Raw genomic sequence first — 56,752 nt, forward strand, 5'->3', positions numbered from 1 at the left:
GCCCCACCCGGCGCTCGCCTCCCCCCTCGAGCGTCGGCAGACCTGGAACCTCCTCTGCATGCACCGTTCGTCACGCGCCTCGACTCCCACCCCCGCAGGAGCCGAGACCGGCAGTCCGTCCGCCCTCCCGACCCGTCGCTCGCTCCGTGAGCAGGAGTCCCGCAGCCGCCGCCCCTCCCGCGGCCCGTCGCGACCCCGCGTCTCCGCCGTCGCCGCGATGACCCTCGTGGCCGGCATCGCGATCACGTCGACGATGCCCGCGTTCGCCGTGGGCGGCACCGCCGACTCCGAGCTGACCCGCGACACGGCCACCGCCGTCGCCGCGGCCCGCCCGCAGAGCTTCGTGGCGGCCGGAGTCGTGCAGCAGAGCGTCACCCGCGACGCCTTCGCCGCCGAGGCCAAGCCCGAGGTCCTCGTCCCCACCGCGTCCCTCGACGCGATCACCGCCACCTCCGGCGAGTCGACCGCGGCCGCCGCCGGAGCGTCCGGAGCGTGGGTCGTCCCGATCTCCGGTCACATCAGCAGCAGCTACGGCCCCCGCCCCGACGCGCCGGTCGCCGGCGTGAACCTGTTCCACAAGGGCACCGATCTCGCCGGCGCCTGCGGCACGCCCGTCCTCGCGGCCTCCAGCGGCACCGTCGAGGAGGCGTCGTACCAGGGCAGCTACGGCAACTGGATCCTGCTCGACAACGGCGGCGGCATCGAGACCGGCTACGCCCACAACAGCGAGCTGATGGTGTCGGTCGGCGAGACCGTCACCGTCGGCCAGGTCATCGCGCTGCGCGGCTCGACCGGCGCCTCCACCGGCTGCCACCTGCACTTCGAGACGCGGGTCGACGGCGAGGCGGTCGACGCCGTGCCGTTCATGGCCGAGCTCGGCGTCCCGATCGGCTGACGTCCTCGACGACTCGAGAACGCAGACGTCGCGGTGGCCGCTCTCGACCACCGCGACTTCTGTGTTCTCGTGAGCGCGCAGGCCGGCGTCAGGGCCCGGGGACGGCTCGCGCCCCGGTCGAGACGGCGGCCGACCAGTGCGCGTCGTCCGGCACCGTCGTCACCCTGATCTCGGCGTCCTGCTCGACGGCGATCTGCATGGTGCCCGTGTTGCCGCCTCCGGTGCCGGTGCGGGTCGTGCTCGGGCTGTAGACGCACGACGATCCGCTCGTCATCAGGCCGACGACCTCGATCGTCACCTCGGCGTCCGCGGTGTCGCAGGCGACCGAGACGGTGATGTGCAGCGGATCGCCGCTGAGGTACACGGTCTGCGGATCGACGGGGCCGACCTGGTCGGTCCAGCGCACGGCGGCGGTCGCGCCCTCGGGCAGCGTCACGGGCCCGAGCGGAGCGTCGGTGGGCGTCGCGGTCGGAGCGGCGGTCGTCGGAGCAGCGGTGCCGGGAACGGCGGGTGTCGCCTCCTCCGCCTGGTCGGCGCCGCTCGTGCAGCCGCTCAGAGCGAGCGCCGCGAGCAGTGCCGAGGCGCCCAGCACGGTCGCGCGCCGTCCGGCCCGGAGCCCCGTCGCCCGGCGCGGAGCGGTCGTTCTCGTGGTGTCCATGGTGGTTCCCCCTGTCCACTGGCGTCCCTCCGGTCTACCCGAGCCCGCGTGGCCGCGGATCGCACTCTGCGGCGGTTGCCAGGGTCGGGAGCCGTGCTGCGGATCGATGGGGAGCTCCTCCTTACCGGCGCGGCGGCCCGTCGATCCGCTCGGGTGCCTCCGAAGTGGCGGAGCGGGATTGTTGTCGGGGGAGTACGCGCGAGTCGGTCGCGTCCAGATGCAGGACGAGCGGGTTAGGCGACCGTCGTTTCGATCGAGGTCTCTTCGGCGCGCTCGACAGTCGATGACCGCGACGCGGCGAGCTGTGCCAGGAAGTGGTTGCGCTCCGCCTGCACGGGATATCTCGCGACGTCACGAACGCAGACCGGGCACCAGTGTCCAGCGGTGAGGACGAGTCGGGCACTGCCGGAGAAGCCGTGCCCGAACGCGCAGTGCCAGCGCAACGGCGTAATGAGGTCCCCCGGCTCTACGATCTGCGACTCCAGCGAGCCTCCACGGAATTCAGCGGCACCCGCCAGCACTCCCCGGTCCCAGGCGCTTACGGGGAGGGTCTCGTCGTAGCCGTGATCGAGGAGTACCGGTACGCGGCTGGGGCGTGCCGGCCAGAAGGTGCTCCAGTCGCCGATCGCCTCGCGGTCCGCTCGTGATCCGAAGTAGGCGGCGATCGCTTCCTCGTCGCCGTCGCGCACGTAGCCCATGGTGCCGCGGTGCTTGAGGGTCAGCGGCTTCATCACCAGGTTCTTGACGATCCACGGCGGAACGCGTCCGGCGGTCCTGAGGCGGGGGTTCGCGGCGACGGCTCGCGCGAGCGCGGCGTCGAGGGTGTCCCGGCGGAAGGGGACGAGCTCGTTCAGGCGGTCGGAGTCGGTGTACCACTGGCCGTGGAAGTTGCGGGTGGCGAACCAGTCGCGGTCGTACCAGGCCCGCGGGTCCGCGACGCCGAGGGCTGCTGCGATGCGGGTCTGCAGCTGCCAGTTCGTCAGCCGCCACTCCTCGCCGCCGCCGATGTTGAAGACCGCGCCCCACAGCTCGTCGGGGACGTCGGCCTCGGAGACTCCCACCATCAGCCGGGCGGCGTCCTCGGCGGTCACCCACTCCATCACTCCTCCGAGGGTCGAGTGGGTCATGATCGGGTCGCGGATCTCGAGCATCCCGGGATGGAGGATCCCGGTCTGCCGCAGCCACGTCCAGCGCGGCAGGCCCGAGTCGACGAGCTCCTTCTCGGCGATGACCTTGCTCTGCCCGTATTCGTCGTACCGCGAGACACGCAGCGGGTCGCCGACCCTCCCCCAGTGCTGTGGAGGGGTACGGTCACCCGTCTCCGCGACGGTGCCGATACCGACCACCGCGATCGCGGACGGATCCGGCTGCGCCTTCACCGCGCGGATGATGTTCCGGATGCTCCCCACGTTCACGCGATGGGCGAGCTCGGGGTGGTCGTCTGCGAAGGGCGAGACGACGGCGCCGATGTGCAGCACGACGTCGGCCCCGTGCACGCATCGCTCGACCGCGGAGTAGTCGGTGAGGTCGCCGAACACGACCTCGAGGTTCTCCATGTCCTCGAAGCGCCGAATCGCTGCGGTGTCCTTCGGCGTCGGGAGGACCAGGGCGATGACCTCGAACTCGTCCTCCCGCTCGCGGAACGCCTCCAGCACGGCGCGCCCCCAGCTGCCGGCCGCGCCGGTCAGGAAGACGCGACGCCGTCCGATCATGCGGCCGCCTCCTCCGCGCTCAGGGCCATGAGCCGCTCGAGGGTCTCCATCGGGATGGCGCCGCCGATGAACGCGAGGAACTGCTGCATCGGCATCGACTCGACCATGCGCAGCGCATCCGCGTTCTCCTCCGCATGAGCGGACTGCTCGGCGCTCATGCCGGCGGCGAGGCCCTGCTGGACGGCGGGCCCGACGGTCGGGTGGGCGAACCAGTCGCCGACGGTGGAGTCCAGCGTCAGCACTCGCCGGATGACGTCGCCCGTGAGCGTGATCGACTCCTCGGCGACGATGTCGGAGGAGTTCTCCCCGATCTGGATCGCGTGCTCGCCGCCGGGGACGACCCACGTCGAGAGCTCGATGTCCCAGTACGCGAAGGCACGTCGGTCGAGATCGAGCTCGACGGTGCGCGACTCGCCGGGCTCGAGCGCGACCTTCGAGAACGCACGCAGCTCGCGCACGGGCCGGCGCACCGGTCCGGTCTGTGTGGCGACGTACACCTGGACGACGTGCTTGCCGGCGACCGTCCCGGTGTTCTCGACCGTGACCGACACTCGGACGGAGTCGTCGCTGGTCGGGACCGCACTCAGCTGCGTCGTGCGGAAGCCGGTGTAGCTGAGGCCGTGCCCGAACGGGTAGCGCACGGCGACCTCTGCGGTCTCGAAGTGGCGGTAGCCGACCATGACGCCTTCGCCGTAGCGGACGTGTCCCTGCTCGCCGGGGAAGTTGTTCCAGCTCGAGGTGTCCTGCAGTCGCAGCGGGATGGTCTCGGCGAGGTGACCGGAGGGGTTCACGACTCCGAAGAGCACGTCGGCGATCGCCGAGCCGCCGGCCTGGCCCAGCAGCCAGCCCTCGAGGATCGCGTCGACGTCGTCGTGCCAGCCCTCGAGTGAGACCACGCCTCCGTTCGAGAGCACCACGACGGTGCGCGCCGAGGTCGCCGCGACTGCCCGGATGACGTCGATCTGCGCCTGGGGCAGGTCGAGGTGGCTGCGGTCGAAGCCCTCCGACTCCTCGCTGTCGCCGAGGCCGGCGAAGACGATCGCGACGTCGGCGCGGGAGGCGGTCTCGACCGCTTCGGCGCGGCGCGCGTCCGCTTCCGCGTCGTCGCCGAGCAGGAAGCCGGTGGCGTGCTCGATGGCGAGCCCACGCTCGACCGCGAGATCCCGGATCGCCTCGAGAGGCACGTCGACGCGAGTGGGGTTGAGGTGGGAGCTCCCACCGCCCTGGAACCGCGGCTCCACGGCGAAGGCGCCGATGACCGCGATCCGACCTGTCGCAGCGATCGGCAGCACGCCGTCGTCGTTCTTGAGCAGCACGACCGAGTCGCCGGCGAGCGTCCGTGCGAGGGCGTGGTGGGCGTCGACGTCGAACTCGCCCGTCGCCTCGCGGACCAGGTCGGTCAGCGCGAGGACGCGGCGGACAGCGGTGTCGACGGCGTCCTCGGAGAGCCGACCGGAGCGGACGGCGTCGACGATCTGCTGGTCGGTGGCACCGCCACTGCCCGGCATCTCGAGGTCCATGCCCGCGGCGACGCCGGCGACGCGGTCGCTCACTGCACCCCAGTCGGACACGACGGCGCCCTGGTAGCCCCAGTCCTCGCGCAGCACCTCGGTGAGCAGCCACGGGTTGTGGGAGGCGTAGACGCCGTTGACCTTGTTGTACGAGGCCATCACGGTGGCGGGCGCCGATTCCTTGACCACGCGCTCGAAGGCGGGGAGGTAGATCTCGCGGAGGGTGCGCTCGTCGACGTCGGCGCTGATGCGCATCCGCTCGTGCTCCTGGTTGTTCGCGGCGAAGTGCTTCACAGAGGCGCCGGGGCCGACTTCCTGCATCGCGGTGACGTGGGCCGCGCCGAGGACTCCCGAGAGGAGCGGGTCCTCGGAGTAGTACTCGAAGTTCCGGCCGCACAGCGGTGAGCGCTTGATGTTCACGCCCGGGCCGAGGACGACCGAGACGCCGAGCGCGAGGGCCTCGCGGCCGACCGCGGCGCCGAGCTGCGCGGCGACCTCCGGGTCCCAGCTCGAGCCGACGGCGACGGCGGGCGGGAAGCAGGTCGAGGGCAGGGCGTCGTTGATGCCGAGGTGGTCGGCGGCGCCGTCCTGCTTGCGGACACCGTGCGGTCCGTCGGTGAGCGTGATCGCGGGGATGCCCGCCTCCTCGATCGCCTTCGTCGTCCAGAAGTCGTGGCCGGAGAGGAGGGACGCCTTCTGCTCGAGGGTGAGGGTGCTGATGTCGTGCGTCATGCGGAGACTCCGGTCGAGGTGAGAGAGGTGGTCAGGTCGGCGCGGAACTCGTCTGAGACGCCGGGGAGGTAGTCGAGAAGAGTGCGGACAGGCATGCCCGCCGCCTCCGGAGCGCGCCCGTCGAGCGGGACACCCGGGAAGTAGCGGGTGAAGACCTCGCTGAACCGCCGCCAGGCGGCGGCGTCGCCGGCGATCTGGCCGAGGGTCGAGTCGAGATCGAACGAGCCGGGGCCCGCCGCCGCGTCGGCGTCATAGCTCCAGTGGTGCTCCCCTGCCGGGACGTCGATGCTCTGGTGGTCGGCGCTCAGCGGGAGCAGCACTTCGGCAGTGGTGCCGTCGGGGACGGTCACGTCGAAGGTGACGGTTCCGCCCTCGACGCGCCAGGCGACGCGGACCTCTCCCTGCGCGGTCGTGTGCCGCAGGGTGGCCGAGGTGAGTCCTCCCCCGGGCAGCGGGGCGATGCGCATCCGGCGGTACCCGGGCTCGACGGCGGTCACGCCGCCGATGGTGCGGTGCATCCAGTCGACGACGGCGCCGAGCGCGTAGTGGTTGAGCGAGGTCATGCCCGAGGGGTTGATCGTGCCGTCGGGGCGGACGGAGTCCCAGCGCTCCCAGATCGTGGTCGCGCCCATCGTCACCGGGTAGAGGAAGGAGGGGCAGCCGGTCTCGAGCAGCAGCAGATACGCCTCGTCGAGATGGCCGGTGGCGGAGAGTGCGTCCGTGACGAGAGGCGTCCCGGCGAACCCGGTCGAGATCCGGTAGCCGGCGCGGGCGACGATGTCGGCGAGCCGATCGCCGGCGTGCGCCTTCTGGGCGTCGTCGAGGAGGTCGAAGGTGATCGCGAGGGCGTACGCGGTCGCGGTCTCGTTCACCACGCGCCCGGTCTTCGACACGAACTCGTCGAGGAAGGCCGCGTGCACCCGCTGCGCGAGAGCGCGGAACTCCTCGGCATCGGCGGTGCGGCCGAGCACGGACGCGGTGTCCGTCATCTCGCGGGTCGTGCGGCAGAGGTAGGCGGCCGCGACGAGGTAGCGGTCGGTCTTGCCACCGGCGGGATTGTCGTTCGGCGCGTCCGGGTCGAGCCAGTCCCCGTACTGGAAGCCCCTGCTCCACAGCCCGTTCTCGTCGAGGAGACCGGCGACCTGCCGGATGAACGCCGTCATCGAGTCGTAGGCGTCGACCAGGATCTGCTCGTCGCCGTACTCGCGGTACAGCGCCCAGGGCAGGCTCACCGCGACATCGCTCCAGAGCGCCGTCGGCGAGGACGGCGTGGAGAGGACGTCCGGGACGACCCACGGCACGAAGCCCTTCTCCTCCTGCTCGACGGCGAGGTCGCGCAGCCACGAGCCGAGCACTCCTCGCACGTCGTAGAGGAACGCGGCCGTCGGCGCGAAGGCGTTGATGTCGCCGGTCCAGCCCAGGCGCTCGTCCCGCTGCGGGCAGTCGGTGGGGACACCGACGAAGTTGTCGCGCATCGACCAGACGGCGTTGGAGTGCAGCTGGTTCAGCAGCGGCTCCGACGTCTCGAGCCAGCCCGTGCGGGTCATGTCGGAGTGGATCACGACGGCGCGGAGGGCGGACGGGTCGAGCTCAGCGGGCCAGCCGTCGACCTCGACGTAGCGGAAGCCGTGGAAGGTGAACCGCGGCTCCCACGTCTCGGTGCCCGCACCGCGCAAGGTGTACCGGTCGGTCGCGGCGGCGGTGCGGATCGTCTCGAAGTCGGCCTCGCCGCCGATCAGCACCTCGGAGTGGCGGAGGGTGATCGTCGTGCCCTCGGGTCCGCTGACGGACAGGCGGACCCAGCCGGAGATGTTCTGGCCGAAGTCGACGACGGTGCGGCCGGCGGGGGTGGTCAGGACCTCGACCGGGGCCAGTTCCTCGATCCGGCGGATCGGAGGTGCGATCGGCTCGACGAGCGCGTCGAGGGGCCAGTCGACGCGCTCGACGGCGCCCCACGCGGAGTCGTCGAAGCCGGCGCTGTCCCAGCCGATCGGTTCGAGACGGGCGTCGTACTCCTCACCGTCGTAGATGCTGTTCGCCCGCACGCCGCCGGTCGCCGCGCGGAAGTCCGTCCCGCTGCCGATGATCTCGGTGCGGCCGTCGGAGTACTCGAGCTCGAGCTGCAGCCAGGCGGCCGGCCTGTCCGAGTAATGGCGCCGCTTCTCCTCCCAGCCCAGCCGGCCCACCGCCCAGCCCTCACCGAGGACGGCGCCGACGGCGTTCCCGCCGATCACGACGAGGGAGGTGACGTCGTGACTGCTGACCACGAGGCGGTGCCGGTACGAGGTCCACCCCGGTGCGAGGACCTCGTCGCCGACGATGCCGCCGTTCAGATGCGGCTCGATCAGCCCGACCGCGGTGCTGCGCAGCGTCGCTCGAACGGGCAGCTCGGCGACGTCGAACTCAAGTCGCAGATACGACGCGGGTTCTTCGGCGCCTCCGGTCGTCGAGAGGGGTGCGATGAAGACGGCGGACGAGGGAACGATCATCAGAGGAGGACTCCATTGTCAGCAGAAGACGGTGCTAGCGCGGGCTAGTCGTCGAGAGGCTACTTCGGTTCGCTAGCACGCGCAACCGGAGCCGCTCCCCGACAGCTGCCGACGCCGGAGCAGCTCGGATGGACACGCCGTTAGGCTGCTCATCGACTGGGGACGGAACGGCATGACGAACACGACGGCGACGGAGAAGCGGGTGACCGCTGCCGACATCGCGCGCGCTGTCGGCGTCTCGCGGGCGACCGTCGGCTTCGTCCTGAACGAGACCCCCGGCCAGACGATCTCCGAGGCGACCAAGACCCGGGTCCTCGATGCCGCCCGTCGCCTGGGCTACCGCCCGCACCTCGCCGCGCAAGCACTCGCTCGCGGCCGGAGCCGCATCATCCTCCTGGTGCTGCCCGACTGGCCGATGGAGTACAGCATGCGCCGGCACGTCGACGAGGCGTCGATCGCGCTCGACGAGGCCGGCTACTCCCTGGTCACGATGACACCGCATGCCGGAGGCAAGGCACGGCCGCTCTGGGAGACGCTGCAGCCGGACGTCGTCATGGGGATGTTCCCGTTCACGTCCGAGCGGTTCGAGGAGATCCGCGCAGCCGGGGTGCCCGTCGTGATCCCCGCACCGGAGGACCGCACCGAGCGAGGCGAGCTCTCCTTCACGGGAGGGCCTCGGCTGCAGGTCGAGCACCTTCTGGCGAGAGGGCATCGCCGGATCGTCTTCGCGGCCTCTCCCGACCCGCGCCTCGGCGAGCTCGTCGCGTCCCGATTCGCGGTCGCGGCGGCGGCGGCGCGTGCGAGCGGGATCCTCGGCCTCGAGCGGGTCGACATCGACGGTGATCACATGAAGGAGCTGGTCGCCCAGTGGCACCGCGCCGGGATCACCGGCGTCGTGGCCTACAACGACGACATCGCCGCGCTGGTGGTCGGTGCCGCCGTTCGACTCGGGCTCGCCGTCCCGGCAGACCTCGCCGTCGTCGGTCACGACGACTCACCGCTGGCACGCGTGTTCCTGCCTGCGCTCACCTCCGTGCACGTCGATGACGCCGGCCTGGGACGCTACTTCGCACAGCTCGCCCTCGCCGCCGCGAAGGGCGAGACCGCACCCGCGACGGTCCCCGACCAGCAGGTGTCCCTGATCGAGCGCGAATCCTCCTGACCGGCCGCACCCCGATGGCCGCCGCCTCGCGTCGTTGAGCGAGTTGGAGCGGTCCTGATCGACGCCTGAGAGCTCGCGGATGTCGGCGACCGAGGTTTCCGCGGGAGATCAGTTGCGCGCGCTAGTCCGCCGCGATACTGTCCTCCGGTAGCGCGCGCTAGCGCTGTCGAATCGACGATGGAGTCTCATGACCAACAGCTTCGAGGGACCCGAGTCCCAGACGCCCCCCGTGCCGTACCCGATCCCGCAGGCGGCGGTCGCGGACGACTTGTCCCTGAAGACAGCGCCGCTGCTCTCTCAGAAGCCCGTCGGCACGAAGTACATCTGGTTCGTCGTACTCGCTCAGTTCGGCATCTTCGTCGCCTTCATCACGCCGATCGCCATCTCGCTCGCGATCAAGGTGTCCCAGATCGCGCCGGGGCAGGAGGAGGTGCTCGGCTACATCACGGGTCTCGGAGCGCTGGCCGCGGTGATCACCACGCCTCTCTTCGGCATGCTGAGCGACCGGACCCGCTCCCGCTTCGGACGCCGACGGCCCTTCATCCTCGGCGGTGTCGTGGTCGGAACGATCGCTCTGTTCATCATGGCGACGGCGACGTCCATCCCGGTCCTGGCGCTGGGCTGGATCCTGTCCCAGATCGGGTGGGGTGCAGGCGCCCTCTCCGGTGTCACGACGAGCACCGCCGACAGGCTCTCCCCGGCACAGCGGGGCAAAGTCGCCGGCCTGGGTGGATTCGCGACCCAGGTCGCGCCGGCACTGGGCGTGGGCATCGCGGGAGCTCTCGCGTACGACAACCTCCTCCTGTTCCTGGTCCCCGGCGCCATCGGCATCGTCCTGACGCTCGCGTTCGTCGGCTTCATCAAGGAGGCCGACAGCCGGGAGATGCCCCTCAACGGACGCCTCAGCCTCCCCGTGATCCTGACCAAGTTCGTCTTCAACCCCCGCAAGCACAAGGACTACGCCTGGAACTGGCTCGGACGCTTCCTCTTCTACTTCGGTCTCGCCCTGAGCACGACCTACACGGCGTACTTCTTCGCCCAGCGACTCGGCGTGACCTTGCAGGAGGTCGCCGGCGTGCTCGTGCCCCTGTCCCTCATCGGCCTCGTGGCGACGACCCTCGGCGCGATCGGCGGCGGATTCCTCTCCGACAAGCTCAAGCGCCGACGAGTCTTCGTCCTCGTCTCGGCTCTGATCTACGCGGGAGGCGCGATCGTGACCGGACTCGCCCCCGGCATCGAGATGCTCTACATCGGAGGCGCTCTCACCGCGCTCGGCATCGGCACCTTCTCCGCCGTCGACCAGGCGCTCCTGCTGGACGTGCTCCCCGAGCGCGAGACGGACGCCGGCCGGTACATGGGCATCATCGGATTCGCTGCGACCATCCCCCAGTCCGTCGCCCCCCTCATCGCCCCGATCTTCGTCGGGATCGGAGTCGCCGCCAACGGCGACAAGAACTACTCGATCCTGTTCTTCCTCGCCGCCGCAGTGGTCATCGCGGGTGGCCTCGTCATCCTTCGGATCCGCTCGGTGCGCTGACCGAGCCGACCGTTGGGCCGAAGATCCACGGTCGACATCGCTCCCGCTCTCGTCGACGGTGAAGCCGTGGCGACTGGTGCGCGTCGCGCCCCTCGACCCCGACGCGGCGGCGTCCGCTGGGCCGTTCTGCTGCGCGCCGTCCAGCGACGACCTCACGGTGCGCTTCACCGCCTGACGGAACGGGCCCGCCGACACGAGCCTCCATCCCGAGGACCGACTCGTCGATGAGCGGTGCGGTGAGCTCGACGGGCTGAAGCACCGTGGACTTGCCTGTCGTCGCGCGGGGGGGCTCGCGGAACAGCCCCGGGGTGCGGTGAGTGTCGTCGCCCCCCGGGGCTCGACCGGCCCGTCAGTGCGCAGTCACCCGAGCGACCCACGTCGCGCTGACCTTCGCGCTGTCCGCCGGCGGCATGCTCGCCCGGTCGACCTCGACGATGACCCATCCGCCGAAGTCCTCGGGCAGCGCAGCCAGCACTCCGTCGAGATCGATGCCGCCGAGGCCCGGCTCGAGGAAGATCCCGCTGTCGGTGGCCCGGTCGTAGGCGGTGGGCGCCGCCCGGCTGGCCTCCGCGATGCCGAGGTCGAGGTCCTTGATGTGCAGGTCGACGAGCCGGTCGGAGTAGCGCTGCAGGATCGCGATCGGGTCGATTCCCGCCCAGACGAGATGGCCGATGTCGAACGAGGCACCGAGCAGGTCGGCATCGATGGCCCCGAGCACGCGGTCGATCTCGTGCTCCGTCTCGACCCAGGTGCCGACGTGGTTGTGCAGGCCGGCACGGACGCCCTCAGCACGCAGCACCTCGGCCGCATCGCCGAGGAGCTCGATCACCCGCTCGAGTCGCCCCTCGTCGAACACGGCACCGACCGCCACGGCCTCGCGGGTGCGGACCACTCCCGGCTCGAAGCTCACCTCCGGAGCGAGGAACACCGTGTCGAGGCCGACGTAGTTGGACTCCTCCGCCTTGCGGCGCACACCGTCGAACCAGTGGATCCACTCGGCCGAGCCGCGCTGGAGGCTGCGGCCGTGGTCCTCGGGGAGGGCGATCGAGGCGTAGCCGGGGGCGAGCGCGAGGCCGGAGTCCTCGATCATCCGGGCGTAGTCCTGCAGAGTCTGCGTCGCGAGGACTTCCAGCATCGTGGCACCGAAGCCGGACTCGCGGATCTCGCGGAGCACGTCCGGGTAGTCGGCCCGGAAGTCCGGATCGGCGAAGCGCCAGAGCGACTCGCTCGTCGGGTCGGCGGGGTCGGCCTTCACGTTGATCCACTGGATGGCGTTGAGGGCGAACTGGGAGCGGCGGAGCATGGCGGGCCTTTCGGGTCGGAGCCGGGGAAGGGGACGGATCGGAGGTTCAGTCCGCGGCGCGTGCGTTGTAGACGAGCACCTCGCCCGCGTCCACGTGCGCGCGGTACGCGCGGAAGACCTCGAGCGCCTCGTCGCGGAGGACGCCGTCGACGACCTCGATGCCGCGCGCCTCGAACTGCGCGGCCCAGTCCTCGCGCATCGGGCCCTCGTCGAAGGTGGAGATCTCCTCGAGCTCCGGACCCGACCCCGCGACCACCAGGCGCCGCACGCCCGACCACAGCGTCGCTCCGTAGCACTGCACGCACGGCCGCCAGTTCACGACCAGCTCGTGCGCGGGCAGGCCCTCGCCGCCGAGGTCCCACGAGCCGAGAGCGGTCTGCGCGAGACCGAGCGCGGTGACCTCCGCGTGCCCGGAGGAGACCCCGCTGCCCAGGACCACGTTCACGCCCACAGAGACCACGCGGCCGGAGTCGCGCTCCACGACGATCGCGGCGAACGGGCCGCCGTTGCCCTCGCGGAAGTTGCGGTCGGCGAGGGCGTGCACGAGGGCCATGCGGTCCTCGCGCTCGGGCAGGAACTCCGGGACGTCGCGCACGGCGTCCTCGATCCAGGCGGGCAGGGCGATCTCGTAGCGGGTGGCGAGGCGGTCGATGTTCACGGGGTCCTCCTGGGGAGCAGCGGATGGAAGGGTGTCAGACTCGCGCGGCCGCGAGTTCGGCGAGAACGGCGCGGGTCGCACGGACGGCGGTGATCGTGCCGGTCAGCGTCGCGTTGCAGACGATCGGCGTCGGGATAACGCCGTTGCCGGCGAGATAGAGGCCCTCGACGCCCCACACGCGGCCGGTCGGGTCGCAGACGCTCGCCCCGTCGTCGGAGTCTCCGGACCGGACGGTCCCGGTCAGGTGCAGGGAGGATCCCGGCGCGAGGACGGCGCACTCGGTCGACGGGTCGAAGGCGCCGAAGCGCTCGGCGATCTCGCGGACACGCTCCTGGGCCGCAGCGATGAGCTCGCGGTCGCGGTCGCTGTACTCGAAGTCGACCCGGAGCCGGGGCAGGCCGGTGACGTCGGCCTCCTCCTCGGAGAACACGAGCCGGTTCTCCGGCCGCGACTCGACGGGGGTGTAGAAGGAGAGTCCGACGGAGTAGGCGAACGGCTCGCGCTGCTCATCGATGAAGACGCTGTTCATGATCTGCCCGTGGAAGGGCTGAGCCTCGCCGTTCTGAGGCAGCCAGAGCGAGTCGGTCGCGAACTCGCCCTCGCGCAGGCGCGGCAGCGACTCCCGCGCGACCCCGAAGCGCTCCAGGTCCATCACCACGCGCGCGGTGACGAAGGCGTGCTCGTTCAGGTATCGGCCGAGCGCCACCGGCCGGATGCCCGAGGCGAAGAGCAGCTGCGGTGTCCGGACCGCGTCGGCGCAGACCACGGTCGTCCGCGCATCGATGTCGTACTCGCGACCCGTGGCGATCTCGCGCACCCGGACCCCGACGGCGCGGTCGCCGTCCCTCCGGATCGCGGTGGCGAGGGTCCCCGGGCGGAGCTCGAAGGCGTCATCGCCGCCCTGCGCGATCGGCGGGAAGATGCGGCTCGGTCCGGTGCGCACGAGCGGTCCTGTCGAGCCGGTGCCGACGGCCATCGGCATCGGCTGAGGGCCGCGCCCCTGCGCACTCACGGGGCCGAAGGCCTCCTCGAGCACCTCGAGCACGAGGCGCCCGGGCTCCGTCGGGCCGAGAGGCGACTCCTGGACGTCGAGCAGCGTGCGCGCCCGGTCCAGGTCCTGCTCCCACTGCTCCGCGTCGCCGCCGCCGAAGGCCTCGTCGCCCGCAGGCCAAGGGGTCGCCGCTGTCCAGTGCACCCCCATTCCGCCGACGTTCCACGCGACCGCGCTCGCGGGCATGGCCCGCGCGTCCTCACCCATAGCCGAGAGGTTGTACATGCCGGGAGCAACCGAGCGCAGGTCGTCCGTGATGTCGGGGGTGACGTCGGCCCCCGTGTACATGCCCTGGACGCCCGTGGCCACCCGCTGGTTGTAGCGGCTCCAGATCTCGGGCTCCTCGCTGTCGTGCAGATGGAGGCCGGCGACCGAGCCGACGGCGGGGCCGCCGTCGATCATCAGGATCCGGAGTGCGGGGTCGGCGTCGCGGAGTCCGCGGGCGAGCGCGGCCCCCATGATCCCGCTCCCGATGAGCAGGACGTCGACGGGCGTGGTGGTCTCAGGCATGGTGCTCCTGTCGAGCCGCGCGGAACGCGCGTGGTGAGAAGAAGGGAGGGGGCGTCAGACCGCGCGCTCGGCGGCGACGGTGAGGGTGGGGCCGTAGAAGGCGCCGTCCATGCGGTCGAGGGCGAACTTCACCGCGCCCAGTAGGGGTGCGTCGGCGCCGAGCGCTGTGGAGCGGATGGGGACGTCTAGCATGCGCAGCCGCGTCAGTGCATCCGCGAGTCGTGGGAGCAGCACGTCGGCAGCGTCCTCGAGCCCGCCGCCGAGGACGAAGAGGTCGGGTGACACCGTCCACGCCAGAGCCGAGAGCAGGCCGGCGAGGTGCTCGACGAAGGCGTCGAGCTCGCGCAGCGCATCCGGGTCGCCCGCGCGCGCGGCCTGGACGGCCAGGAGGGCGCTTGCACGATGCTCGCGGCGCGGGGAGCTCAACCGGCCGAACGGGGTGTTCTCCATCCGGCTCGCACCGAGCGCACCGGCCTCGACGACCTCGCCCGCCGCGCCGCGGAAGCCGCGGTGCACGGCCCCGTCGATGACGAGGCCGATACCGGTTCGGTCGCCGAAGATGCACCAGGCGGAGGTCCTGGAGTGCGCGGCCACGCCGCGCCACCGCTCGGCGAGAGCGGCCAGGTTGGCGTCGTTGTCGGCGAAGACCGGCACTCCGAGCCGAGCGGAGACGACCTCCGCGACCGCGAAGCCGCTCCACCGCGGGGAGTTGACGAGCCGCGTGACGACGCCGTCCTCGTCGATCGCGCCACCGGCCGCGATGGCACCGGCGCGGATCAGATCGCTCGACCGGCCGGAGTCGGCGACCGCCGCCTCGATCGCGAGGACCGCGTCCTCGACCGTGGTCTCGGGCGCGTGGTAGTCCCGCAGGGGGCGCAGGTCGCGGCCGAGGATCCGCCCGCGGATGTCGCAGACGACCGCCGACGCGTAGTCGGTGTCGATGCGGACGGCCGCGACGAGGGAGCGGTCGGCGCGGAAGCGGAACGTGCGCGGCGGACGCCCGACCTCGGATCGGCCCGGATCGGGCGCGGTCTCCTCGACCCAGCCCTCCGCGCAGAGGCGCACGAGGATCAGCTCGACCGTGCGACGGGAGAGCTGCACCTCCTCGACGAGGACCGCCGTGGTCACCGGCTCGTCGTGCTCAGCGAGGGTGCGCAGCACGACGCCCGAGTTGAGCCGGCGGAGGGTGCTCGGAGCCACTCCCGCGCTCATGCGCCCCTCCCCCACGTCCGCGGTGCCGGGTTCCGGCACGCCCGGTCTTTCGTTGAGCAGATACTGCGTGACACGGGCACCACCCCCGATCGATCCGCTCATTTGAGGCCCGTCGCGACGATACCCTGCACGAAGTAGCGTTGCAGGAGCAGGAAGAGCACCAGCACCGGCAGCATCACGACCACCGCGCCGGCCAGCACGAGCCCGTAGTCGGTGACGTTCTGCGCCGCCTGCCGCGTGGCCGCCAGGCCCACCGGGAGCGTGTAGGTCGAGGCGTCCTGCGCGACCAGCAGCGGCCAGATGAAGTTGTTCCACGCGGCGAGGAACGACATGATCGTCACCGTCGCGAGGGCGGGCCCCGCGAGCGGCAGGAACACCTGGGCGAAGATCCGCAGCTCACTCGCTCCGTCGATGCGCGCGGCCTCGAGGAGCTCCTCCGGGATGCTCTCCGCGAACTGGCGGACGATGAAGATCGAGATCGGCAGCACGAGCGAGGGCAGCGCGATGCCGGCGAGAGTGTTCACGAGCCCGAGGCGCACCGTGACGACGAACTGCGGCACGAAGACCGCCGAGAACGGCATCATCAGCGAGATCAGCACCGCGGCCATCGCGAACCGCTTGCCCGCGAAGTCGAGCTTCGCGAGCGCGTAGCCCGCGGCAGCCGCGGCGACCACGTTCCCGGCCACGACGACTCCGGCGACGATCAGGCTGTTGGCGAGGTAGCCGGTGAAGCCCGCCTGCGAGAAGAGCCGGGCGAAGTTGTCGAGCGTCACCGCCGACGGGAGCCACGCACCGGGGTCGGCGCTGATGTCGGCCGTGGTGCGCAGCGACCCGGAGATCACCCAGACGAAGGGCAGCAGGGTGATCGCCGCGAGCAGCGCGAGCAGCGGGTAGAGCACGAGGTGGCGCCGGCGCTCGGCGGAGGCCCGCGTGGCGGTCTCCCGGACGGGCGGACGCGGCGGGGCGGGAGCCGTCGCGGTGGGCCGAGGGGCGGTGGTGACGGTCATGAGCGGGACCTCAGCAGACGGAACTGCAGCGCGCTGACGAGCGCGACGATGAGCAGGAGGAGGAAGGAGGCGGCCGAGGAGAGGCCGATGTTGCCGAAGCCGAACTGGCGGTATGTGTACAGCGCCATCGACTCGGTCGAGCCGACCGGACCGCCGCCTGTGAGCAGGTACGGCTCGTCGAAGACCTGGAGGAAGAAGACCGACAGCAGCACCGAGATCAGCAGCGTGGTGGGCATCAGCAGCGGCCCGGTGATCGAGACCAGGCGACGCCACGGACCCGCCCCGTCGAGCGAGGCGGCCTCGTGCACGTCCTCCGGCACCGACTGCAGTCCGGCGAGGAACAGGAGCATCGCGGTGCCGAAGTTGCGCCAGATGCCGAGGAGGATCACCACGGGCATGGCGAGCTGCTCGTCGCCGAGCCAGTTCGGTCCGGCGAAGCCGATCGCGCCGAGCACCTCGTTGACGGTTCCGTTCTGGTTGAACGCGTACTGCCAGATCAATGCCACGGAGACGATGTTGGTGACGACGGGGGCGTAGAAGAGGGCGCGGAAGACACCGCGGAGGCGCCGGATGCCGGAGTCGAGGGCGAGGGCGAGCACGAAGCCCACGAGCATCGTGACGGGCACGCCGATGACGACGAAGTAGAGGGTGTTGAGCATCGCGCGGAGGAACGTGGCGTCGCTCAGGAGGGTCGCGTAGTTCGCGAGGCCGGTGAAGTCGACGCCGAACGGCTGCTGCAGATCAGCGCCGCGGATGTCGGTGACGCTCATGCCGACCGAGGCGAGCACGGGGATCGCCGTGAACACCACGAAGATCACGGCGAAGGGGGCGAGGAAGAGCCAGGCGATGCCGGAGTGGCGCCCGTGTCGGGAGCGGCGCTCGCGCACCGCTCCCGCTGCGGACCGGCCGGCGAGGGCGGTCAGAGCCACGGTGTCACTCCGTGCCGATCGAGTCGGCCTGCTTCTGCACGGCGGCGAGGGCGTCGGCGGCCGACTCCTTGCCCCGGGCGACCTTCTCCATCTCCTGGCCGAGCAGGGTCGACACCTGCGTCCACGTGCTCACGGCGGGCAGCGGCTCGACGTTCTGGAGCTGCTCGAAGAACGCGTCGAGGAGGGGCTGGTCGGCGATCGCCGGGTCCTTCCAGGCGTCGATGACGGCGGGCATGCTGCCGGCCGTCTCGTACTGCGCGAGCTGGGTGTCCTCCTGGGCCGTCGCACGGACGACCTTCCAAGCGGATTCGGCGTTGTCGGACGCCGCGGTGACTCCCCAGCTGCCGCCGGCGAGCTGGCCGGAGTCGTTGTCAGGGCCGGCGGGGAGGACGGCGGTCGCGATGTGCGAGTCCGTCCAGCCCTCCTCCTCGGCGGTCGTATCGAGAGTCGCGACGACCCAGGGTCCGCTGATCAGCGATCCGGTCCGGCCGGACACGAGGTACGGCTGGGCGTCGAGGAACTGCGGGGTGTCGGGTGAGGAGACGCCGTCGGCGAAGACGGAGGCGCTGTACTCGGCCGCCGCGAGCATCTCGGGGGTGTTCAGGGTCCACTCCGAGCCGTCCTCGCTCAGCAGGTCGGCACCCGCCTGGTGCGCGTAGGTCGCGAGGGCCTGACCGTTGTAGGTGTCCCAGCCGACCTCGGCGCCGTAGCCGCTCTCGGCCCCGCCCGCTTCGAGTCCCTCGAAGAACGGGATCGTCTCGTCCCACGTCGTCGGGGCACTCACCCCGCCCGCGTCCGCGAAGTCGGAGCGGTAGATGAGGACCCGCGTGTAGGCGTACCAGGGCACGGAGTAGGTCGCGCCATCGTGCTCGCCTGCCTCCCACGAGCCCTCGAAGAAGCTGTCCGAGTCGACCAGGCCGTCGGGCACCGGCGCGAAGGCGTCCGACGCCAGGAACTGCGCCTGCGCCTCCGTGTAGAGGAACGCGATGTCGGGGGCGGTGCCCGCGGCGACGGCGGTCTGCAGCTTGGTGTTGTACTCGTCGGAGGGGATCAGGGTGATCTCGAGGTCGAGGTCCGGATTCTCGGCCTGGTAGTCGGCGAGGACAGCGTCGAGCTGCGTGGCGTCCCCGTCGGGGGCCCAGAGGGTGACGGTGCCGGAGGCCGCGGAGTCGTCGACCGTCGTGACAGCGGCAGCGGTGCCGACGTCGGCCGAGCGGCCGCAACCGGTGAGGACGAGGGCCGTCACTGCGACGGCACCGCCGACGAGAGCGAGGCGGGAAGTGCGATTCATGAAAGCTCCTGGGGTCCGGGCGCATTTCGCTACTTTGTAGCAAAACTGCGTGAGGCGAGGGGTTGCGGACGGAGGCGTCGCGAGCTCCAGGTGAACCGGGTTATGCGACGTTGTAGCAGAAGTGCGACGTCCGAAAACCGGCCGCAGCCGGGTTGTGAACGAACCTAGGCCTCGGGTGTTTCAAGCGCATTACCTGCTCAGCACGCTCTCATTACAGTCCGGCCCGAGACTCGCGCCCGGCGGTCTCGACGGCTCCGGCCGACCCGGAGGCGCTGGACGCTCATCGGGCCGTCGGACGGGCGTCGAGACCGCCACGCAGCGTGACTCCGAAGAGGAGAATTCAGCCGAGCAGAGTGCGAGGTGACAGTCGCTCGGACTACTCGAACCACTTGTCGTCGCCCGTTCCGGACTCCGCTCACTCCCGCACTCTCAGTCCGCTCGGTCCGCTCGGTCGCACTCGATCCCGACGACGCCAGGGTTGCTCATCCAGCTCGAACATCCCCTCGGGCGGCTCGAGATACGGAAGCGGTTCTTCCTGGCAGATTCTCGTCCGTCGCACCCGTGAACGGTCCTTCTGACAGCAGGGCACTCATGTGCGGTTCGGCGCGGTTGATCCACCAGGCGCTCGTTCCGAGACCTGCGTCGAGCCTCGATGCCTCCCAGCTGCGCCAGAGCGGCCGCTTCGGCGCGGGTCTGCATCAGCTCGACCCGCTCGGGCGTCAGCGCTCATTCCACAGCCTCCTTCGTCATCCCCGCGATGATCCCGGTGACGACGTCCGCGACCTCTCTCGCGGCGATCGCGTCGACGTCGAACGCGCCGAGCATCGACGCGGCCGCGGTATCCCCGTCCGAGTCGCCGCCGTCCGGGAGGCCCGCCGCCTCCTGAACATCTCGGCCCGCGAGCGGATCGTCGTCAGTCACGCTGCGCCTTCATCCGCCTGGCGTCCTCGTTCTCCGTCAGAGCCCGCAGGGAGGCGGCGAGGTCGATCGCCGACCGCGTCGGCGAGTTGCTTCGGGCCGGCTCCCTGACCGCGTACTCAGACTCAACCGACACCTGTGGAGTATCGTGGAGCCAATTGCATGCAGACGCATGGATACGGACTCGCCGACCGCACGGCCTCCGAGCCCATCCCTCTTCGAGCAGGAGTCGTCATGACCACCACCAGCACCCGCTTCACCGACCGCGTCGTCCTCATCACCGGAGGTGGATCCGGCCTGGGCCGCGCTGCCGCCGTCCGCCTCGCCCAGGAGGGCGCGAAGCTCGCCCTCGTCGACATCTCGGAGCAGGGCCTCGCCGCCACGGTCGACGTCCTGCCGGAGGGCACCGAGTCGATCACCGTCCTCGCCGACGTGTCGAAGGAGGCGGACGTCCACGCCTACGTCGCGCGCACCCTCGAGGCGTTCGGCCGCATCGACGGCTTCTTCAACAACGCCGGCATCGAGGGCCGCCAGAACCTCACCGAGGACTTCACGGCCGACGAGTTCGACAAGGTCGTCGCGATCAACCTCCGCGGCGTGTTCCTCGGCCTGGAGAAGGTGCTGAAGGTGATGCGCGAGCAGGGCTCGGGCATGGTCGTCAACACCGCGAGCGTCGGCGGCATCACCGCGATCGGCAACCAGTCCGGCTACGCGGCCGCCAAGCACGGCGTCGTCGGCCTCACCCGCAACTCCGCGATCGAGTACGGCGAGTTCGGCATCCGCATCAACGCGATCGCGCCCGGGGCCATCTGGACCCCGATGGTCGAGAACTCGATGAAGCAGCTCGACCCGCAGAACCCGCGCAAGGCGGCCGAGGAGTTCATCCAGGTCAACCCGACCAAGCGCTACGGCGAGGCCGACGAGATCGCCTCGGTCGTCGCCTTCCTCCTCTCGGACGACGCCTCGTACGTGAACGCGACCGTCCTCCCGATCGACGGCGGTCAGTCCATCAAGTACTGAGGTCCCGCGGAGGGAGCGGAGGGAGCGCCTGCTGCGGCCGGCGGGCCCTCCGCTCTCCCGCTGACGCCGTGCCGTTCGTGGGACGGACTCGGCCGCTCCTCCACAGGTGCTCCCTCCGACGTGCGTCCCCACCGGGCCTCCGTCGCGCAGCACCCGGCACCGCGGCGGGAGCAGAATGGGGGTCGGTCCCGCCAGCGGCCGGACCTCGACCGCTACGGAGACATGCATGAACCCCACCGGGAGCTTCCGCGCCGCCCGCGACACCCTCCTGCAGCACCGCACCGATGCGGTCGCCGCGAACGAGGCCTTCCAGTGGCCGGACGTCGGGCCCCGCTTCAACTGGGCGGTGGACTGGTTCGACGCGATCGCCATCGGCAACGAGCGCCCCGCCCTCTGGATCGTGGAGGAGGACGGCTCCGAGGAGAAGTACTCCTTCGACCGGATGCGCTGGCGCTCCGACGAGGTCGCCGCCTGGCTCCACTCGGTCGGCGTCGAGCAGGGCGATCACGTGATGCTCATGCTCGGCAACCGCCTCGAGCTGTGGGAGTCGATGCTCGCGATCATGAAGCTCGGCGCGGTCATCCTCCCCACGACGACCCTGCTCTCACCCGCCGACCTGGCCGACCGCCTCGAGCGCGGCGAGGTCGCGCACGTCATCGCGGACGCCTCCGAGACAGCCAAGTTCGACGAGATGGAGGGCGGCTTCGGCCGCATCGCGGTCGGCGGCGCCGTCGAGGGCTGGCTGGACTACGCCGACTCGCTCGAGCCCTTCGGCATCAACCCGACCGTGGTCGTCCAGAGCTCCGATCCGTGCCTGATCTACTTCACCTCCGGCACCACCTCGAAGCCCAAGATGGTCGTGCACACCCACGAGTCGTACCCCGTGGGGCACCTCAGCACGATGTACTGGCTCGGCGTCCAGCCGGGCGACGTGCACATGGCGATCAGCTCGCCGGGCTGGGGCAAGCACGCGTGGAGCTGCTTCTTCGCGCCGTGGAACGCCGAGGCGACGGTGTTCGTCTACAACTACAGCCGCTTCTCCCCCACCGCTCTGCACCAGCAGCTCGACCGGGCCGAGGTCACCACGTTCTGCGCGCCGCCGACCGTGTGGCGGATGCTGATCCAGTCGGCGCTGGGAGCGAAGCCGCGCGCGCTGACCGAGATCCTCTCGGCGGGCGAGCCGCTCAACCCCGAGGTCATCGCGACCGTCGAGCGGGAGTGGGGACTCACCATCCGCGACGGCTACGGCCAGACCGAGACCACCGCGATCATCGCGAACCCGCCCGGCGCCCCCGTGGTCCCCGGAGCGATGGGCCGCGCGCTGCCCGGCGTCGCCATCGCCCTCGTCGATCCGCTGACCGGCGAGCCCGCCTCCACCGGTGAGATCTGCCTCGACCTCTCCGTCGAGCCCGTCAACCTGATGTCCGGCTACCTCGGCGACGAGGACCGCACCGAGCGCGCCCGCGCCGACGGCTACTTCCACACCGGCGACGTGGCGGTCCGCGCGGTCGACGGCACGATCACCTTCGTGGGCCGCACCGACGACATCTTCAAGTCCTCCGACTTCAAGATCTCGCCGTTCGAGGTCGAGAGCGTGCTGCTGCAGCACCCCGCCGTCGCCGAGTCCGCGGTGGTGCCGGCTCCGGACGAGGTGCGCCACAGCGTGGTGAAGGCGTACGTCACCCTCGCCGACGGCTGGGAGCCGACCGCCGAGACGGCGAGCGCGATCTTCGCCCACACCCGGGAGCTGCTCTCCTCCTTCGAGCGGGTGCGGCGCCTCGAGTTCCACCCCCTGCCCAAGACGATCTCGGGCAAGATCCGCCGCGTCGAGCTGCGCGAGCGCGAGGAGGAGGCGTTCCGCCGCGGCGAGGAGATCCCCACGGAGTGGCGCGCCGACCGCCTCTAGGCGCGGCGGCCCTCGTCCGCCGAGACACCGCCGGGACCGCCGCAGCACTGCTGAGACGGCGGCGCCTCGGCGGGGCGGTGGTGTCTCGAGGGGATGCGGTGGGCCGGGACGCCGGCCGCCGGTGACCAGCGAGAGCGGGAGCCGTCAGCGCGGAACCAGCGGGGCGTCGGCGGCGTCCGGATCACAGGTCGGCGATCAGCTCGGCGTCAGCGTGGGCGGACGGCGATCAGCTCGCCGTCAGCGTGGGAGGACAGCGATCAGCTCGCCGTCAGCGTGGGAGGACAGCGATCAGCTCGGCGTCAGCGCGGGAGTACAGCGATCAGCTCGCCGTGGTCGCGGACGCCGGGGGCGCTGCGGCGGAGCGAGTGGGTCACCTCGAGGCCGGCCTGCTCGACGAGGGCGCGCATCTCGGCGAGCGGATGGAACCAGGCCGGTGCGACGGCGTGCGCGAACGCCTCCGAGCGCGGCCCCTCGAAGAAGCCGATCAGCAGGCTTCCGCCCGGTCGGAGGTGCGCGGCGAGCGCCGCGACCGCGCCGGGCAGCTCCGCCGGCGGCAGGTGGATGAGCGAGTACCACGCGAGAACGCCCCCGAGGCCGTCGACGTCGAGCTCGAGCGCCGAGCCGAGCCGGAACGGGACGTCCGGGAACCGCGCCCGCGCCAGAGCGACGAACTCCGGCACCGGATCGACGCCGATAGCGGCGGCTCCGCGGCGCTGGAGGAACTCCGTCCAGTGCCCGGGCCCGCAGCCCACATCGGCGACCGTGCCCTCCAGCCCGTCGGCCCACGACCCGATCAGCTCGCGATCGGCCGCGGGCCCCGCGTCGACCGATCCGAGCAGCGCCGCGTACTCCTCCGCCCGCGCGCCGTACGCGTCCCGCACCTCGTCCATCCGGTGATCGTAGGCCGTCTCGAAACGGCGCGCAGCGGGCACTCGGAGGCGCGTGGCACGTTCCGCGGTGCCGTTGGCACAGCTCGGCGGCACGGTCCACTGGCGCGTTCTGACGTTCTGGCGCGCCTGCCTCGTGAGCGTTCGCGCCCGAGGCGAGCAGCGCGACCGCCCTGCTCCGCGCCGCTGGTCCTGATGGCGTCCGGAGGCGCCTCGAGGAGTCCCGCGCCCGCGCCGCGGCCCTCGGCGGAGGCCCGGGCGCGCGCGGATGCAGCGCTCCCGGCGTCCTCCCGGCCTGCCTGCGGGTCGTCGTCGGCGCCCTCCTCCTCCTGGCCGCCGGCCCGGCCTACACCGCGGCCGCCCTCGTCGCCGCAGCCCTCTGCGCACTCGCCCTCGCGCACGCCGTCCGCCGCTTCGCCCAGGACTCGGAGGGCGACCCGCCCACCCCGGCCGCGGTCGCCGCCACGGCCGCGATGCTCGCCTTCGCCACCGTCGCCGCGGCCCAGGGGATCCTCGGATTCACGGGCGTCCCGGCACACCTCCGCGAGTTCGACCAGCAGGACCTGAGCTGGGCGGCCGCCCTCGTCGGAGTGGTCGCCGCGTGCGGCCTCCTGCAGCTGGCGGGACGCGCAGCGCAACCGGTGGCCGCACCGGCGGCGGGCGTCAGGCGGCGCGGCTGATGCTCGGAGCTCCGACGCTCGATGCGCCCCCGCACCTCGTCCTCGACGGCAGCGCGGTGCGGCTCGCGCCCGCCCGCGGGTCCGTCGCTGTGATCACCTTCTGGATGCAGTTCCACAACTCCGGCACCGCCGCCCTGCACGATCTCGCCCTGTTCTGCGGCTCCTTCACCGACGGCTCGGGCGTCGAGCTCGACTACGACGAGGCCCCAGTCACCGTCGTCGGCCGGCCCGAGCGGGTCGCCCCGGGAGCGGGATTCGTGGCCGTCGCGCACTACACGATCGCGCCGCTGCGGGCACCGCGGATGCTCCGCCACTCCATCGTGCTGCGGGGCCGCACGAGCGACGACCGGCCGTTCACCGACGTCGCCGCGCTCGAGGTCCACGTCGATCCGAGGCGCACTCCGGAGGTGCGGTTCCGTCCCCCGATGGCGGGATCCGACACCTTGCGGTGGAGGTGAGCGACGATGCGATCGCATGAAGACTTCTCACCACCGGGCCGGATCGGCCAGGGTAGAGGGATCGCGTCGTACGGAGGACGCGCCAGAGGAAAGGACTCCGCCGTGAGGGGAATCGCAGAAGGCAGCCGACCGATCGTCGATCGCGGGGTGTCCCGCCGGGACACCGCGGCGGCCGCGTGGCTGGCCCAGAGCGGCGTCGACGTCCGCGCGAACGGCGCGTTCCGCATCGTGGCCGACACCCTCTGCAGCGACGGCGTCGACGTGCTCCGGATCTGGCACTCGCCGGCCCGCCTGCACCGCACCTCCGCCATCGGCCCGGGCGTCCGCCTGATCATCCCGCTCGAGGGCGCGATCGTGATCCAGCCGGACGATCCGGCGGCGCTCGAGGTCCGTGTCGCGCCGGGCGACATCGCCTTCCTCCACTGCGACTCCCCGTTCACGATCGTGACCGACACCCCGAGCGCCCGCACCGAGATCGCCCTCGACCGCCCGCTGCTGGGCCTGGTCGACTCGGCCGACCGTGGCGCCGTCGTCACCGAGGCCGACCCGGCCAGCCGCGGCATCCTGCTCTCGACCGTCAACGCGACCTTCGGCTCCACCCTCGACGCCGACTCCCCCGCCTTCCCCCTGGTGCGGGCCGCCGTCGAGCAGCTGGCGGGCGCTGTGCTGGCGACCTCGCTGCCGCGCGAGAGCAGCGAGGACGTCTACACGCGCGCCCTCGCCCTGATCGCCGCGATGTCCACCGACCCCCGCCTCTCGGTCCAGGAGATCTGCGAGCGCCTCGGCGTCCCGAAGCGGACGCTGCAGCGCACCTTCGCGCGGAACGGCACCACCGTGTTCGACGAGATCCGCCGCGCACGCCTCACGACCGCGCGCGCCCTCCTCGGCGGGAGCGACTCCCCGCCCTCGCCCGAGCACGTGCTGAGCAGCTACGTCCGCTCGCAGCGCCTGCGCCGCGACCTGCTCCACCTCGAGGCGGTGCCCGCCTCGAAGCTGGGCTGACCCCGGGGCCGCAGCGCTCGCCGCGTCGACAGCCCGTCGGCGGCGGAGGTCACCGCGCGGGCGCACGCCTCCGGTCCGGACGCTCCGGCTCGGAGGCACCGTCTCCGCAGCCGCCCCCGCGATCAGCCCGGGTACGGCACCGACGCCGCCGGCCACCCCGACGCCGCGAGCTCCGCGCGCAGCCGATGGTGGTGCTGCACCGCGCCGAGCGAGTCGGTGCGGAAGGCGATGGCGAGGGCCGCGTCGGCCCAGTAGGCGTCCCAGCCGGAGTAGCGCTCGAAGACGCGGTCGCCGACCGCGGCCAGCAGCTCCCAGGCGCGCGCCGCCGGGAGGTAGCCGGCGACGTAGGCGTAGCGGATCGCGCCGATCGTGCGCTCGGCGTCGCCCGCGAGCAGGAGGAGCGGCGGACGCCCGTCGACCGCCTGGGCGAGCTCGAGGAGGTGGAACTCGCTGCCGCCCGTGAGCGCGGCGACTCGGGAGCGCATCCGCTCGGCGTCGGCGGAGGCCGAGACCTCGGCGAAACGGGTCGAGAGCGGCCCGCGGGTGAGCACGTCGGCGACCAGCAGCTCGACGTCGTCGGCCGAGGCGATGCGGAAGTCGCGGTCGAGCGCGACCCGGTGCTCGACGAGCGGATGCAGCGGCAGCTGCTGCCACGGCGCTCCCTTCGCTCCGTCGGCGTATCGGCGCCGCAGCTCCTCCGGGAGCTCGGCCCACGAGGGCTGGAACGCGAGGGAGGAGTTCCAGCCGGCGAACGAGAAGTCGCTGACCGCGTCGAGCGCGAGCAGCTGCTGCTGGCGGAGGGACGGGGTCGGCGAGCCGGCCGCGCCGAGGTACGCGAGCTGCTCGCGGCGCGGCGCGCGCGCATCCCACTGCTGGAAGCCGACCGTGGCGGCGAGCAGCCCGAAGGCCAGAGCGGACGCGAACGCCGTGAACGCGACGACGCTCTCGCCGCCGCCGAGCGCGAGCCCCCATGCGAAGCCGACCAGGCCCACCGGAGCCGCGAAGGCGGTCACCAGAAGCGCGCGGCGTCCGGCGCCCTGACCGCGCCGGTGGGCATCGGCCGCCCGCGCGTAGCGCAGCCGGGGTCGGACGGGGAACTCGACGTCTCCGGGATGGTTCTGCAGCGGCACGGTCGCAGCCTAGGGGCGCGGGTCGCGTCGATGTGTGCTTGCCTGGTCGCATGACTCTCGCCGAAGCACTCCTCGAGCGGGCCGACCTGCAGAAGCGGATCGAGGCCCTCCAGTCGCGGATCGTCGCGAACGCCTCCTACCAGGAGGGAGAGGAGCCGACCGAGGACCCGGCCGAGCTGCTCGCCGACTGCACGCGCGCACTGGGCGAGCTCGAGCGGCTGGTCACGGCGATCAACCTCACCAACGCGACGGCCACCACTCCCACCGGAGAGGTGCTGACCGCGGCGCTCGCCCGGCGCGAGGCCCTGCGCGCCCGGCACAGCCTCCTGACCCGCGCGGCCGACGCGGCCGCCGGCGAGCGCGGCTACCGCCAGCTCCGGAGCGAGCTGCGCCGCCTGCCCGCGCTGCCGGTGCGGGAGCTGCGCGAGCAGGCCGACGCCGTGGCGCGCGAGCTGCGCGGGCTCGACGCCGACGTCCAGAGGACGAACTGGGGGGTCGAGCTGCAGAGCTGACACGAGACGCGGTGAGTCGGTAGGCGCACCGGAGCGAGCACGCACCGTCGGGCCGGCGGTTCATCCGGCCCTCTGTCACGCGGTGGGCAGCGTCCCGGCTCCGGCCGTCACTCACAGCCCAGCACCGAGGACCGGTGACCGCGCAGACAGGACACCTCATCACCATGTGCTGGCCGGTGCGCCGAGGGCGGGTTCGGGGACCTCACCGCGTCTCGGGCGTGCGCGGACGCACGTAGGGTCGGGGCGGGATCTGCTCGAACGCGCACGTGGACGCAGGCCGGACTCGGGGCTGCGGCTCCTCGAACGGGCGCGCGGACGCCTGCCGGGTCCGGGCCGGCGTCCGGCCACCCCCGCCCGGCCGCGCCCGCCCTCCCCGCCGCTCAGTACTCGATGCGCCCGCGCCGGTCGTGGAACTCGCCCGTCGGCCCACCGGAGCCGAGCAGAGCCAGCGCGACGGTCGCGTCCGTGCCCTCGGTGACGGTCTGGTGGCCGCCGTGTCCGTTGAAGTCGGTCGCGGTGTATCCGGGGTCGCTCGCGTTGATCCGCATCGCCGGCAGGTTCTTCGCGTACTGCACGGTGAGCGCGACGACCGCCGCCTTCGAGGCCGCGTAGGGGATCGCGGTGACGGGGAACTCGTCGTGGCCCTCGGTGCTCAGCCAGCGCGGCCAGCCGACTCCGGACGCCACGTTCACGACGACCGGGGCCGCGGAGGCCCGCAGCAGCGGGAGCGCGGCCTGCGTGACGCGGACGATGCCGACGACGTTCGTCTCGAGGACGCCCGCCATCGCCTCCGGGGTGAGGTCGTCGACGCCGAACGAGGTGCCGAGCACGCCGGCGTTGTTGACGAGCACGTCGAGCCCGGGCAGGGAGGCGATCGCGGAGTCGACGCTCGCCTGATCGGTGACGTCGAGGCGCACGGGGTGGGCGCCGAGCGCGCGGGCGGCGTCGCCGTCGGCGGTGTCGCGCATGCCGGCGTAGACGGTGTGGCCCGCCTCGAGGAGTCGGCGGGCGGTCTCGAGGCCGAGGGAGCGGTTCGCTCCGGTGATGAGTGTCGTGGTCATGCGCCCATCCTGCGCGGGTCGTCGGGCCTCGACCAGGCCGCGCTCGACGGGGGGACCGTCAGTACCTGGCTCGGCGACGGCGGGCGGAGGAGGATGGGCGGCATGGAGGAGTTCGCCACGGTGCTGCGCTCGTGGCGCGACCGCATCCGTCCCGCCGACGTCGGCCTGCCCGCGGGCTCGGGCCGCCGCGCCACGGGCCTGCGCCGCGAGGAGCTGGCGGCGCTCTCGGGCGTGAGCGTCGACTACCTGGTGCGGCTCGAGCAGGGACGCGCGCGGAACCCGTCGCCGTCGATGCTCCGCTCGCTCGCGGTCGCGCTCCGGCTCACGGACAGCGAGCGCGACCACCTCTACCGGGTCGCCGGTGCCGCCGTCCCCTCGCCGGGCGTCGTGCCGCAGCACGTGAGCCCGGGCGTGCAGCGGATCGTCGACCGCCTGGGCGACGTGCCGCTCGCGGTGTTCACGGCGGCCCACGACATCCTGCTGTGGAACCCGCTCTGGGCCGCCCTCAACGGCGACCCCTCGGTGTACACCGGGCTGGAGCGGAACCTCGTCTGGCGGCACTTCACCTCCGGCCACGCCGGCACCGAGTTCGACGCGCAGCACGAGGAGGACTTCGCGAGCGACCTCGCGGCCGACCTGCGCGCGGCGACCGGGCGCTACCCGCGCGATCCGGCGCTCGCCGCCCTCGTCGCCCGGCTGCGCGAGGAGTCGCCCGAGTTCGAGCGGCGCTGGGCGGAGGCGCGCATCGCCGAGCACCGCGCGAGCCGGAAGACGGTGACGCGGACGCCCGTCGGACCGATCACGATCGACTGCGACGTGCTCACGGCTCCGGGCACCGACCTGCGGATCGTCGTCTACACGGTGGCGCCGGGCAGCGAGGACGAGGCGCGGCTCGACCTGCTGCGGGTGACGGGGCTGCAGGCGCTGAGCACGGCGCCGGCGTGAAGCGGACGGGCGCGGCTGGGCGCGCACAGCGGAGCGGGGCGCTGGCTGAACCGGGCTGAGCTGAGTCGAGCGGGCTGAGCCGAGCCACCGGGCGGCGCAAGCCGGGCTCGTCCCACGGCGGGCGGGGCAGGCCGGGCTCGTCCCACGGCGGGCGGGACCGGCTCGGCGCGGCCGACGGCGCAACCTGCCGATGCGGGCGAGCGGCGGCGAGTGACGGCCGAGGTGGACGGCGAGACGCGTCCGCGGCGCCGACGTCCGCGTCCCCGGACCGCCCGCCTCCCCGCTCAGGACGCGCAGTACGCGGTGATGAACGCGTAGAGCTCGCCCTTCTGCTCGGGGGTCGCGGCGACGACGACGGTGCCCTGCCGGCCCGCGGTCTCGACGGTGACCGGCAGGCGCGTGCCGACCTTGTCCTCGGCGAGCGCGTGGGTGTCGCAGCGGGTGGGGACGGCGTCCAGGACCACGGAGCCGAGGGTCCCGGCGGGCACGGAGCGGTCGAGGGTCCAGGCGTCGGCGGCGTCGGGCGGCTGCAGCAGGATCGTGGCGTCGACGCTGCGGAGCACGAGGGGGGTGCCCCGGACGTCGGCGGTGATGGTGAGGCGCGCCGGCTCGTGCGCGGCGCCTCCGGACGTGTCGATCCGCAGGGCGAGGTCGGCGTCGACGGTGCGGGCGAAGCAGCCGGACCGGGCGAGAGCGTCGACGAACGAGAACGGGTCGTCGGCGGGGTACGCGTGCTCGCCGTGGCCGTCGATGGCGAGGACGACCTCGAGCGCAGCGGGCGCCTCCGCGACCGGGCAGGCGGGCTCGGGCACGTCGACGCGGAGGTCGCGCGAGGTCCCGTCGGGGACGCCCGTGCCGCCGGTCCAGGTGAGCGGGACGGCGAGGCGCGGGTCCACGAGGCGGGCCGCGGCGACCTCGATCAGGGCGCCGCTGCCGTTGTGGACCTCGAAGGCCATGGTGCCGCCGGCGATGTCGGAGCGGTTCTGCTGGACGGAGACGGTGACCCCGGGAGCCGGGGCGGACGGGGCGGAGGAGCGGGCCGGGTCGGGGGCGGCCTGAGCCGGGGTGGCGGTGGCCGCAGCCGCGGTGGCCGCCGCGGTGCCGCTCGGGGCGCCTGTCGCGCCTGCCGGCGCGCAGGCCGCGAGGGCGGGCAGGAGGAGCAGCGCGGCGGCGAGGGCGCGGAGGCGTCGCATCGTGCCTCCCTCCGCTCGCCGTCAGTCTGGCGCCCCGGACCCCTCTCCGCGAGCGGGCGCTCCGCCTCCCCAACTCGATCGATGCGTCACGAACGGTCGCCACGGCGGCCGGATGACGACCATTCGTGACGCATCGCCGGAGCGACGGGGGTGAGGACGCGGGGACGCGCACCCATCCGGGTGTGCGTCCGCTCCGAAGAAGGGCGGGGACTTCAGGAGGAGACAGATGGCACGCGGCAGATGGCACGTCGGCACGATCGTCGCGCGAGTGCGCGCATCCGCAGCGATCGGGGCCTCCGGGCTCGACGCGGTGGAGCGGGCGGAGCGCCGGGCCGAGGTCCTGCGCATCGCCGGGGGAGTCGACTCCGGTCGTCTCGGCGACGACCAGGCGATCGCGGCGTTCGGCCGGATCGTCGACGGCCTGCAGAGCGACCTGCCCGGCTCGGCGCTCGGCGCCTAGCCCGCGAGGCCGGCGTCCCGGCACCCGTCCGGAGCAGACACCCGCCGGGCCGACATCCCGAGCCTCCGCGCGGCGCTGAGACCCGCCGGGCGAGCGTGCCGACGGCCCACTGGGCGCGAAGACCCGCCAGCCCGGCACCCCGAGCGCCCGCGCGCCGCGGAGCCCCGCTACCCCAGCGTCCCGAGCGCGATCCGCGGCAGCAGCCGCTGGATCGCGACGGCCGCCGCGCCGCGCGCCCACTCCACGAGCCCGCCGTCGTCGACGAGCAGCGCCAGGGGCGGAGCGTCCGGGTCGCGCGTGGCCGCGATCGCGCCGTCCACCACCGCGGCCTGCTCCGAGTAGAGGGCGACACCCTCCCCGGCCAGGATCACCGTGCCGGACATCGAGAGGTTGCCGATCGCGGCGATCATCGTCCCGAGCGCGTTGCCGGAGTCGGCGAGGATGCGCTCGGCACCGGGGTCGCCCGCGCGAGCGGCGGCGAAGCCCTCGGCCAGGGTCAGCTCGCGGCCGGTGGCGACGAAGAGCTGGCGGAGGAGCGAGGGCAGGCTGAGCATCGCGGTCGAGCAGCCGCGGTGGCCGGCCTCGCAGACGGGCCCGGTGGGATCCAGCGGGTAGTGGCCGCCGAGGCCGAGCCCCGCCTCCGGGGGCGCGACCACCCGGTCGTGCACCACCAGTCCGTAGCCCACCCCCGCGCCGACCGTGAGCACCGCGAAGTGCGGGATGCCGCGCCCTCGCCCGAACCAGTGCTCGGCTCCCGTGAGCGCGACCACGTCGTTCTCGAGGGCGACCGGCAGCCCGAGGGCGGCGGAGAGCGGAGCGGCGAGGTCGACGTCGCGCCAGCCGAGGAACGGCGCGCGGCTCACCCGGCCGTCGGCGGCGATGCTCCCGCCGAGCGTCACGCCCAGGCCCGCGAAGGCGGAGGGGCCGCCGAGCTCGTCGACGACCGAGACGATCGCGGCGATCACGTCGGCGGGCTCCGTGCCCGGCAGCGGGCGGACCAGCTCCCGCTCGGTCCGCGCGCGCAGGTCGGTGCGGACGGCGAGGACCTCGGTGCCGGTGATCTTCACGCCCGCGAAGCTCAGCGCGTCGGCGCGGATGTCGAGCGGGCGGGCGGGGCGGCCGACTCCGGTGCTCTGCTCGGGGCCCTCGACGACCAGGCCGCCGTCGAGGAACGGGCGCGCGAGCCGGGTCAGGCTGGCGGGCGAGAGGCCGAGGCGGCGGCCGAGCTCGGCCCGCGAGACGGGACCGTGGATCAGGACCTCGCGCGCCAGGAGCTCGGAGGAGCTCCCGGAGGCGTCCTCGGCGACGATGGTGTCGGTCACGGGGCTCCTTCTTTCCGGCCTGGTAGAAAGCTACCGGCAGTGCGCCCCTCCAGGAACGGATCCGGACACTCGCGCCGCTCTTGACACCCCTATTACTTCTGCTCTAGAAATAAGCCATGCACCGCAGCATCGCCCCCACGAACGACTCCGTGACCCTCTCCGGCCAGGAATCGCGCCTCTTCCACCTGCAGGACGGGGGCACCAGCGTCGTCGTCGACGCCCGCCTCGTCACCTTCCCCACGATCGTGCACTGGGGCGCCGCGCTCGGAGATCTTTCCGCCGCCGAACTATCCGCCCTCGCCGACGCCGCCCTCCCCCAGCGCGTCTCGGGCGGACTCGACGCCTTCGCGCCGTTCGGCCTCGTCGCCGTCGAGGCCGACGGCTGGCAGCACGCCCCCACCTTCGAGGGCACCCACGAGCGCGCGGCCGCGTCGGAGCGGTTCGAGGTCGAGAGCATCGAGGCGCTCGGCTCCGCCCTCCGGACCGTCGCCACCGGCGCGGGCGTGCGCCTGACCGTGGACCTCGAGGTCGACGCGGCCGGCCTGCTCACCCAGCGCGCCCGGGTCGAGAACCTCGACGCCCGCCCGTTCCGCCTCGAGCGCTTCGAGCTCGGCTTCCCGCTCCCCGCGACCGCGCGCGAGATCCTCGACACCACCGGGCACCACCTCCGCGAGCGCCACCCGCAGCGCCGCCCACTGACCATCGGCGAGCACACCCGCCGCACCCGCCGCGGCCGCCCCGGCGCCGACGCGACCCTCCTCCTCGCCGCGGGCACGCCCGGCTTCGGCTGGGAGCGCGGGCTCGTGCACGGCGTCCACCTCGGCTGGAGCGGCGACACCTCGCTCCGCGCCGAGCGCACCGTCGAGGGCGTCTCGCTCCTCGCGGCCGGCGAGCTGCTGCGGCCCGCCGAGATCGAGCTCGCGCAGGGCGAGAGCTACGAGACGCCGGTCGCCTACGGCTCCTGGGGCGACGGGCTCAGCGCTTTGCAGGCCCGGTTCCACGCGTCGCTCCGCGCCCGCCCGCAGCACCCCGTCGCTCCGCGGCCCGTCACCCTCAACACCTGGGAGGCCGTCTACTTCGACCACGACCTCGCTCGCCTCACCGCCCTCGCCGAGCGGGCCGCGCGGATCGGGGTCGAGCGCTTCGTGCTCGACGACGGCTGGTTCCTCGGCCGCCGCGACGACACCGCGGCGCTCGGCGACTGGACCGTCGACCCTTCGGTCTGGCCGGACGGCCTCACCCCGCTGACGGACGTCGTCACCGGCCTGGGCATGCAGTTCGGCCTCTGGGTGGAGCCCGAGATGATCAGCCCCGACTCGGAGCTCGCCCGCGCGCATCCGGAGTGGATCCTCGGCCCGGCCGGGCACCTCCCGCCCTCGGGGCGCCAGCAGCAGGTGCTCGATCTGTCGCAGCGCGGCGCGTTCGAGCACGTGCTCGGCGCCCTCGACGCGCTGCTGACGGAGTACCCGATCGCGTACCTCAAGTGGGACCACAACCGCGACCTCCTCGAGGCGGTCTCCCCCGCCACCGGCCGCTCCGCCGTCCACGAGAACGTGCTCGCGCTCTACCGCCTGCTCGACGAGCTGCGCTCCCGGCATCCCGGCGTCGAGATCGAGTCGTGCGCGTCCGGGGGTGCGCGCGTCGACCTCGGGATCCTCGCCCGCACCGATCGCATCTGGACGAGCGACTGCATCGACCCGCTCGAGCGGCAGACCATCCAGCCCTTCACCCAGCTGGTGGTGCCGCCAGAGCTGATGGGGCAGCACATCGGAGGGCCGCGGTCGCACTCGACGCAGCGCACCCACTCGCTCGCCTTCCGCGCCGGCACCGCGCTGCCCGGCCACCTCGGCATCGAGTGGGACGTCTCGGATCTCGCCCCCGCCGTCGAGGAGGAGCTGACCGCCTGGGTCGCCTTCCACCGCGAGCACCGGGCGCTGCTGCACACCGGGACGGTCGTGCGCGCCGACCTCGCCGACGACGCCGCCTCGCTCTCCGGAGTCGTCGCCGCCGACCGCTCCGCCGCCCTCTTCACCTTCGCCCAGCTGCGCACCGGCGAGACCTACCCGCCCGGCCGGATCACGCTCCCGGGCCTGGACCCGGAGCGCACCTACTCCGTGGCGCTCGCCCCGGTCACGTCGCCGCTCGGCGGCCCCGGGCAGTCGCCGCTCGGCTGGGCCGAGCTCGGGACCGCGCTCCGCGGCCGCGTGCTGGGCACCGTCGGGCTCCAGGCCCCCGTCCTCGATCCGGAGCAGCTCGTCGTGCTCGTGCTCACCGCCCTCTGACCCGCCCTCCCGGCTCCGGAGCCGACCCCGCTCCCCCGCCGCCGCACCTGCTCTCGCACCGCCCTCCGCGGTCGAGCGCGCCCTGAGACCTGTCCCCACGCGCAAGGAGGCGCCGCATGTCCGCTCATCCGCATCCCCCCGGGTTCTCCCGGCGGCTGTTCCTCTCGGTGCCGCTCGCCGCGGCGTCCGCCGCCGCCCTCGCCTCCTGCGCCTCCCCCGGCGCCGGCGACGGAGTGACCACGCTCGACTTCTTCCAGTTCAAGGCGGAGGCGGTGGAGGACTTCGCGCGGATCATCCGCGAGTTCGAGGCGGCCAACCCGGACATCCGGGTCATCGCCAACAACGTGCCCGACCCCGACACGGCCATCCGCACCCTGCTCGTCAAGGACAAGGTGCCGGACGTGCTGACCCTGAACGGCAGCGGCTACTACGCCGACCTCGCGAAGGCCGGCGTGTTCCACGACTTCACCGGCGACGAGCTGGTCGAGCGGGTGAACCCGGCGGCCCTCGACATCCTCGCCGCCCTCGGCAGCTTCGAGGGGAAGGAGGTGAACGCGCTCGCCTTCGCGAACAACGCGGACGGGATCCTCTACAACCGCACGATCTTCGCCGAGAACGGGATCGAGGTGCCGACCACCTGGGACGAGCTGATCGCCGTCTGCGAGACGCTCACCGCCGCAGGGATCACTCCCTTCTACGGCGCCCTGCTCGACAACTGGACCGGCGCCCCCGCCTTCAACGCGCTCGGCGGGCAGCTGCAGCCGGACGGCTTCTTCGACGCGATGCGCGAGGAGGGAGCGGCACTCGGCCCCGACTCCCCCGTCTCGTTCACGAAGGACTACGCGACGACGATGGAGCGGCTCGGGCAGCTCTTCTCGTACACGCAGGAGGGCTCGTTCGGCCGCGGCTACGACGACGGCAACCAGGCCTTCGCCGCGGGCGAGGCGGCCATGTACCCGCAGGGCATCTGGGCGATCAACCCGGTGCGCACGAACAACCCCGACATCGACCTCGGCGTCTTCCCCTACCCGGTGCTCGACGACCCCGCGGACACGCGGGTCACCTCGGGCGTCGACGTGGCCGTCGCCATCGGCCGCGGCACTCCGAAGCTCGACGCGGCCCGCCGCTTCGTCGACTTCCTGCTGACCCCCGGAGTCGTCGAGCCGTACGTCGAGAGCCAGGCCGCCTTCTCGCCGCTGGTCGGCGCCGCACCCAACTCGGACCCCACGCTGGCCGAGCTGCAGCCCTACTTCGAGCAGGGACGGCTGATCGGCTTCGTCGACCACCAGATCCCCGCGAGCATCCCGCTCAACCCCACGCTCCAGGCGTTCCTCGCCAGCGGGGACGCCGACGCGGCGCTCCGGACCCTCGACAGTGAGTGGCGCAAAGTCGCGGCACGCACGACCAGGAAGTGACCCCATGACCACGACCACGACGGCCGCCGCGCAGGCGGTGGCGACCACTCCTCCGCCGCCCGCGCGCCGCAAGCGCACCATCGGGCGCACCTCGAAGACCTTCTACTGGATGACGGTCCCCGCCGTCCTGCTCTTCTTCGTGCTCCACACGGTCCCGGTCCTCACCGGAATCTTCTTCAGCTTCACGGACTACGCGGGCTACGGCTCCTGGGACCTGATCGGCGCCTCGAACTACCTCGCGCTCCTCCAGGACGACCGCGTCTGGAAGGCCTACGGGTTCACCTTCGGCTTCGCGATCGTGGCGACCGTGCTGGTGAACGTGATCTCGCTCGCCATCGCCGTCGCCCTCAACGCGCGGATCAAGTTCCAGACGGCGTTCCGCGGGATCTACTTCATCCCCTACGTGCTCTCGACCCTGGTCATCGGCTACGTGTTCCAGTACCTCTTCGCGAACTCGCTGCCGCAGATCCTCGGCGCGATCCCGGTGATCGGCGAGAACATCCTCGCGAACGCCGACTGGGCGTGGGTGGCGATCGTGGTGCTGGCGGTCTGGCAGGCCTCGGCCTTCTCGATCATCATCTACCTCGCCGGACTCCAGACCATCCCGGGCGAGCTCTACGAGGCGACCTCGCTCGACGGAGCGGGGAGGTGGCGGCAGTTCACCTCGATCACGTTCCCGCTGATCGCCTCCTTCTTCACGATCAACATGGTCATCTCGATGAAGAACTTCCTCCAGGTGTTCGACCACATCATCGCCCTCACCAACGGCGGTCCCGGCACCTCGACGGAGTCGATCACGCTGCTGATCTACCGCGGCGGCTTCCAGGGCGGCGAGTACGCCTATCAGACGGCCAACGCCGTCCTCTACTTCCTCATCATCATCGTGGTCTCGCTGATCCAGTTCCGAGTCCTCAGCCGCAGAGAGGCGTCGTTCTGATGACATCGACCATCACCCCCACGACCGCCATCGCCCTCGGCGAGCCCGAGGGGCGGCGGCGGCCCTCCCGCGACACCTACCGGATCAACTGGTGGGCGACCGCGCTCATCGCGGTCTGCTCGCTGACGATCCTCCTGCCGCTCTACTTCGCCGTCGTGACCGCGCTGAAGACGCCCGACCAGCTCGGCGGCACCGGGTTCGAGCTGCCGACCTCGATCTCGTGGGGCAACTTCGCCGAGGCGTGGGCGGCGACCCGCTTCCCACAGGCCTTCGTGAACACCGCGCTGATCACGGTCGGAGCCGTCGTGCTGACGCTGTTCTCGAACTCGATGGTCGCCTACGCGGTCGCCCGGAACATGCACAGGCCGTTCTTCAAGGGCGTCTACTTCTACCTGCTCGCCGCGGTCTTCGTGCCGTTCCCGATCATCATGCTGCCGGTGGTGAAGGAGACGGCCCTGCTGGGCCTGGACAACCAGGCCGGGCTGATCCTGCTCTACGCCGTGTTCGGGCTCTCGATCAACACGTTCATCTACACCGCCTTCATCCGCTCGATCCCGATCGAGCTCGAGGAGGCGGCGCGCACCGACGGCGCCTCGACCTGGCGGACCTACTGGCAGGTGATCTTCCCGCTGCTCGGCCCGATGAACGCGACCGTCGGGATCCTGACCTGCGTGTGGGCGTGGAACGACTTCATCCTGCCGCTCGTGGTGCTCTCGGACCCGTCCGCCCGCACCCTGCCGCTGGCCGAGTACGTCTTCCAGGGGCAGTTCAACACGAACTACACCGTCGCCTTCGCGTCCTACCTGATGGCGATGGCGCCGCTGCTGATCGTGTACCTCTTCGCGCAGCGCTGGGTGGTCAGCGGAGTGATGCGCGGGTCGATCAAGTAGCGGTCGCGGCGAGCGCCGCCTCGAGCAGGTCCTTGAGCACGGTGCCGCGCGAGCCCGCGTCCTCCGGGTGCCACTGCACGCACCAGAGCGGCGCGGACTCGTGCTCGAGGGCCTCGACGGTGCCGTCGTCGGCGCGGCCGACCACGACGAGGCCCTCGCCCGGACGGTCGACGGCCTGGTGGTGGGAGCTGCGGACGACGAGCTCGGCGGCGCCGAGGATGCGAGCGAGGGCGCTGCCCGGCTCGAGCGCCACGCGGTGGTCGACCATCCCGGACAGGTGCTCGCCGGGGACCGACCGGCCCACGTGACCGGCGCCGGGCAGGTGCTGCACGAGGTCGCCGCCGAGGGCGACGTTGACCAGCTGCATCCCGCGGCAGATCCCGACCAGCGGGGTCCGCGTCTCGACGGCACGGCGGACGAGCGCGATCTGCGCGCGGTCGGCCGAGGGGAAGGACTGGCCTCGGTGCGGGTCGTCGGGCCGGCCGCCGTAGAGGGACGGGTCGACGTCCTCCCCTCCGGTGACCATGACGGCGTCGGCGGCGGCGAGCCGGCGCTCGAGCTCGGCGGCGCCGGCCTGCTCGGCAGGGACGCGGTCGACCACGAAGCCCGCGGCGGTGGCGGCCGAGACGACGCTCGCGGTCAGCAGCTGCAGCTCGATCTCGAACTCGGGATCCTCGCGGCCGCCGTCGGCGACGTCGACGACGAGCAGGACGGGGCGGTCGGAGGCCATGCGGACATCGTGCCACCCGGCCGGCTCCTGCAGAACGTCGGCGGAGAGGAGGGCCCCTCGGTCGAGAGGCGAGGAACCGCGCACGTCCGGCCGACGTCTGCACGAGCCCGCAGACCTCTCCCGGGGTCTGGTCAGGATCCGGTACCGCGATCTAAGATGTTCACGTTCACATTTCGTGCGAAGACGCACACCTCCGCGGCCCTGCGGATCGTGCCTCGACGCCGCACCCGATCACGAGGGCCTATCTGCATGAGACGATCACGATCGGCGGTGAGGACCGCTCTGGCGGTCGCGACCGTCGCCGCCACGGCGCTGCTCGGCGCCACGGTCCCCAGCTCCGCCTTCGGAGCCACCGAGACCCCGCTCCTCCACTACACGTTCGATACCGCCCCCACCGGCACCACGGTCGCCGACACCAGCGGCAACGGCTACAGCGCGACGCTGCGCGGCTCCGGAGCCCAGTTCCGCAACGGGCTCATCAGCCTCCCCGGCGGATCCGCCGCGGCCGCCCCCTACCTCGAGATCCCCACCGCCGGCCTCGTCGGCAAGAAGGACCTGACCTTCTCCACCTGGCTCGCCCACAAGGGCGGCACCGGCAACGTCGCCGCCGCGTTCGTCGGAGCGCCCGTCGCCTCCGGCGCCTCGTTCTCCTCCGGCTACTGGCTGCTCAACCCGAGCAACCTCTCCGGCTACACCAAGTCGGTCGTCACCAACTCGGTCAACGCGGGCGCTCCCTACAACACCGAGGTCGGCGCCGGAGCGACGGGCACCCCGACCGTCGGCGCGCGCACCCCCTCGGGCCTCTCGCTCTACACGACCGTCGTCGACGGCTCGACCGGCAAGCTCACCGTGTACGTCAACGGCGCGCAGATCTCGCAGAGCGCGATCGCCCGCGACGTCTCCTCGTTCGGCCCGTCGCTCGTCGCGTACATCGCGCGCTCGACCTACAACGACCCGGGCTGGAACGGCGAGATGGACGACTTCGCCGTCTACGACAGCGCCCTCAGCAGCAGCTCCGTGCAGGCGCTCTACTCCTCGCAGGCCCTCGACCGCGCCGTCGCGTCGGTCACGGTGCCCACGGAGGCGACCGCCGGCTTCACGGTGCCCACCACCGCCAGCGGCGTCGGCATCACCTGGACGTCCAACAGCGCGGCCGTGGCCATCACCGGCGGCACCGCGACCGTCACGCGCCCCGCCGCGGGACAGCCGGACGCCACCGCCACCCTCACCGCCACCTACAGGGTCGGCACCGAGACCCGCTCGGTCGACTACACGGTGCGCGTCGCCGCGCAGCTGGACGACGCGACGAAGGTCCAGCGCGACCTCGCCGCGATCGCGATCCCGAACGTCGGCGACATCCGCACGAACGTCTCGGTGCCCACCACCGGCACGCTCGGCTCGAGCATCGCCTGGAGCGTCGTCAGCCCGAGCGGAGCGACCGTCCGCGACGGCAGCGCCGCCGGCACCCGCACCATCGACGTCGACCGCCCCGCGACCGGGAGCCCCGCGATCGACGTGGTCGTCCGCGCGACCGCGACCAGCGGATCCACCACCCGGACCCGCGACTTCACCCTCCGGGTGCAGCCGCTCCCCGCCGGCACCGACGACACCGAGGCGTACGTCTGGGCGTTCTTCACCGGAGAGGGCGACGGCGCCGAGCGCATCAGCCTCGCCGCCTCGAAGGGCAACGACGCGCTGAGCTGGAACACGCTGAACGGCGGCAAGCCGGTCTTCACCTCGAACCTGGGGACGATGGGCCTGCGCGACCCGTTCATCATCCGCTCGCACGAGGGCGACAAGTTCTTCATGCTCGCCACCGACCTGAAGATCGACGGGCTCCCCGGCGGCTTCGACACCGCGCAGAAGTCGGGCTCGAAGTACATCGAGGTCTGGGAGTCGACCGACCTGGTGAACTGGTCCGCTCAGCGCCACGTCAAGGTCTCCACCGACTTCGCCGGCAACACCTGGGCCCCCGAGGCGTACTGGGACGACGAGCTCCAGACCTACGTCGTGTTCTGGGCCTCGAACATGTACCCGACCACGAACACGGCCGACCGCACCTCCGTCACCTACAACCAGATGATGTACGCGACGACCGAGGACTTCACCTCCTTCTCGGAGGCGAAGCCGTGGATCGACGTCAAGCGCGGCGCCGGAAAGGGCACCATCGACTCGACGGTCGCCAAGGACGGCGACACCTACTACCGCTTCACCAAGGACGAGGCGTCGATGACCCTCCGCGAGGAGAAGAGCACCGACCTGCTGGCCACCGTCTCGGGCTCACTGCCCGGCACCGGCGGACCGGCGGACGAGTGGTCGCTGGTCAAGGAGAAGGTGGCCTCGGGCCTGCCCAACGGCGAGCCCGGCAAGACCTTCACCAGCGGTGAGGGCCCCAACGTCTTCCCCGCCAACGAGGGCGACGTGAACGGCCTCGACTGGTTCCTCTTCATCGACCAGCCGAACTACCACGACGGGCCGAACCACTACATCCCGTTCGGCACCGACGACCTCGCGAACGGCGACTCCTGGCAGCCGCTCGGAGCGAAGCTCCGCACGGGCCTGCCGCAGAACGCCGACGGCGGCAAGCCGCGCCACGGCACGGTCATCCCGGTGACGCGCTCCGAGTACCAGAAGGTGCTCGAGGGCTACGCCCCCGGCCTGGCCGTCGCCTCGGTCGCTCCGCTGACCGCGACGACCACGGCCGGCACCGCGCCGGTCCTGCCCCGCGCCACGATCACGACCGCCGCCGGCACCACCAGCACGGTCGACGTGGCCTGGGACGCCGTCGCGCCCGCCGCCTACGCCACGGCCGGGACCTTCACGGTCTCGGGCGTCGCGCAGGACGCGTCGCGCATGCCGGTGCAGGTCACGGTCACCGTGCAGTCCTCGCTGAAGGTGAGCGCGACCGCCACGCCGCGCTGCGTCGCCGGCAAGGTCGTGCTGACGGTCGTCGGCAAGAACGGCGACACGGTGCCGATGGACGTCTCGATCAGCACCCCGGAGGGCGTGAAGACGATCGCCGGAGTGAAGCCGGGCGCCTCCGGCTCCGCCGCGTTCACGGTGCGCTCGACGCAGCTCGCCGCGGGCGAGGCGACGGTCACCGGCACGGCCTCGGTCGGCGGCAAGACCGTCACGGCCACGGCCACCGCGCCGTACAGCGCGCGCAGCTGCGGCTGACGCACGGCACTCCCCGGGAGCCCGTCGCACCTCACCGGTGCGGCGGGCTCCCGTCGTCGTGCGGAGGGAGTCGGGACACCGCCCTGACACCGAGGCACCGCTCCCTCGGCGGCGCCTCGGCGGACGGCGCGGTGCCGCGGCGCGCGGGCGGACCCGGGACGGCCCGCCCGGCGTCATCCGGTGACGGCTGCCGGTCCGGCTTCGAGCAGGTCGCGGACGCTGCGCGGCTCGCGTCCGAGGAGGCGCCCGAGCTCGGGGCCGGTGCCCGCGAAGAAGCCGTGCTCGGCCGCCTGGTGCATCCCGAGGGTGAAGCGCACGAGGAACTCGGGCTGACCCGCCGCGACGCGCGCGGCGACCCACTCGTCGTCGCCGAGGACGCGCAGCTCGACGGGCCGCCCGCCGACCTCGGCCGCGATCCCGGCGATCTCCTCGAACGTCGGAGCCTCCGTCGCGGTCAGCATGATCGGCCCGTCCTGCGGGCTCCCCGAGAGGAGGAGCCGGGCGGCCGCCTCCGACTCGTCCTCGCGGGCCGTCCACGAGACGCGACCGTCGGAGGGGACCTCGATCACTCCGGTCTCCCGCCACGGTCCGAGGAAGAGGCCCAGGCTGTGCGCGTAGAAGCCGTTGCGGAGCGACGTCCAGGCGAGCCCGGACTCGGCGAGCAGGCGCTCGGTCGCCGCGTGGTCCCGGCCCGGGCCGAAGGGGGTGTCGGCGGCGGCGCCCTGGTGGCTCGTGTAGAGGACCCGTCCGACTCCGGCCGCGACGGCCGCCTCGACGGCGGTGCGGTGCAGGGCGACGGCGTCGGCCCGCGGATCGCTCGAGGAGACGAGGAGCAGCTGATCCGCTCCGTCGAAGGCGGCCGGGAGGGAGGCGGGGTCGGCGTAGTCGCCGACGCGCACCTCCACTCCGCGCTCCGCGAAGCGGGCGGCCTTCGAGGCGTCGCGGGCGACGACGGCGATCCCGGAGGCGGGGACGGAGTCGAGGAGGTGGTCGACGGTGGCGCCGTTCAGAGCGCCGGTGGCACCGGTCACGATGATCATGGGGAGAGCCTTCCGATGAGGGGTATCAGCGATACCACAAGGAAGATAACCACGGAATTCCCTTGATAGCAACCGTGCGCTACCGTCGATACGTGACCAGCCCCACTCCTCCGACCGACACGCGCCTGCGCATCGTCGAGGCGGCCGCCGGCCTCCTCCGCGACGAGGGCCCCGCCGCCGTCACCACGCGAGCGGTCGCCCAGGCGGCCGGGCTGCAGGCCCCGGCGATCTACCGCCTCTTCGGCGACAAGGACGGCCTGCTCGAGGCGGTCGCGGAGCACGTGCTGGCCACCTGGGTCGACTCCAAGGCGCGGACGGTCGAGGCGGCCGTCGCCGGGGGCGTCGACCCGGTCGAGGACCTGCGCGCGGGCTGGGCCGCGCAGGTGGAGTTCGGCCTGGCCAACCCCGCGCTCTTCCGCCTCCTCAGCGATCCGGGCCGCGCCTCCGGATCGCCGGCCGCCCTCTCCGGGCGGCGGGTCCTCGCCGCCCGCGTGCAGCGCGTGGCCGCCGAGGGCCGCCTGCGAGTGCCGGAGGAGCGCGCCGTCGGCCTCATCCAGGCGGCGGGCACCGGCGTGGTCACCACCCTGCTCTCCACCCCCGCCGCCGACCGCGACCCCGGTCTCGCCGACGCCGCGCTCGACAGCGTGCTCGCGGGGATCCTCGCCGACCCGCCCTCCCCCGGCGACGGCGGGCGGCTCACCGCCCTCGTCGGCGTCCGTGCCCTCGCACCGGAGCTCGCCGGCCTCACGCCCGCGGAGCGCCTGCTGCTCGCGGACTGGCTCGACCGTGCCCTCGCGGCGGCCGCGCAGGAGTGACGAGCACGCAGGAGTGACGGGCACGCAGGAGTGACGGGCGCGCTTCCACCACAGGAGTGACGGGCGCCGTCCCGCCGCGGGGACGACGGCGCCTCCGTCCCGCAGAGGCGCGGGCTTCGCGGCTAGGCGCGCCTGCCGTCGGGCGGGAGGATCGACGCCTGGATGAGCGGCACGGGGAAGTGCGACGCCCGCAGCGGGTCGAGCAGGCTGTCGGTGATCCCCGCGGTGAAGTCCTCCGTGCCGAAGACCTTGAACAGCGCCTCCCGCCCGAACTTCGAGCTGTCGGCGACGAAGAACGCCTCGCGCGCGGACGCCATCATCAGCCGCTTGAGCTCGAGCTCGTAGCTGGTCGTGCTGTAGATGCCGTCGTCGCCCACGGTGTCGGCGCCGAAGATCGCGACGTCCACCCGCAGGTTCGAGAGCTGCTGCACCGAGGTCGGCCCCCACATCGAGAAGGCGTTCGGCAGGAGCTCGCCCCCGATGAAGACGAGGTGGATCGTCTGCTTGCGGGCGACGGCGAGGGCGACCCGCAGGTCGCCGGTCACGACGGTGAGGCGCTGGTTCTCGAGGTGCCGCGCGACCTCGAGCGTCGTGGTGCCCCCGTCGAGGAGGATCGTCTGCCCCTCGAGGACGCGCTCGGCCATCGCCCGCCCGATCGCCGCCTTCTCGCTGCGGTGCAGCTCCTCCTTGAAGTGGTGCGGAGTCTCGGACTGCTTCACCGGGATCGCGCCTCCGTGCGTGCGCTTGACCAGGTCCATCGCCTCGAGCCGCTCGAGGTCGCGCCGGATGGTCGACGGAGTGACGTCGAACCGCTCCGCGAGGTCTCGCACCGACTGGAAGCCGCCGTCCTGGAGGGCGTCGACGATCTCTGCTTGACGGGACATCCCACACCTCGATCCTGGTCTCGCCTCCGTCGAGGCTACGGGGCGGAGCGGGGAGGAGGCGCAGACGGCGCGCGGAAACGCGCAGATTGCGCGCATGCGCGGGCGGCTGCGCGTCCCGACCGCCGGGTGCGCGGCGGATCTGCGCGGTCGAACGCACCAGCTGCGCCCGCGATGCGCGATTCGCGCGCTTCCCACGCCCCATGCGCGAAAGAGTGCAGCCATCTGCGCGTTATCGCTTGACGGAGTGCTCGATCAGCGATTAGCGTCGGGCTCCTGCGACGGATTCCGACACAGCAGCGTCAGAACACCGCACCGGATGAGGGCCGAACGGCCGCCATCCTCTCGTTCACGAAGGAGTCAACGAATGGACCGCTCTCGACTTTTCCGAGGCATGACGCTCGCAGCGGGCGCCGCAATCCTCCTCACCGGATGCACGACCGTCGGCGCCGGCTCCGACACCGCCGCCGGCAGCGGAGGCTCGGCCGCCCCCGGCGAGATGGTCATGGTGACCGTCGTCAAGGCGCAGACCATCCCGTGGTTCCAGCGCATGGCCGTCGGCGTGCAGGACTTCGCCGACGAGACCGGGATCGACGCCCGCCAGGAGGGCGCCGACGACGTCAGCCCCGAGAAGCAGACCGCGATCGTGCAGGACCTGATCGCGCAGCGCCCGACGGCCATCACGGTCGTCCCGAACTCGCCCGAGTCGCTCAGCAACGTGCTCGCCCAGGCCCGCCAGCAGGGCATCATCGTCGTCTCGCACGAGGCGTCCGGCATCGAGAACGTCGACGTCGACATCGAGGCCTTCGACAACGCGTCCTACGGCTCCGAGATCATGGACAACCTCTCGGAGTGCATGGGCGGCGAGGGGAAGTACGTCCAGTTCGTCGGCGGCCTGACCGCGAAGACCCACATGGAGTGGGTCGAGGCGGCGTACGAGACGCAGCAGGCCGACTCCCCCGGCATGACCCGCGTCGAGACCCCCATCGAGAGCACCGACAACCAGGAGACGGCGTACGAGCGCGCGAAGGAGATCCTCGCGAAGTACCCCGACATCGCGGGCTTCCAGGGCTCCGCCGGCAACGACGTCCCCGGCATCGCGCGCGCGGTGCAGGAGGCGGGCCTCCAGGACCAGGTGTGCGTGATGGGCACCTCGATCCCGTCGGTGGCCAACCAGTACCTGGCCGACGGCTCCATCGACAAGATCTTCTTCTGGGACCCGGCCCTCGCCGGTGAGGCCCAGCTGTCGATCGCGAAGATCCTCGCCGACGGCGGCGAGATCACCGAGGGCACCGACCTCGGCGTCGAGGGCTACGACTCGCTCAAGAAGCTCGACGGGTTCGACAACGTCTTCGTCGGGAACGCATCCGTCGCGGCCGACGCGGAGACCGCCGCGCAGTACGACTTCTGATCCCCCTCCACCCCCGCTCCGGGGCGCGCCGCCCGCGCGCCCCGGAGCACCCTCAGGAAGGTCGACGATGACCGACGCTCCCCCCGGCACCACCGCCCCGATCCTCAGCGCCCGCGGCATCACCAAACGATTCGGCGGCGTCACCGCCCTCGACGGCGTCTCGCTCGACCTGATCCCCGGCGAGGTGCACTGCCTCGCCGGCGAGAACGGCTGCGGCAAGTCCACCCTGATCAAGATCATCTCCGGGGCCGAGCGCCCCGACGCGGGCGAGATCTCCATCGACGGGGACACCCGCTCCCGGATGGACACCACCTCCGCGATCACGAGCGGGATCCAGGTCATCTACCAGGACTTCTCGCTCTTCCCCAACCTCACGGTCGCCGAGAACATCGTGCTGACCTCGGCCGTCGCGGCGAAGCACCGCCTCTACCGCGCCGGCACCGCGCGCCCCCGGGCGAAGGCCATCGTCGACGAGCTGCAGCTCGACCTGGACCTCGACGCCGACGTCGCCGACCTCTCGGTCGCCGACAAGCAGCTCACCGCGATCTGCCGCGCCCTCGTCAACGACGCGCGCGTCATCATCATGGACGAGCCCACCACCGCGCTGACGCACACCGAGGTGGCGCGGCTGTTCACGATCGTGGAGCGGCTGCGCAGCCGCGGCGTCGCGCTCGCGTTCGTCTCGCACAAGCTCGAGGAGGTCCTCGAGATCTCGCAGCGGGTGACGATCATGCGCTCCGGCCGCGTGGTCACCAGCGGCCCCGTCGCCGACTTCGACCGCCGCTCCATCGCCGAGCACATGACCGGCCGCGAGCTCGACGAGTCGCGGATCGTGAGCACGCTCGACGAGTCGGCGCCCCCGATGCTCGAGGTCGTCGGCCTCTCCCGCCCCGGCGCCTTCCACGACGTCTCGTTCTCGGTGCGCCCGGGCGAGATCCTCGGCATCACCGGACTCCTGGGCTCGGGCCGCACCGAGATCGCGGAGGCCGTCTTCGGCTCCCAGCCCGCCGCCTCCGGGATCATCGCCGTGGACGGAGCGCCCACCGCGGTGCGCAGCATCCGCGACGCCGTCCGCGCCGGGATCGGCTACGTGCCGGAGGACCGCCTCTCGCAGGGCCTCTTCCTGGAGAAGCCGATCGCGGACAACATCATCGCGGGCTCCCTCGACGCGCACCGCACGCCGTGGCGCTCGCTCGACAAGCGGCGGATCCGCGCGACCATCGACCGGCTCTTCGCCGAGCTGTCCATCAAGGCCCCGAACCCCCAGGCGCCCGTCCGCTCCCTCTCGGGAGGGAATGCGCAGCGCGTGGTGATCGCGAAGTGGCTGGCGACCGACCCGAAGGTGCTGATCCTCAACGGACCCACGGTCGGAGTCGACGTCGGCTCCAAGTCGCAGATCCTCGAGCTGCTGCGGCGCGAGGCCGCCCGCGGGATGGCCGTCGTCGTGATCTCGGACGACGCCCCCGAGCTGGTCGCCTGCTGCCACCGCGTGCTGGTCGTCGCCCGCGGCCGCATCGCCCACGAGCTCCGCGGCGACGAGATCACCGCCGAGAACCTCCAGAACAGAATGGCGGTCTGACGTGTCCACGCTCCGATCCCTCCGAGGCGCGAACAACGAGGGCGTCCTCGCCCTGGTCCTGGTCGCCCTCGTGATCGTCATGACGGCCGTGAACCCGGTCTTCTTCAGCGCGACGACGGGTCTGTCGATCCTCCGCAGCGCCACCGTGCCGCTGATCTTCGCGCTCGCGGTCCTGATCGTCATCGTCTCCGGAGGCATCGACGTCTCGTTCGCGGCCGTCGCGATCTTCTCGGCCTACACGGCGGTCAGCGTCACACTCGCCACCGGGCAGGACCTCCCCGCGCTCGCGATCATCGCGATGGCCGTGGTGATCGGCGCGGTGCTCGGCCTGGTCAACGGCTTCGTGATCGCGAGGTTCCGGCTTCCCACACTGATCGTCACGCTCGGCACGCAGGGCGTGTTCGTCGGTGTGATGTACACCTTCGTCGGCGCCCAGTACTACGCGCAGCTGCCCCCGTCGCTCGCGGCGCTCTCCTCGGTCAACGTCGTCGACGTGGCGACCTCGGGCGGCCGCGCGGCCCTCCACCTGATGACGCTGCTCGCCGTCGTGCTCGCGGTCGTGGTCTGGCTGATGCTGACGCGCACGATGTTCGGACGCTCGCTCTACGCGATCGGCGGCGACATCGAGGCCGCCCGCCGGGCGGGCTTCCGCGTGGTCAGGACCCAGCTCTCGGTCTACGTCCTCGTCGGCGTCCTCGCCGCCCTGGCCGGGATCGCGCACATGGTCCTCGGCCGCAGCGCGAACCCGCAGGACCTGGTGGGCGACGAGCTCGACATCATCGCCGCGGTCGTCCTCGGCGGCGCGTCGATCTTCGGCGGCCGCGGGTCGGTGCTCGGCACGGTGCTGGGCGTCGTCCTGATCCAGGTGATCAACAACAGCCTGCTGCTCGCCGGCGTCCCCAGCGCCTGGCTGCGCGCCGCGGTCGGAGTCCTGCTGATCGTCGGAGTCGGCGTGCAGGCGATCGCCGCGCGCCGCAAGGCGAAGCGGGTCCGGCCCGTCGACGACGACGTGAGCCACGAACGAGAGAGCGCGAGGGTCGCATCATGACCGACGGATCCCGGACCACCTCCGAGCACCCGGCTCGGCGCATGAACGACCGCCTCGACGCGTTCACCCGCGGTGTCGTCGGACGCGCCGCGGGCAACCGCGGGACGGGCCGGATGCTCATCGCGCTCGTCGTCGCGGTCGCGATCTTCGCGATCGCCAACCCCCGCGTGTTCCTCAGCCCGCTCAACCTGCAGAACATCGGCGTCGCGGCTCCCGAGATCGGCGTGATCGCCATCGCGATGATGCTCGCCATGCTCACGGGCGGCATCGACCTCTCCCTCGTGGCGATCGCCAACCTGTCGGCGGTGACGATGGCGACGATCTACTCCCAGGTCGCCGCCGCCGACCCCGCCGCCGCGGAGGCGATGACCGTGCCGATCGTCCTCGCGGGCCTGGTCGTCGGAGTCCTCTGCGGCGCCCTCAACGGATTCCTCGTGAGCGTCGTCGGGATCACCCCGATCCTGGCGACCCTCGGCACCATGCAGATCCTCAACGGCATCGCGGTGGTGTGGACCGGCGGGACCACGCTCTACGGAGCACCGTCGGCCCTGACGACCTTCGGCATGATGGCCGTCGGGCCCGTCCCGGTGCTGTTCCTCGTGCTGCTCGTGGTGGCCGTCGCGGTCGCCCTGCTGATCAACACGACCTCCCTCGGCCGCAAGGTGCAGCTGGAGGGAGCGAACCCCGAGGCCGCGCGCTTCTCGGGCATCCGCAGCGTCAGCGTCCTCTCGCGCAGCTACATGATCGGCGGGCTGCTCGCCGGCGGCGCCGGAGTGCTGTTCCTCGCCCGCAACCCCACCGCGTCCGCCGATTACGGCTCCTCGTACGTGCTGCTCGTCATCGTCATCGCGGTGCTGGGCGGGACGAACCCGTCGGGCGGCTTCGCCTCGGTCGCCGGAGTCGTGCTCGCCACGCTCACCCTCCAGGTCGTCTCGAGCGGATTCACCGCTCTGCGGCTGACCTCCTACGAGTACGCCATCGCCCAGGGCGTCCTCCTCATCGCCGTCATGGTCCTCGACTCCGTCACCGCGAACCGGCCGCGCCGGCAGCGGGCGACGGCCCCGACCCCTCCCGCGCCCGCGCGGCCCACCGTGGACGCGTCCACCAGAACGGAGCACCAGTGAAGAAGATCATCAACGAGCCGAAGGACTTCGTCGACGAGTTCGTCGAGGGCATCCTGCTCGCCCACCCGACCCTGGTGAAGACGCCGGGCACCGACCTGCGGATCCTCGCCCGCGCCGACGCCCCCGTCGCGGGGAAGGTCGGGATCGTCACGGGCGGCGGCTCCGGCCACCTGCCGCTGTTCAAGGGCTACGTCGGCACGGGGCTGTGCGACGCGGTCGCCATCGGCAACGTGTTCTCCTCGCCGTCGTCCGCGCAGATCCTGGAGGCGACCAAGGCCGTCGACGGCGGCGCCGGCGTCCTCTACCTGTACGGCAACTACGGCGGCGACGTCTTCAACTTCGACCTCTCGGTCGACATGGCCGAGCTCGAGGGGATCCGCACGCTGACCGCCCTCGGACGCGACGACGTCGCCAGCCAGCCGAAGGAGCGGGCCGCGGACCGCCGCGGAGTCGCCGGGATCTTCTTCGCGTTCAAGGCGGCCGGCGCCGCCGCCGAGCGCGGGGACTCGCTCGACGAGGTCGCGGCCGTCGCCGAGGACGTCATCGAGCACACGGCGACCATGGGAGTGGGCCTCTCCCCGACGATCCTCCCGATGACGGCCAAGCCGAGCTTCGAGCTGGCCGAGGACGAGATGGAGATCGGGATCGGGATCCACGGCGAGCCCGGCATCCACCGCGGCGCCCTCGAGTCGGCGGACAGCATCGCCGAGCACCTCACGGAGCGGCTCGTCGCCGACCTCGGCATCGGCGAGGGCGACCGCGTGGCCGTGCTCGTCAACGGCATGGGCGCCACTCCCCTCGAGGAGCTGTACCTGCTCTACCGGCGGGTCCACGGGCTCCTCGCCGAGCGCGGCGTCACCGTCGCGAAGAACTACATCGGCGAGTACGCGACCAGCCTCGAGATGGCCGGAGCGTCGATCTCGCTCCTCGCCCTCGACGACGCGCGTCTCGAGCTGCTGAACGCTCCCGCCCAGTCCCCCTTCTTCCGAGAGGTCTGATCACGATGAACGGAACCGAACTCAGCTCCGCGATCGCGAAGTGCCTGGTCGTCTTCCCCGAGCACGCCGACGAGCTCGGCGACCTGGACCAGGCGCTCGGCGACGGCGACCTGGGCATCACGGTGTCGCTCGGCGCCAAGGCCGCCCGCGAGGCGCTCGCGCTGCTCCCGGACACGGCGACGCCGACCGAGGTCGTGCTCGCCTGCGCCAAGGCCTTCGCCAATGCGAACCCGTCGACGATGGCCGCACTCGTCGCGGGCGCGCTGCTCGCCGGCTCCCGGGTCTGGGGCGACGCCGCCACCATCGGCTCCGACGACGTCAGCGCCTTCGCGCTCGCGGCCGCCGAGTCGATCAGCCAGCGGGGCAAGTCGCAGGTGGGCGACAAGACGATCCTCGACGCGATGTTCCCCGCGGCCGAGGCGCTGCGCACGTCGGAGCCCGGCCCCGCCGCCCTCGACGCGGCGATCGCGGCCGCCGAGCAGGGCGTGATCAGCTCGAAGGAGCTGCAGTCCCGCCGCGGCCGCGCGTCGTGGCTGCAGGACCGCAGCATCGGCCTGCAGGACCCCGGAGCCACCGCCTACCTGCGGTTCCTCCAGTCCTGGAAGGCCGCCAATTCCGACCAGGGGGCGGAGCTCCCCGCGGAGACGACCTCCGACACAGAGATGAAGGTGCACTGAGATGGCGAGAATCGGATTCCTCGGACTGGGGACCATGGGACGCGGGATGGCGGACAACCTCGTGAAGGCGGGGCACGACGTCACCGTCTGGAACCGCAGCGCGGTCCCCGAGGTCGCGGGAGCGGCGACGGCCGGGTCCGTCGCCGACGCGGCGGAGGGCGCGGACTTCGTCCTCTCCTGCTTCGCCGACGACACGGCCGTGCGCGAGGTCGTGCTCGCCGAGGGCGGGCTCGCCGGCCTCGTCGATCCGTCGACGATCGTCGTCGACCTGTCCACGATCAGCCCCGAGGCCAGCGACGAGGAGCGCGCGGCGTTCGACGCCCGCGGCGTCCGCTTCCTGGACGCCCCGGTGTTCGGCTCGAAGGGCGAGGCCGCGGCGGGCGGGCTCTGGGTCGTCGTCGGAGGTGACGCCGAGGTCTTCGCCGAGGCGCGGCCCGTGCTCGAGGCGATCAGCGAGACCGTCCACCACATCGGCCCCGGCGGCTCCGGTGCTCGGATGAAGCTGGTCGGCAACCTGATCGTCGCGTCGCAGCTGCTCGCGCTCGGCCAGGCGCTCACCCTCGCCGAGAAGGGCGGGCTCGACCTGCACAAGGTGCTGGAGGTGCTCGCCGTCACCGACTTCAAGTCGCCGATCTTCGACGGCGTCGGTCCCTCCGTCCTCGCCGGCGACTACTCGCCGTCCTTCGCTCTCGCGCTGATGCAGAAGGACGCGGGGCTGATCCAGGCCTACGCGGACAGCGTCGGCGCGCCCGTCCCCGGCGTCGCGACGGCCCGCCACTACATCGACGAGGCGATGGCCGCCGGCTTCGGCGGGGAGAACGCCTCGGCGCTGATCAAGGCGATCGCCGCCGAGGCCGACGTCGACCTGACCCGGCGCTGACCCTCCGCCCCGGGGGCCCCTGCCCGGCCGTGACGGCCGCCGCAGGGGCTCCCCCGGCACCCTCCCCGTCCCGGCCGCGCCGCGTGCTTCACTGGAGGGATGACCACGCGTGACGACCACATCGCCGACTTCGCCGAGTTCCTGACCGCCTCCCCCTCCTCGTACCACGCGGCCGCCGAGGCGGCACGGCGCCTCGAGGAAGCCGGATTCACGGGGCTGGACGAGACGCAGGCGTGGCCCGCGGAGCCCGGCCGGTACTACGTCGTCCGCGACGGCGCGATCATCGCCTGGCACCTGCCCGAGGGCTCCGGGGCGACCACGCCCTTCCGCATCCTGGGCGCCCACACCGACTCCCCGGGCTTCATGCTCAAGCCCCGGCCGACGATCGGCTCGAAGGGCTGGCTGCAGGCCGGTGTCGAGATCTACGGCGGCCCGCTGCTCAACTCCTGGCTCGACCGCGAGCTCGAGCTGGCCGGGCGCGTGGTCACCCGCGACGGCTCGACGCGCCTGCTCCGGACCGGTCCGCTGCTGCGCATCCCGCAGCTCGCGATCCACCTCGACCGCACGGCGAACGAGGGCCTCACTCTCGACCGCCAGAAGCACACCGTCCCCGTGTTCGGCGTCGGCGACGCCTCCGAGGTCGACCTGCTCCAGCTGCTCGCCGCGCACGCCGGGCTCGACGAGGCCTCCGACATCGCCGGCTACGACCTGCTCACCGCCGACACGCAGGAGCCGCGCCGCTTCGGCCTCGACGAGATGTTCCTCGCCGCCGGTCGGATGGACGATCTCAGCTCCGTGCACGCCGGCCTCGTCGCGCTCCTCGCGGCGAGCGCCGATCCCGCGGCGCCGCCCGCGCACATCAGCGTGCTCGCCGCCTTCGACCACGAGGAGCTCGGCTCGGCGAGCCGGTCCGGAGCGAGCGGGCCGTTCCTCGAGGACGTCCTCTCGCGCATCGGCACGGCCCTCGGCGCCGGCGTCGACGAGCGCGCCCGGGCGATCGCCGCCTCCTGGTGCCTCTCGGCCGACGCGGGCCACTCGGTGCACCCCAATTACTCCGAGAAGCACGACCCGGCGAACCAGCCGGTCGCCGGGAAGGGGCCGCTGCTCAAGATCAACGCGACGCAGCGCTACGCGACGGATGCGCGCGGTGCGGCGCTGTGGGCGGGCGTCTGCGAGCGCGCCGGCGTCGGGTACCAGGAGTTCGTCTCGAACAACTCGGTGCCGTGCGGATCCACGATCGGCCCGCTGACCGCGACCCGGCTCGGCATCTCCACGGTCGACGTGGGAGTGCCGCTGCTCTCGATGCACTCGGCGCGCGAGCTCGCCCACGTGGACGACCTGGTCGCCCTGACCGCGGCGATCGAGGCGTTCTTCACTCCCTGAGCCGGGTCCGGCGCGCCCGGGGCACCGAGGCCTTGAGCAACCGCCGGACGGGCCCCGCGGCTCCGCTCAGTCGCCGGGCGGCCGCCGGCGCTGCTGCTTCGTCTCGGAGCGCTGCTGCTTCGCGGCGAGCCGCCGGCGGGTGGAGCCGCGCGTGGGCCGGGTCGGGCGCCGCGGGGCGGAGGGAGGCGCGAGGGCCGCGGTGATGATCCCGCGGAGCAGCTCGAGGGCCGTCTCGCGGTTGCGCAGCTGCGAGCGCTCCTGCGCCACCGTGACGGTGACCGCTCCGGAGACGAGCCGCCGCCCGAGGCGCTCGAGCAGGCGCGAGCGCTGCTCGTCCGAGAGGGCCGTCGACTCCTCGACGTTCCAGGTGAGCTGCACGCGGCTGTCGGAGGTGTTCACGTGCTGCCCGCCGGGCCCGGAGGAGCGCGAGAACCGCCACTTCAGCTCCGATGCGGGGACGACGAGCCCCGGCCGCACCTCGAGATCCATGCGGCAAGCCTGGCACGCGCCCACCCCGGAGCGGGAGCGCCGGCGATCCGCTCCCGGGTGCGGTGTCCTCTTCCGGACGTGTCCGCTACAGGCTCTTGTCCCCGCAGTGGTCACGTCCGGACACTGGAGAGGTGCCCGGGCGGGCGCATCGGCCGACTCCTCAGGGCCACCCGAAGGCGTCGAGGGGTCGGCCGCACGGCTCGGTCCCGCGGGGGCTCAATCGCGCGGCACCGTCTCGGCGAGGTCGATCTCGCCGTCGTCCAGCGCTCCCGGCTCGAGCGCCTCCGGATCGACGAGCACCGGCTCTCCGGCACCGGCGTCGCCGTCGCGGGTGCGCGAGTCGGCCGCCCACGCCGTGCCGAGCGCGAAGAGCGTCGCCACTCCGTAGTGCTCCATCGCGGCGGCCACGCGGCGGCGGCCGGTCCGCGGATTCATGCCGAGCCGGTGCGACGCGGTCTCGAGCGTGACGCCCTGGCGCATCAGCCGGAGCAGCGGCAGCCAGCTCTGGTCGACGGCTCCGATCGGAGCGGCCTGCCGCCACAGCACCTCGAAGTACGACTCGACCAGACCGGCCAGCGCCGCATGGCGCACGCCGAGCACGCTGGTCGGCTTCGTCTCGCCCCGCTCGAAGGGGACGGCGAGGTGGTCGCCGTCGACCCAGAACCAGCTCGGCGGGCTCTCGAGGAGCCGGTACTCGACGCCCGCCGCCTGGTACGCCTCCACCCGGGCGAGCACCCGGGGGTCGCGCGCGCCGGCGGCCGGCATGATGACGCGCACCCGGTCCTTCGCCGCGAGCGCGTGCCCGAAGCGGATCGCCCGCTCCGTCGGCGGGTCGAGGAAACGCTCCACGTTCGGGAGCACCGCCACGAGTGAGCCGGAGTCGCGGCGGACGAGGTCGAACCAGAGGTCCTCGGACGCGTGCGGACCGTGGCGGAGGAGGGTCGGCACGGGATCCGACGTGTCCTCGCCGACCCGCCAGGCGCCGAGCAGCATCGGCAGGCCCGCGACGACGCGCTCGATCCCGTCCAGGGACTCCCTGCCCGCTCGCCGCGCCGACTCCGTGTGCCGGGCGATGGCCGCGGCCGCCCACTCCATCGGCGCCGGGAAGTCGAGCTGCTCGCCCTCGCCGCCCATGAGCCCCCGGCCGCGGAGCCGCTCGATCGCCGCAGCGACCTCGGCCTCGTCGATGTGGGTCAGCTCCGCCGCGTCGGCCAGCGTCGCCGGCCGTCCCCGCAGCAGCGCAGCCAGGAGTCCGTCGTCGTCCATGCGTCTCCTTCGCCGTGGGCCGTCACCCGAGGGTGCCGTCTCCGCGGTCGAGGAGCAAGGGACGCGCGGCGGACGGCGGGGAGCGGCCAGGCGGGGGCGGGGGATGAACTCGTGACGAGCACGGACCTCGGCTCACCTGAGGACTTCCAGCGGAATCCTTCTTCTTCGCTCTCGATCGCGATCTTTCGCAGTGGCGCCTCGTCACCGGGAAGGCGGTGGTCACTGCGGACGTCCGGGATCGATCAGGAGCCCGGTACTGCGGTCACTCGGACAGCAGCGGGATCGAGCGGCCCAGGCGCCTGCCGTACTCGGCGATGGCGCGGCCGACGGGGAGCCGCTCGGTCTCGTAGCGCTCGAGCGCCTCGTCGACCGGGTGCCGCGCGAGAGAACCAGCGAGGGCCAGCGCGTCGCCCGCCGCCTTGGCCGCACCCATGGCCGTGTGCGGCCGCACCGTCACGGCGGCGTCACCGAGGAGGGCGACCCGGCCGCGGACCGTCCGCGGCGGGACGTAGTCGACGATCGCCTGCAGGAAGGGCTGCGGCTCGGCCAGGACGGCAGCCGCGAAGGGCGGCGGTAGGCGGTCGAGCGCGTCCTCCTCGAGCCGGCGGCGGAGATCGTGGGCGAGATCGCCGGGCGCGAGGGACACGCTCTCCGGCGGACGGCCGGACGCCGTCATCACTCCGCGGAGGGCGTCCTCCGCGAGGGGCCGGTACCAGACCCAGTTGTAGCGCCGTCGGCCGGGCTCCACCTCGCCGGCGGGTCCGGGGACGAGGTATCCGAGCATGTGCTCGCCGGGCGCGGTGTAGAAGGCGAAGCGTCCGAGCAGAGTCGCCGCGGCCTCGGCGGGGAGCGCCGACTCCGGGATCAGCCCGCGCCAGGTCGAGTAGCCGACATAGCGGTTCCCCGGCGCCTCGGGCGCGACCGCCGCGCGCACGACGGATCCGAGGCCGTCGGCTCCGATGACGACGTCGAACTCCAGGCCGCTCCCGTCGCGCAGCTCGACGACGACCGGGTCCGTCCCGGTCGAGGGGCGCACCTCGGCGACGGCGTGGCCGAGGAGGTAGCGGTGGGCGCGGAGCCGCGAGCGGAGCGTGTCGTAGAGGTGGTCCCACGACACCTGCGTCTGCGGGGAGGGGTCGCGGCCGATCACGCGCCCGGAGCGGTCGAGGGTGATCCGCTCGTGCGCGACGACGCCGACCCGCGCCTCGTCGTCGCGGCCGATCGCGTGCAGGAGGTCGATCAGGTCCTGCTGGGCCACCAGCCCGGCTCCCCGCCGCGACAGCCCCGTCGCCGACCGCTCGAGGACCGTCACGCGGTGCCCGTCGCGGACGAGCAGAGCCGCGGCGAACAGTCCGCCGATCGAGCCGCCGACGATCCCGACGTCGAGCGGGCGCACCGCTCCTCCTGCTGCCATGAGCGCGACCGTACCGGCGAGCGCGCGGCGCCCGTTCCTACAGACGGCGGAACAGCGCCCCTCAGGCGCGGTCGTCCACCCGCAGCGATCGGATCATCCCGCGGAGCAGGCGCGCCGCCGCCTGCCGCTCCTCCTCCGTGAGCCCCTCCAGCATCCGCAGCTCCA

Annotated in this window: 50 protein-coding genes and 1 pseudogene (1 of these 51 cut by a window edge); 26 read left to right on the forward strand and 25 right to left on the reverse strand. The window is 72.4% G+C overall.

The features are described 5' to 3' along the window. Positions 1–895: M23 family metallopeptidase (locus C5C10_RS04140; RefSeq protein WP_219813232.1), on the forward strand; the 895-nt coding region annotated here is incomplete at its 5' end. A gap of 88 nt (positions 896–983) precedes the next feature. On the opposite strand, the gene C5C10_RS04145 is transcribed toward C5C10_RS04140, so the two are convergent. The 4 genes from C5C10_RS04145 to C5C10_RS04160 all read right to left on the reverse strand — a co-directional run bounded on the left by C5C10_RS04145 (position 984) and on the right by C5C10_RS04160 (position 7,997). Continuing rightward, a complete protein-coding gene (locus tag C5C10_RS04145; protein ID WP_104328590.1) occupies positions 984–1,553 on the reverse strand; it encodes a hypothetical protein in 570 nt (189 codons plus the stop codon). Positions 1,554–1,786: 233 nt separating this feature from the next. Beyond that, on the reverse strand, positions 1,787–3,265 hold the full coding sequence (locus C5C10_RS04150; protein ID WP_104328591.1) for an NAD(P)-dependent oxidoreductase: 1,479 nt from the start codon (positions 3,263–3,265) through the stop codon (positions 1,787–1,789). Next, a complete protein-coding gene (locus tag C5C10_RS04155) occupies positions 3,262–5,508 on the reverse strand; it encodes a beta-glucosidase (RefSeq protein WP_104328592.1) in 2,247 nt (748 codons plus the stop codon). The genes C5C10_RS04150 and C5C10_RS04155 overlap by 4 nt, the downstream gene beginning before the upstream one ends. Continuing rightward, positions 5,505–7,997 carry an alpha-L-rhamnosidase gene (locus C5C10_RS04160; RefSeq protein WP_104328593.1) on the reverse strand — a complete coding sequence of 831 codons (2,493 nt, stop codon included), beginning with the start codon at positions 7,995–7,997 and terminating at the stop codon, positions 5,505–5,507. Before C5C10_RS04160 ends, C5C10_RS04155 begins: the two co-directional genes overlap by 4 nt. Positions 7,998–8,169: 172 nt before the next feature. On the opposite strand from C5C10_RS04160, the gene C5C10_RS04165 reads away from it, so the two are divergent. From C5C10_RS04165 to C5C10_RS04175, 3 genes are all read left to right on the forward strand, one after another. Next, on the forward strand, positions 8,170–9,159 hold the full coding sequence (locus tag C5C10_RS04165; protein ID WP_181073389.1) for a LacI family DNA-binding transcriptional regulator: 990 nt from the start codon (positions 8,170–8,172) through the stop codon (positions 9,157–9,159). A 187-nt stretch (positions 9,160–9,346) separates the two neighbouring features. Next, a complete protein-coding gene (locus C5C10_RS04170; protein WP_104328594.1) occupies positions 9,347–10,696 on the forward strand; it encodes an MFS transporter in 1,350 nt (449 codons plus the stop codon). A 58-nt stretch (positions 10,697–10,754) separates the two neighbouring features. Beyond that, a complete protein-coding gene (locus tag C5C10_RS04175) occupies positions 10,755–10,871 on the forward strand; it encodes a DUF1349 domain-containing protein (protein WP_258060402.1) in 117 nt (38 codons plus the stop codon). Between the two features lie 174 nt (positions 10,872–11,045). On the opposite strand, the gene C5C10_RS04180 is transcribed toward C5C10_RS04175, so the two are convergent. The 9 genes and pseudogenes from C5C10_RS04180 to C5C10_RS04220 form a co-directional block, all read right to left on the reverse strand. Further along, positions 11,046–11,999 (reverse strand): sugar phosphate isomerase/epimerase, encoded by a 954-nt coding sequence (locus tag C5C10_RS04180; protein WP_104328595.1) that lies wholly within the window; start codon positions 11,997–11,999, stop codon positions 11,046–11,048. Between the two features lie 46 nt (positions 12,000–12,045). Continuing rightward, complete coding sequence (locus C5C10_RS04185; RefSeq protein ID WP_104328596.1) at positions 12,046–12,657, reverse strand: CMP deaminase; 612 nt, start codon at positions 12,655–12,657, stop codon at positions 12,046–12,048. 34 nt (positions 12,658–12,691) lie between these two features. Further along, positions 12,692–14,218 carry a GMC oxidoreductase gene (locus tag C5C10_RS04190; RefSeq protein WP_104328597.1) on the reverse strand — a complete coding sequence of 509 codons (1,527 nt, stop codon included), beginning with the start codon at positions 14,216–14,218 and terminating at the stop codon, positions 12,692–12,694. 54 nt (positions 14,219–14,272) lie between these two features. Further along, on the reverse strand, positions 14,273–15,430 hold the full coding sequence (locus C5C10_RS04195; protein ID WP_104328598.1) for an ROK family protein: 1,158 nt from the start codon (positions 15,428–15,430) through the stop codon (positions 14,273–14,275). Between the two features lie 98 nt (positions 15,431–15,528). Beyond that, a complete protein-coding gene (locus C5C10_RS04200; protein WP_104328599.1) occupies positions 15,529–16,437 on the reverse strand; it encodes a carbohydrate ABC transporter permease in 909 nt (302 codons plus the stop codon). Continuing rightward, entirely contained in the window at positions 16,434–17,366 is a 933-nt protein-coding gene (locus C5C10_RS04205) for a carbohydrate ABC transporter permease (protein WP_104328600.1), read from the reverse strand. Before C5C10_RS04205 ends, C5C10_RS04200 begins: the two co-directional genes overlap by 4 nt. A 4-nt stretch (positions 17,367–17,370) precedes the next feature. Beyond that, a complete protein-coding gene (locus C5C10_RS04210; RefSeq protein WP_104328601.1) occupies positions 17,371–18,657 on the reverse strand; it encodes an extracellular solute-binding protein in 1,287 nt (428 codons plus the stop codon). Positions 18,658–19,139: 482 nt separating this feature from the next. After that, positions 19,140–19,319 (reverse strand): annotated as a pseudogene (locus C5C10_RS18420) (DUF4913 domain-containing protein); the annotation flags it as partial. Positions 19,320–19,383: 64 nt separating this feature from the next. After that, a complete protein-coding gene (locus C5C10_RS04220) occupies positions 19,384–19,578 on the reverse strand; it encodes a hypothetical protein (RefSeq protein ID WP_104328602.1) in 195 nt (64 codons plus the stop codon). Positions 19,579–19,809: 231 nt separating this feature from the next. On the opposite strand from C5C10_RS04220, the gene C5C10_RS04225 reads away from it, so the two are divergent. Together C5C10_RS04225 and C5C10_RS04230 are read left to right on the forward strand one after the other, a co-directional pair. Continuing rightward, entirely contained in the window at positions 19,810–20,595 is a 786-nt protein-coding gene (locus C5C10_RS04225; protein WP_258060403.1) for a glucose 1-dehydrogenase, read from the forward strand. 226 nt (positions 20,596–20,821) lie between these two features. Next, positions 20,822–22,501, forward strand: coding sequence for an AMP-binding protein (locus tag C5C10_RS04230; RefSeq protein ID WP_104328604.1), 1,680 nt, complete (start codon positions 20,822–20,824; stop codon positions 22,499–22,501). A 299-nt stretch (positions 22,502–22,800) separates the two neighbouring features. Here the strand turns inward: C5C10_RS04230 and C5C10_RS04235 are convergent, their stop codons facing one another. Further along, positions 22,801–23,391: a trans-aconitate 2-methyltransferase gene (locus C5C10_RS04235; protein WP_104328605.1), complete on the reverse strand. Its 591-nt coding sequence runs from the start codon at positions 23,389–23,391 to the stop codon at positions 22,801–22,803. Between the two features lie 470 nt (positions 23,392–23,861). On the opposite strand from C5C10_RS04235, the gene C5C10_RS04240 reads away from it, so the two are divergent. The 3 genes from C5C10_RS04240 (at position 23,862) to C5C10_RS04250 (ending at position 25,528) form a co-directional block, all read left to right on the forward strand. Further along, the gene (locus C5C10_RS04240; protein WP_104328606.1) at positions 23,862–24,068 is read left to right on the forward strand and encodes a hypothetical protein; all 207 of its coding nucleotides are present in this window, start codon (positions 23,862–23,864) and stop codon (positions 24,066–24,068) included. Continuing rightward, entirely contained in the window at positions 24,068–24,526 is a 459-nt protein-coding gene (locus C5C10_RS04245; protein WP_104328607.1) for a hypothetical protein, read from the forward strand. The genes C5C10_RS04240 and C5C10_RS04245 overlap by 1 nt, the downstream gene beginning before the upstream one ends. A 147-nt stretch (positions 24,527–24,673) precedes the next feature. After that, positions 24,674–25,528 (forward strand): helix-turn-helix domain-containing protein, encoded by an 855-nt coding sequence (locus C5C10_RS04250; protein ID WP_181073390.1) that lies wholly within the window; start codon positions 24,674–24,676, stop codon positions 25,526–25,528. A gap of 122 nt (positions 25,529–25,650) precedes the next feature. Here the strand turns inward: C5C10_RS04250 and C5C10_RS04255 are convergent, their stop codons facing one another. After that, positions 25,651–26,658, reverse strand: a complete 1,008-nt coding sequence (locus tag C5C10_RS04255) for a DUF1266 domain-containing protein (protein WP_104328609.1) — start codon at positions 26,656–26,658, stop codon at positions 25,651–25,653. Positions 26,659–26,708: 50 nt separating this feature from the next. Between C5C10_RS04255 and C5C10_RS04260 the strand changes: the two genes are divergently transcribed. Beyond that, positions 26,709–27,170: a DIP1984 family protein gene (locus tag C5C10_RS04260; protein WP_104224023.1), complete on the forward strand. Its 462-nt coding sequence runs from the start codon at positions 26,709–26,711 to the stop codon at positions 27,168–27,170. Between the two features lie 380 nt (positions 27,171–27,550). Here the strand turns inward: C5C10_RS04260 and C5C10_RS04265 are convergent, their stop codons facing one another. Continuing rightward, complete coding sequence (locus C5C10_RS04265; protein ID WP_104328610.1) at positions 27,551–28,231, reverse strand: SDR family NAD(P)-dependent oxidoreductase; 681 nt, start codon at positions 28,229–28,231, stop codon at positions 27,551–27,553. Positions 28,232–28,333: 102 nt separating this feature from the next. Between C5C10_RS04265 and C5C10_RS04270 the strand changes: the two genes are divergently transcribed. Next, the gene (locus C5C10_RS04270; protein ID WP_104248302.1) at positions 28,334–29,176 is read left to right on the forward strand and encodes a helix-turn-helix transcriptional regulator; all 843 of its coding nucleotides are present in this window, start codon (positions 28,334–28,336) and stop codon (positions 29,174–29,176) included. A 284-nt stretch (positions 29,177–29,460) separates the two neighbouring features. On the opposite strand, the gene C5C10_RS04275 is transcribed toward C5C10_RS04270, so the two are convergent. After that, complete coding sequence (locus C5C10_RS04275; protein WP_104328611.1) at positions 29,461–30,369, reverse strand: hypothetical protein; 909 nt, start codon at positions 30,367–30,369, stop codon at positions 29,461–29,463. A 226-nt stretch (positions 30,370–30,595) separates the two neighbouring features. Here C5C10_RS04275 and C5C10_RS04280 point away from each other — a divergent pair, with 226 nt between their 5' ends. After that, on the forward strand, positions 30,596–30,829 hold the full coding sequence (locus C5C10_RS04280; protein WP_104224027.1) for a hypothetical protein: 234 nt from the start codon (positions 30,596–30,598) through the stop codon (positions 30,827–30,829). 167 nt (positions 30,830–30,996) lie between these two features. On the opposite strand, the gene C5C10_RS04285 is transcribed toward C5C10_RS04280, so the two are convergent. Beyond that, complete coding sequence (locus tag C5C10_RS04285) at positions 30,997–32,151, reverse strand: ROK family transcriptional regulator (protein ID WP_104328612.1); 1,155 nt, start codon at positions 32,149–32,151, stop codon at positions 30,997–30,999. Positions 32,152–32,267: 116 nt separating this feature from the next. Between C5C10_RS04285 and C5C10_RS04290 the strand changes: the two genes are divergently transcribed. The 4 genes from C5C10_RS04290 (at position 32,268) to C5C10_RS04305 (ending at position 37,675) form a co-directional block, all read left to right on the forward strand. Next, on the forward strand, positions 32,268–34,433 hold the full coding sequence (locus C5C10_RS04290) for an alpha-galactosidase (protein WP_104328613.1): 2,166 nt from the start codon (positions 32,268–32,270) through the stop codon (positions 34,431–34,433). Between the two features lie 116 nt (positions 34,434–34,549). Beyond that, on the forward strand, positions 34,550–35,848 hold the full coding sequence (locus C5C10_RS04295) for an ABC transporter substrate-binding protein (protein WP_104326861.1): 1,299 nt from the start codon (positions 34,550–34,552) through the stop codon (positions 35,846–35,848). Between the two features lie 4 nt (positions 35,849–35,852). Beyond that, positions 35,853–36,785, forward strand: a complete 933-nt coding sequence (locus C5C10_RS04300; RefSeq protein WP_104225874.1) for a carbohydrate ABC transporter permease — start codon at positions 35,853–35,855, stop codon at positions 36,783–36,785. Then, positions 36,785–37,675 carry a carbohydrate ABC transporter permease gene (locus tag C5C10_RS04305; protein WP_104328614.1) on the forward strand — a complete coding sequence of 297 codons (891 nt, stop codon included), beginning with the start codon at positions 36,785–36,787 and terminating at the stop codon, positions 37,673–37,675. The genes C5C10_RS04300 and C5C10_RS04305 overlap by 1 nt, the downstream gene beginning before the upstream one ends. On the opposite strand, the gene C5C10_RS04310 is transcribed toward C5C10_RS04305, so the two are convergent. Further along, complete coding sequence (locus tag C5C10_RS04310) at positions 37,668–38,405, reverse strand: gamma-glutamyl-gamma-aminobutyrate hydrolase family protein (protein ID WP_104328615.1); 738 nt, start codon at positions 38,403–38,405, stop codon at positions 37,668–37,670. The genes C5C10_RS04305 and C5C10_RS04310 overlap by 8 nt on opposite strands. A gap of 270 nt (positions 38,406–38,675) precedes the next feature. On the opposite strand from C5C10_RS04310, the gene C5C10_RS04315 reads away from it, so the two are divergent. Next, positions 38,676–41,582, forward strand: a complete 2,907-nt coding sequence (locus C5C10_RS04315) for an immunoglobulin-like domain-containing protein (RefSeq protein WP_181073391.1) — start codon at positions 38,676–38,678, stop codon at positions 41,580–41,582. 173 nt (positions 41,583–41,755) lie between these two features. On the opposite strand, the gene C5C10_RS04320 is transcribed toward C5C10_RS04315, so the two are convergent. Beyond that, on the reverse strand, positions 41,756–42,622 hold the full coding sequence (locus tag C5C10_RS04320; RefSeq protein WP_104328617.1) for an NAD(P)H-binding protein: 867 nt from the start codon (positions 42,620–42,622) through the stop codon (positions 41,756–41,758). Positions 42,623–42,714: 92 nt separating this feature from the next. Between C5C10_RS04320 and C5C10_RS04325 the strand changes: the two genes are divergently transcribed. Continuing rightward, positions 42,715–43,437 carry a TetR/AcrR family transcriptional regulator gene (locus tag C5C10_RS04325; protein WP_104238146.1) on the forward strand — a complete coding sequence of 241 codons (723 nt, stop codon included), beginning with the start codon at positions 42,715–42,717 and terminating at the stop codon, positions 43,435–43,437. 122 nt (positions 43,438–43,559) lie between these two features. Here the strand turns inward: C5C10_RS04325 and C5C10_RS04330 are convergent, their stop codons facing one another. After that, a complete protein-coding gene (locus tag C5C10_RS04330) occupies positions 43,560–44,321 on the reverse strand; it encodes a DeoR/GlpR family DNA-binding transcription regulator (protein WP_104238145.1) in 762 nt (253 codons plus the stop codon). 391 nt (positions 44,322–44,712) lie between these two features. Between C5C10_RS04330 and C5C10_RS04335 the strand changes: the two genes are divergently transcribed. From C5C10_RS04335 to C5C10_RS04370, 8 genes are all read left to right on the forward strand, one after another. Next, positions 44,713–45,729 (forward strand): autoinducer 2 ABC transporter substrate-binding protein, encoded by a 1,017-nt coding sequence (locus C5C10_RS04335; protein WP_258060406.1) that lies wholly within the window; start codon positions 44,713–44,715, stop codon positions 45,727–45,729. Positions 45,730–45,796: 67 nt separating this feature from the next. After that, positions 45,797–47,308 (forward strand): sugar ABC transporter ATP-binding protein, encoded by a 1,512-nt coding sequence (locus C5C10_RS04340; RefSeq protein WP_104328618.1) that lies wholly within the window; start codon positions 45,797–45,799, stop codon positions 47,306–47,308. 1 nt (position 47,309) lies between these two features. Beyond that, positions 47,310–48,356, forward strand: a complete 1,047-nt coding sequence (locus tag C5C10_RS04345) for an ABC transporter permease (RefSeq protein ID WP_244229522.1) — start codon at positions 47,310–47,312, stop codon at positions 48,354–48,356. Next, complete coding sequence (locus C5C10_RS04350; RefSeq protein ID WP_244229523.1) at positions 48,353–49,480, forward strand: ABC transporter permease; 1,128 nt, start codon at positions 48,353–48,355, stop codon at positions 49,478–49,480. Before C5C10_RS04345 ends, C5C10_RS04350 begins: the two co-directional genes overlap by 4 nt. Beyond that, positions 49,477–50,478, forward strand: a complete 1,002-nt coding sequence (locus C5C10_RS04355) for a dihydroxyacetone kinase subunit DhaK (RefSeq protein ID WP_104238142.1) — start codon at positions 49,477–49,479, stop codon at positions 50,476–50,478. The genes C5C10_RS04350 and C5C10_RS04355 overlap by 4 nt, the downstream gene beginning before the upstream one ends. Before the next feature lie 5 nt (positions 50,479–50,483). Further along, positions 50,484–51,155, forward strand: a complete 672-nt coding sequence (locus C5C10_RS04360; RefSeq protein ID WP_104295137.1) for a DAK2 domain-containing protein — start codon at positions 50,484–50,486, stop codon at positions 51,153–51,155. A 1-nt stretch (position 51,156) separates the two neighbouring features. After that, positions 51,157–52,035: an NAD(P)-dependent oxidoreductase gene (locus C5C10_RS04365; RefSeq protein WP_104282881.1), complete on the forward strand. Its 879-nt coding sequence runs from the start codon at positions 51,157–51,159 to the stop codon at positions 52,033–52,035. Positions 52,036–52,134: 99 nt separating this feature from the next. Beyond that, the gene (locus tag C5C10_RS04370; RefSeq protein WP_104328619.1) at positions 52,135–53,418 is read left to right on the forward strand and encodes a M18 family aminopeptidase; all 1,284 of its coding nucleotides are present in this window, start codon (positions 52,135–52,137) and stop codon (positions 53,416–53,418) included. A 66-nt stretch (positions 53,419–53,484) separates the two neighbouring features. On the opposite strand, the gene arfB is transcribed toward C5C10_RS04370, so the two are convergent. The 4 genes from arfB to C5C10_RS04390 all read right to left on the reverse strand — a co-directional run. Then, on the reverse strand, positions 53,485–53,907 hold the full coding sequence (gene arfB / locus C5C10_RS04375; protein ID WP_104328620.1) for an alternative ribosome rescue aminoacyl-tRNA hydrolase ArfB: 423 nt from the start codon (positions 53,905–53,907) through the stop codon (positions 53,485–53,487). Between the two features lie 216 nt (positions 53,908–54,123). Continuing rightward, complete coding sequence (locus tag C5C10_RS04380; RefSeq protein ID WP_104325647.1) at positions 54,124–55,173, reverse strand: hypothetical protein; 1,050 nt, start codon at positions 55,171–55,173, stop codon at positions 54,124–54,126. Positions 55,174–55,435: 262 nt separating this feature from the next. Then, a complete protein-coding gene (locus C5C10_RS04385; RefSeq protein ID WP_219813233.1) occupies positions 55,436–56,587 on the reverse strand; it encodes an FAD-dependent monooxygenase in 1,152 nt (383 codons plus the stop codon). Positions 56,588–56,648: 61 nt separating this feature from the next. Beyond that, a protein-coding gene (locus C5C10_RS04390; protein ID WP_104328622.1) for a MarR family winged helix-turn-helix transcriptional regulator crosses the window boundary here: on the reverse strand, positions 56,649–56,752 show its final stretch. Its footprint extends 346 nt past the window's final position; only the last 104 of its 450 coding nucleotides appear in the window; its start codon lies beyond the right edge, outside the window; it ends in the stop codon at positions 56,649–56,651.

The sequence above is a fragment of the Rathayibacter sp. AY1A3 genome, from assembly GCF_002930975.1.
Classification (GTDB): Bacteria; Actinomycetota; Actinomycetes; order Actinomycetales; family Microbacteriaceae; genus Rathayibacter.

Coding starts and splice junctions, on each gene's coding strand:
- arfB (WP_104328620.1), bottom strand. CDS start 53,907: ATGGATCTCGAGGTGCGGCCGGGGCTCGTCGTCCCCGCATCGGAGCTG.
- C5C10_RS04330 (WP_104238145.1), bottom strand. CDS start 44,321: ATGTCCCGTCAAGCAGAGATCGTCGACGCCCTCCAGGACGGCGGCTTC.
- C5C10_RS04280 (WP_104224027.1), top strand. CDS start 30,596: ATGGCACGCGGCAGATGGCACGTCGGCACGATCGTCGCGCGAGTGCGC.
- C5C10_RS04335 (WP_258060406.1), top strand. CDS start 44,713: ATGACGCTCGCAGCGGGCGCCGCAATCCTCCTCACCGGATGCACGACC.
- C5C10_RS04230 (WP_104328604.1), top strand. CDS start 20,822: ATGAACCCCACCGGGAGCTTCCGCGCCGCCCGCGACACCCTCCTGCAG.
- C5C10_RS04340 (WP_104328618.1), top strand. CDS start 45,797: ATGACCGACGCTCCCCCCGGCACCACCGCCCCGATCCTCAGCGCCCGC.
- C5C10_RS04165 (WP_181073389.1), top strand. CDS start 8,170: ATGACGAACACGACGGCGACGGAGAAGCGGGTGACCGCTGCCGACATC.
- C5C10_RS04150 (WP_104328591.1), bottom strand. CDS start 3,265: ATGATCGGACGGCGTCGCGTCTTCCTGACCGGCGCGGCCGGCAGCTGG.
- C5C10_RS04320 (WP_104328617.1), bottom strand. CDS start 42,622: ATGATCATCGTGACCGGTGCCACCGGCGCTCTGAACGGCGCCACCGTC.
- C5C10_RS04180 (WP_104328595.1), bottom strand. CDS start 11,999: ATGCTCCGCCGCTCCCAGTTCGCCCTCAACGCCATCCAGTGGATCAAC.
- C5C10_RS04170 (WP_104328594.1), top strand. CDS start 9,347: ATGACCAACAGCTTCGAGGGACCCGAGTCCCAGACGCCCCCCGTGCCG.
- C5C10_RS04155 (WP_104328592.1), bottom strand. CDS start 5,508: ATGACGCACGACATCAGCACCCTCACCCTCGAGCAGAAGGCGTCCCTC.
- C5C10_RS04195 (WP_104328598.1), bottom strand. CDS start 15,430: ATGAGCGCGGGAGTGGCTCCGAGCACCCTCCGCCGGCTCAACTCGGGC.
- C5C10_RS04305 (WP_104328614.1), top strand. CDS start 36,785: ATGACATCGACCATCACCCCCACGACCGCCATCGCCCTCGGCGAGCCC.
- C5C10_RS04270 (WP_104248302.1), top strand. CDS start 28,334: ATGGAGGAGTTCGCCACGGTGCTGCGCTCGTGGCGCGACCGCATCCGT.
- C5C10_RS04380 (WP_104325647.1), bottom strand. CDS start 55,173: ATGGACGACGACGGACTCCTGGCTGCGCTGCTGCGGGGACGGCCGGCG.
- C5C10_RS04385 (WP_219813233.1), bottom strand. CDS start 56,587: ATGGCAGCAGGAGGAGCGGTGCGCCCGCTCGACGTCGGGATCGTCGGC.
- C5C10_RS04365 (WP_104282881.1), top strand. CDS start 51,157: ATGGCGAGAATCGGATTCCTCGGACTGGGGACCATGGGACGCGGGATG.
- C5C10_RS04260 (WP_104224023.1), top strand. CDS start 26,709: ATGACTCTCGCCGAAGCACTCCTCGAGCGGGCCGACCTGCAGAAGCGG.
- C5C10_RS04200 (WP_104328599.1), bottom strand. CDS start 16,437: ATGACCGTCACCACCGCCCCTCGGCCCACCGCGACGGCTCCCGCCCCG.
- C5C10_RS04225 (WP_258060403.1), top strand. CDS start 19,810: ATGACCACCACCAGCACCCGCTTCACCGACCGCGTCGTCCTCATCACC.
- C5C10_RS04370 (WP_104328619.1), top strand. CDS start 52,135: ATGACCACGCGTGACGACCACATCGCCGACTTCGCCGAGTTCCTGACC.
- C5C10_RS04295 (WP_104326861.1), top strand. CDS start 34,550: ATGTCCGCTCATCCGCATCCCCCCGGGTTCTCCCGGCGGCTGTTCCTC.
- C5C10_RS04350 (WP_244229523.1), top strand. CDS start 48,353: ATGACCGACGGATCCCGGACCACCTCCGAGCACCCGGCTCGGCGCATG.
- C5C10_RS04235 (WP_104328605.1), bottom strand. CDS start 23,391: ATGGACGAGGTGCGGGACGCGTACGGCGCGCGGGCGGAGGAGTACGCG.
- C5C10_RS04160 (WP_104328593.1), bottom strand. CDS start 7,997: ATGATCGTTCCCTCGTCCGCCGTCTTCATCGCACCCCTCTCGACGACC.
- C5C10_RS04310 (WP_104328615.1), bottom strand. CDS start 38,405: ATGGCCTCCGACCGCCCCGTCCTGCTCGTCGTCGACGTCGCCGACGGC.
- C5C10_RS04360 (WP_104295137.1), top strand. CDS start 50,484: ATGAACGGAACCGAACTCAGCTCCGCGATCGCGAAGTGCCTGGTCGTC.
- C5C10_RS04210 (WP_104328601.1), bottom strand. CDS start 18,657: ATGAATCGCACTTCCCGCCTCGCTCTCGTCGGCGGTGCCGTCGCAGTG.
- C5C10_RS04240 (WP_104328606.1), top strand. CDS start 23,862: ATGCTCGCCTTCGCCACCGTCGCCGCGGCCCAGGGGATCCTCGGATTC.
- C5C10_RS04300 (WP_104225874.1), top strand. CDS start 35,853: ATGACCACGACCACGACGGCCGCCGCGCAGGCGGTGGCGACCACTCCT.
- C5C10_RS04275 (WP_104328611.1), bottom strand. CDS start 30,369: ATGCGACGCCTCCGCGCCCTCGCCGCCGCGCTGCTCCTCCTGCCCGCC.
- C5C10_RS04190 (WP_104328597.1), bottom strand. CDS start 14,218: ATGCCTGAGACCACCACGCCCGTCGACGTCCTGCTCATCGGGAGCGGG.
- C5C10_RS04290 (WP_104328613.1), top strand. CDS start 32,268: ATGCACCGCAGCATCGCCCCCACGAACGACTCCGTGACCCTCTCCGGC.
- C5C10_RS04145 (WP_104328590.1), bottom strand. CDS start 1,553: ATGGACACCACGAGAACGACCGCTCCGCGCCGGGCGACGGGGCTCCGG.
- C5C10_RS04265 (WP_104328610.1), bottom strand. CDS start 28,231: ATGACCACGACACTCATCACCGGAGCGAACCGCTCCCTCGGCCTCGAG.
- C5C10_RS04245 (WP_104328607.1), top strand. CDS start 24,068: ATGCTCGGAGCTCCGACGCTCGATGCGCCCCCGCACCTCGTCCTCGAC.